Source organism: Streptomyces sp. NPDC058086 (assembly GCF_042885015.1).
Classification (GTDB): domain Bacteria; phylum Actinomycetota; class Actinomycetes; order Streptomycetales; family Streptomycetaceae; genus Streptomyces.
Map to the genome: position 1 here is coordinate 1 of NZ_JBHVST010000013.1, position 57,671 is coordinate 57,671.

The 57,671-nt window shown below is 70.9% G+C and carries 46 protein-coding genes, 1 pseudogene and 1 riboswitch (1 of these 48 running past the window's edge); of the genes and pseudogenes, 21 read left to right on the forward strand and 26 right to left on the reverse strand.

Annotated features, from left to right (window positions below):
- Positions 1-150: 150 nt before the first annotated feature.
- Positions 151-1,650, reverse strand: coding sequence for an MFS transporter (locus tag ACFVWD_RS12700; RefSeq protein WP_389595664.1), 1,500 nt, complete (start codon positions 1,648-1,650; stop codon positions 151-153).
- Positions 1,651-1,905: 255 nt separating this feature from the next.
- Between ACFVWD_RS12700 and ACFVWD_RS12705 the strand changes: the two genes are divergently transcribed.
- Together ACFVWD_RS12705 and ACFVWD_RS12710 are read left to right on the forward strand one after the other, a co-directional pair.
- Positions 1,906-2,259 carry an ArsR/SmtB family transcription factor gene (locus ACFVWD_RS12705; RefSeq protein ID WP_389595666.1) on the forward strand — a complete coding sequence of 118 codons (354 nt, stop codon included), beginning with the start codon at positions 1,906-1,908 and terminating at the stop codon, positions 2,257-2,259.
- Positions 2,260-2,264: 5 nt separating this feature from the next.
- Positions 2,265-2,801: an SRPBCC family protein gene (locus ACFVWD_RS12710; protein ID WP_389595668.1), complete on the forward strand. Its 537-nt coding sequence runs from the start codon at positions 2,265-2,267 to the stop codon at positions 2,799-2,801.
- Between the two features lie 19 nt (positions 2,802-2,820).
- Here ACFVWD_RS12710 and ACFVWD_RS12715 read toward each other — a convergent pair whose 3' ends face one another.
- From ACFVWD_RS12715 to ACFVWD_RS12730, 4 genes are all read right to left on the reverse strand, one after another.
- Entirely contained in the window at positions 2,821-5,646 is a 2,826-nt protein-coding gene (locus ACFVWD_RS12715; protein ID WP_389595670.1) for an NHLP bacteriocin export ABC transporter permease/ATPase subunit, read from the reverse strand.
- A 1-nt stretch (position 5,647) separates the two neighbouring features.
- On the reverse strand, positions 5,648-7,870 hold the full coding sequence (locus ACFVWD_RS12720) for an NHLP family bacteriocin export ABC transporter peptidase/permease/ATPase subunit (RefSeq protein WP_389595672.1): 2,223 nt from the start codon (positions 7,868-7,870) through the stop codon (positions 5,648-5,650).
- A complete protein-coding gene (locus ACFVWD_RS12725; RefSeq protein ID WP_389595676.1) occupies positions 7,867-8,676 on the reverse strand; it encodes an HlyD family efflux transporter periplasmic adaptor subunit in 810 nt (269 codons plus the stop codon). Before ACFVWD_RS12725 ends, ACFVWD_RS12720 begins: the two co-directional genes overlap by 4 nt.
- 92 nt (positions 8,677-8,768) lie before the next feature.
- Positions 8,769-8,984, reverse strand: a complete 216-nt coding sequence (locus ACFVWD_RS12730; protein WP_067360085.1) for a hypothetical protein — start codon at positions 8,982-8,984, stop codon at positions 8,769-8,771.
- A gap of 668 nt (positions 8,985-9,652) precedes the next feature.
- Between ACFVWD_RS12730 and ACFVWD_RS12735 the strand changes: the two genes are divergently transcribed.
- Entirely contained in the window at positions 9,653-11,062 is a 1,410-nt protein-coding gene (locus tag ACFVWD_RS12735) for a S1 family peptidase (RefSeq protein WP_389595677.1), read from the forward strand.
- Positions 11,063-11,210: 148 nt separating this feature from the next.
- Here the strand turns inward: ACFVWD_RS12735 and ACFVWD_RS12740 are convergent, their stop codons facing one another.
- Positions 11,211-13,370 carry a SpoIIE family protein phosphatase gene (locus ACFVWD_RS12740; protein ID WP_389595678.1) on the reverse strand — a complete coding sequence of 720 codons (2,160 nt, stop codon included), beginning with the start codon at positions 13,368-13,370 and terminating at the stop codon, positions 11,211-11,213.
- Positions 13,371-13,550: 180 nt separating this feature from the next.
- On the opposite strand from ACFVWD_RS12740, the gene ACFVWD_RS12745 reads away from it, so the two are divergent.
- From ACFVWD_RS12745 to ACFVWD_RS12760, 4 genes are all read left to right on the forward strand, one after another.
- Positions 13,551-15,998: a SpoIIE family protein phosphatase gene (locus tag ACFVWD_RS12745; RefSeq protein ID WP_389595680.1), complete on the forward strand. Its 2,448-nt coding sequence runs from the start codon at positions 13,551-13,553 to the stop codon at positions 15,996-15,998.
- 81 nt (positions 15,999-16,079) lie between these two features.
- Positions 16,080-17,600, forward strand: coding sequence for a HEAT repeat domain-containing protein (locus ACFVWD_RS12750; protein WP_389595682.1), 1,521 nt, complete (start codon positions 16,080-16,082; stop codon positions 17,598-17,600).
- Between the two features lie 105 nt (positions 17,601-17,705).
- Positions 17,706-18,848, forward strand: a complete 1,143-nt coding sequence (locus tag ACFVWD_RS12755; RefSeq protein ID WP_389595684.1) for an acyltransferase family protein — start codon at positions 17,706-17,708, stop codon at positions 18,846-18,848.
- A 27-nt stretch (positions 18,849-18,875) separates the two neighbouring features.
- Positions 18,876-19,376 (forward strand): metallophosphoesterase family protein, encoded by a 501-nt coding sequence (locus ACFVWD_RS12760; protein ID WP_389595686.1) that lies wholly within the window; start codon positions 18,876-18,878, stop codon positions 19,374-19,376.
- A gap of 5 nt (positions 19,377-19,381) precedes the next feature.
- Here the strand turns inward: ACFVWD_RS12760 and ACFVWD_RS12765 are convergent, their stop codons facing one another.
- The 7 genes from ACFVWD_RS12765 to ACFVWD_RS12795 form a co-directional block, all read right to left on the reverse strand.
- Complete coding sequence (locus tag ACFVWD_RS12765; protein ID WP_389595687.1) at positions 19,382-20,020, reverse strand: SRPBCC family protein; 639 nt, start codon at positions 20,018-20,020, stop codon at positions 19,382-19,384.
- The gene (locus ACFVWD_RS12770; RefSeq protein WP_389595689.1) at positions 20,004-21,164 is read right to left on the reverse strand and encodes an XdhC family protein; all 1,161 of its coding nucleotides are present in this window, start codon (positions 21,162-21,164) and stop codon (positions 20,004-20,006) included. The genes ACFVWD_RS12765 and ACFVWD_RS12770 overlap by 17 nt, the downstream gene beginning before the upstream one ends.
- A gap of 33 nt (positions 21,165-21,197) precedes the next feature.
- Entirely contained in the window at positions 21,198-22,343 is a 1,146-nt protein-coding gene (locus tag ACFVWD_RS12775) for a VWA domain-containing protein (RefSeq protein ID WP_389595904.1), read from the reverse strand.
- A gap of 95 nt (positions 22,344-22,438) precedes the next feature.
- Positions 22,439-23,323 (reverse strand): AAA family ATPase, encoded by an 885-nt coding sequence (locus ACFVWD_RS12780; RefSeq protein ID WP_389595691.1) that lies wholly within the window; start codon positions 23,321-23,323, stop codon positions 22,439-22,441.
- A 5-nt stretch (positions 23,324-23,328) separates the two neighbouring features.
- Positions 23,329-24,180: an FAD binding domain-containing protein gene (locus ACFVWD_RS12785; protein WP_389595693.1), complete on the reverse strand. Its 852-nt coding sequence runs from the start codon at positions 24,178-24,180 to the stop codon at positions 23,329-23,331.
- Entirely contained in the window at positions 24,177-26,579 is a 2,403-nt protein-coding gene (locus tag ACFVWD_RS12790) for a xanthine dehydrogenase family protein molybdopterin-binding subunit (RefSeq protein WP_389595695.1), read from the reverse strand. The genes ACFVWD_RS12785 and ACFVWD_RS12790 overlap by 4 nt, the downstream gene beginning before the upstream one ends.
- Positions 26,576-27,046, reverse strand: coding sequence for a (2Fe-2S)-binding protein (locus tag ACFVWD_RS12795; protein ID WP_389595697.1), 471 nt, complete (start codon positions 27,044-27,046; stop codon positions 26,576-26,578). Before ACFVWD_RS12795 ends, ACFVWD_RS12790 begins: the two co-directional genes overlap by 4 nt.
- Before the next feature lie 247 nt (positions 27,047-27,293).
- Here ACFVWD_RS12795 and ACFVWD_RS12800 point away from each other — a divergent pair, with 247 nt between their 5' ends.
- Together ACFVWD_RS12800 and ACFVWD_RS12805 are read left to right on the forward strand one after the other, a co-directional pair.
- Positions 27,294-29,279, forward strand: coding sequence for a GTP-binding protein (locus tag ACFVWD_RS12800; RefSeq protein WP_389595699.1), 1,986 nt, complete (start codon positions 27,294-27,296; stop codon positions 29,277-29,279).
- A 116-nt stretch (positions 29,280-29,395) separates the two neighbouring features.
- Positions 29,396-31,264, forward strand: a complete 1,869-nt coding sequence (locus ACFVWD_RS12805) for a cellulase family glycosylhydrolase (protein WP_389595701.1) — start codon at positions 29,396-29,398, stop codon at positions 31,262-31,264.
- Here the strand turns inward: ACFVWD_RS12805 and ACFVWD_RS12810 are convergent.
- On the reverse strand, positions 31,257-32,525 hold the full coding sequence (locus tag ACFVWD_RS12810; RefSeq protein ID WP_389595703.1) for a YncE family protein: 1,269 nt from the start codon (positions 32,523-32,525) through the stop codon (positions 31,257-31,259). The genes ACFVWD_RS12805 and ACFVWD_RS12810 overlap by 8 nt on opposite strands.
- Before the next feature lie 173 nt (positions 32,526-32,698).
- Here ACFVWD_RS12810 and ACFVWD_RS12815 point away from each other — a divergent pair, with 173 nt between their 5' ends.
- The gene (locus ACFVWD_RS12815) at positions 32,699-33,370 is read left to right on the forward strand and encodes a TetR/AcrR family transcriptional regulator (protein ID WP_389595704.1); all 672 of its coding nucleotides are present in this window, start codon (positions 32,699-32,701) and stop codon (positions 33,368-33,370) included.
- 541 nt (positions 33,371-33,911) lie between these two features.
- Complete coding sequence (locus ACFVWD_RS12820; RefSeq protein WP_389595706.1) at positions 33,912-34,949, forward strand: polyprenyl synthetase family protein; 1,038 nt, start codon at positions 33,912-33,914, stop codon at positions 34,947-34,949.
- Here the strand turns inward: ACFVWD_RS12820 and ACFVWD_RS12825 are convergent.
- Positions 34,936-35,283, reverse strand: coding sequence for a hypothetical protein (locus ACFVWD_RS12825; protein ID WP_389595707.1), 348 nt, complete (start codon positions 35,281-35,283; stop codon positions 34,936-34,938). The two genes, ACFVWD_RS12820 and ACFVWD_RS12825, sit on opposite strands and share 14 nt — an antisense overlap.
- Positions 35,280-36,965, reverse strand: a complete 1,686-nt coding sequence (gene ctaD / locus ACFVWD_RS12830) for a cytochrome c oxidase subunit I (protein WP_389595708.1) — start codon at positions 36,963-36,965, stop codon at positions 35,280-35,282. The genes ACFVWD_RS12825 and ctaD overlap by 4 nt, the downstream gene beginning before the upstream one ends.
- A 105-nt stretch (positions 36,966-37,070) precedes the next feature.
- Here ctaD and ACFVWD_RS12835 point away from each other — a divergent pair, with 105 nt between their 5' ends.
- Entirely contained in the window at positions 37,071-37,634 is a 564-nt protein-coding gene (locus ACFVWD_RS12835) for an RNA polymerase sigma factor (protein ID WP_389595710.1), read from the forward strand.
- Positions 37,627-38,613 (forward strand): CU044_5270 family protein, encoded by a 987-nt coding sequence (locus ACFVWD_RS12840; RefSeq protein ID WP_389595712.1) that lies wholly within the window; start codon positions 37,627-37,629, stop codon positions 38,611-38,613. Before ACFVWD_RS12835 ends, ACFVWD_RS12840 begins: the two co-directional genes overlap by 8 nt.
- Before the next feature lie 76 nt (positions 38,614-38,689).
- Here ACFVWD_RS12840 and ACFVWD_RS12845 read toward each other — a convergent pair whose 3' ends face one another.
- Positions 38,690-39,541 (reverse strand): bifunctional 5,10-methylenetetrahydrofolate dehydrogenase/5,10-methenyltetrahydrofolate cyclohydrolase, encoded by an 852-nt coding sequence (locus ACFVWD_RS12845; RefSeq protein ID WP_389595714.1) that lies wholly within the window; start codon positions 39,539-39,541, stop codon positions 38,690-38,692.
- Positions 39,542-39,564: 23 nt separating this feature from the next.
- Positions 39,565-39,651, reverse strand: a riboswitch (ZMP/ZTP riboswitch).
- Between the two features lie 17 nt (positions 39,652-39,668).
- The gene (locus tag ACFVWD_RS12850) at positions 39,669-40,613 is read right to left on the reverse strand and encodes a hypothetical protein (protein ID WP_389595716.1); all 945 of its coding nucleotides are present in this window, start codon (positions 40,611-40,613) and stop codon (positions 39,669-39,671) included.
- A 59-nt stretch (positions 40,614-40,672) separates the two neighbouring features.
- On the opposite strand from ACFVWD_RS12850, the gene ACFVWD_RS12855 reads away from it, so the two are divergent.
- The gene (locus tag ACFVWD_RS12855; protein ID WP_389595718.1) at positions 40,673-41,302 is read left to right on the forward strand and encodes a MarR family winged helix-turn-helix transcriptional regulator; all 630 of its coding nucleotides are present in this window, start codon (positions 40,673-40,675) and stop codon (positions 41,300-41,302) included.
- 24 nt (positions 41,303-41,326) lie between these two features.
- On the opposite strand, the gene ACFVWD_RS12860 is transcribed toward ACFVWD_RS12855, so the two are convergent.
- Positions 41,327-41,692: a nuclear transport factor 2 family protein gene (locus ACFVWD_RS12860; RefSeq protein WP_389595720.1), complete on the reverse strand. Its 366-nt coding sequence runs from the start codon at positions 41,690-41,692 to the stop codon at positions 41,327-41,329.
- Between the two features lie 172 nt (positions 41,693-41,864).
- On the opposite strand from ACFVWD_RS12860, the gene ACFVWD_RS12865 reads away from it, so the two are divergent.
- Positions 41,865-42,161 (forward strand): hypothetical protein, encoded by a 297-nt coding sequence (locus ACFVWD_RS12865; protein ID WP_389595721.1) that lies wholly within the window; start codon positions 41,865-41,867, stop codon positions 42,159-42,161.
- Positions 42,162-42,304: 143 nt separating this feature from the next.
- Here the strand turns inward: ACFVWD_RS12865 and ACFVWD_RS12870 are convergent, their stop codons facing one another.
- Complete coding sequence (locus ACFVWD_RS12870) at positions 42,305-44,059, reverse strand: ABC transporter ATP-binding protein (RefSeq protein ID WP_389595723.1); 1,755 nt, start codon at positions 44,057-44,059, stop codon at positions 42,305-42,307.
- A gap of 920 nt (positions 44,060-44,979) precedes the next feature.
- Between ACFVWD_RS12870 and chvE the strand changes: the two genes are divergently transcribed.
- The gene (chvE, locus tag ACFVWD_RS12875) at positions 44,980-46,068 is read left to right on the forward strand and encodes a multiple monosaccharide ABC transporter substrate-binding protein (protein ID WP_389595725.1); all 1,089 of its coding nucleotides are present in this window, start codon (positions 44,980-44,982) and stop codon (positions 46,066-46,068) included.
- A gap of 45 nt (positions 46,069-46,113) precedes the next feature.
- On the opposite strand, the gene ACFVWD_RS12880 is transcribed toward chvE, so the two are convergent.
- Positions 46,114-46,293 carry a hypothetical protein gene (locus tag ACFVWD_RS12880; RefSeq protein WP_389595727.1) on the reverse strand — a complete coding sequence of 60 codons (180 nt, stop codon included), beginning with the start codon at positions 46,291-46,293 and terminating at the stop codon, positions 46,114-46,116.
- 710 nt (positions 46,294-47,003) lie between these two features.
- On the opposite strand from ACFVWD_RS12880, the gene ACFVWD_RS12885 reads away from it, so the two are divergent.
- Together ACFVWD_RS12885 and ACFVWD_RS12890 are read left to right on the forward strand one after the other, a co-directional pair.
- Complete coding sequence (locus ACFVWD_RS12885) at positions 47,004-47,270, forward strand: alpha/beta fold hydrolase (RefSeq protein WP_389595729.1); 267 nt, start codon at positions 47,004-47,006, stop codon at positions 47,268-47,270.
- Between the two features lie 75 nt (positions 47,271-47,345).
- A pseudogene (locus ACFVWD_RS12890) lies at positions 47,346-47,478 on the forward strand (IS630 family transposase); the annotation flags it as partial.
- 88 nt (positions 47,479-47,566) lie between these two features.
- Here the strand turns inward: ACFVWD_RS12890 and ACFVWD_RS12895 are convergent.
- The 5 genes from ACFVWD_RS12895 to ACFVWD_RS12915 form a co-directional block, all read right to left on the reverse strand.
- Entirely contained in the window at positions 47,567-47,998 is a 432-nt protein-coding gene (locus ACFVWD_RS12895; RefSeq protein ID WP_389595730.1) for a hypothetical protein, read from the reverse strand.
- A 19-nt stretch (positions 47,999-48,017) separates the two neighbouring features.
- A complete protein-coding gene (locus ACFVWD_RS12900; RefSeq protein WP_389595731.1) occupies positions 48,018-50,795 on the reverse strand; it encodes an alpha/beta hydrolase family protein in 2,778 nt (925 codons plus the stop codon).
- 499 nt (positions 50,796-51,294) lie between these two features.
- Positions 51,295-53,208, reverse strand: coding sequence for an SMI1/KNR4 family protein (locus ACFVWD_RS12905; protein WP_389595733.1), 1,914 nt, complete (start codon positions 53,206-53,208; stop codon positions 51,295-51,297).
- A gap of 134 nt (positions 53,209-53,342) precedes the next feature.
- Positions 53,343-53,579 carry a hypothetical protein gene (locus ACFVWD_RS12910; RefSeq protein WP_389595735.1) on the reverse strand — a complete coding sequence of 79 codons (237 nt, stop codon included), beginning with the start codon at positions 53,577-53,579 and terminating at the stop codon, positions 53,343-53,345.
- A 67-nt stretch (positions 53,580-53,646) separates the two neighbouring features.
- Positions 53,647-54,786 (reverse strand): anion permease, encoded by a 1,140-nt coding sequence (locus tag ACFVWD_RS12915; protein WP_389595736.1) that lies wholly within the window; start codon positions 54,784-54,786, stop codon positions 53,647-53,649.
- Positions 54,787-55,381: 595 nt separating this feature from the next.
- Here ACFVWD_RS12915 and ACFVWD_RS12920 point away from each other — a divergent pair.
- From ACFVWD_RS12920 to ACFVWD_RS12930, 3 genes are all read left to right on the forward strand, one after another.
- Positions 55,382-56,467, forward strand: coding sequence for an S-(hydroxymethyl)mycothiol dehydrogenase (locus tag ACFVWD_RS12920; RefSeq protein WP_168514484.1), 1,086 nt, complete (start codon positions 55,382-55,384; stop codon positions 56,465-56,467).
- Positions 56,467-57,096: an MBL fold metallo-hydrolase gene (locus ACFVWD_RS12925; RefSeq protein WP_384918272.1), complete on the forward strand. Its 630-nt coding sequence runs from the start codon at positions 56,467-56,469 to the stop codon at positions 57,094-57,096. Before ACFVWD_RS12920 ends, ACFVWD_RS12925 begins: the two co-directional genes overlap by 1 nt.
- Positions 57,097-57,219: 123 nt before the next feature.
- On the forward strand, positions 57,220-57,671 hold the 5' portion of the coding sequence (locus ACFVWD_RS12930) for an SDR family oxidoreductase (RefSeq protein ID WP_389595739.1). It continues 463 nt past the right edge of the window; the window shows 452 of its 915 coding nt (coding positions 1-452); the start codon lies at positions 57,220-57,222; the stop codon falls past the right edge of the window.

The window sequence follows — 57,671 nt, forward strand, 5'->3', positions numbered from 1 at the left end:
GCTCGTCTGGTACCGGCCCTCCGGAGCTCGCACCGTGCCGGACCAGCAGGCCCGGCCGCCCGCTGCGCCCGCCCGCCGCCGCTGACGTGGGTGGGGCCGCCGTCTCCCTGCAGACGGCGGCCCCTCGGTCTGGGGGTAATCACACGGGGCTTACATGTGGACGGCCCGCACGGCGTCCGGGTCCGCCTCCAGGGTTCCGCGGCGGTAGAGCAGGAAGGCGATCACCGCGCCCGCGGCGAAGAAGCCCGCCGACCACCAGAAGGCGGTGGTGTAGCTCTCGATCGTCGCCTGCGCCTGGACCAGCTTGCTGGTCGCGTCCTTGCCGGCGAGGTAGCTCGTCGCGGCGCTCGCGGCCAGCGTGTTCAGCAGCGCCGTACCGATCGAACCGCCCACCTGCTGCATGGTGTTGACCGTCGCGGAGGCGACACCCGCGTCCTCCGCCGCGATCCCGCTGGTGGCCAGCGACATGGCGGGCGGCATCACGATGCCGAGGCCCGCGCCGATCAGCAGCAGCTGCGGCAGTACGGCGGTCGAGAAGTCGGAGGCGACTCCGATGCCGGTCAGCCAGGCCATGCCGCCCACCGCGATCGCGAAGCCCGCCGGGATGACGACCTTCGGTCCGATCCGCGGCACCAGGATGGTGGTGGAGACCTGGGCCATGACCATCAGGGCCGCCATCATCGGCAGGAACGCCACACCTGTCTTGGTGGGGCTGAAGCCCAGGTTCAGCTGCAGGTAGTAGGTGAGGAAGAGGAAGACGCCGAACATGCCCGCGCCGGTGATCAGAACGGTGACGAAGGACGCGGCACGGTTGCGGTCGAGCAGCACACGCATCGGCAGCAGCGGGTGCTCGGCGCGCGTCTGCCACCAGCCGAACGCGCTCAGCAGGAGGCCACCGGCGATGAGGAAGCCCCAGGTCTGGGGCGAACTCCAGTCGTGTGTCTCGGCGTTGGAGAAGCCGTAGACGAGGGCGAAGAGACCGGAGGAGACCAGCAGCGTGCCCGGCAGGTCGAGCTTGGAGTTCGCCGCGTCACGGTGATTGCTCAGCAGCACCCAGCCACCGGCGAAGGCGACGACCGCGAAGACGAGGTTGACGAACAGCGTCCAGCGCCAGTCGAGCGCGTCGGTCAGCACACCGCCGAGCAGGAGGCCCACCGCGCCACCGGCGCCGGCGATCGCCCCGTAGACGCTGAACGCCTTGGCGCGTTCCTTGGCGTCGGTGAACGTCGTGTTCAGCAGCGAGAGCGCGGCGGGCGCGAGCAGTGCACCGAAGACACCCTGCAGGGCGCGCGCGGTGACCAGCATCCCGAAGCTGGTGGAGGCGCCGCCGAGCACCGAGGCTCCGGCGAATCCGGCGATACCGATGAGGAAGGCGGGCTTGCGTCCGAAGAGGTCGGCGATGCGTCCGCCGAGCAGCAGCAAGGAGGCGAAGGCCAGCGAGTACGCCGTGACGATCCACTGCCGGTTGCCGTCGGAGAAGCCGAGGTCCGCCTGCGCGGAGGGAAGGGCGATGTTCACGATGGTGGCGTCGAGGACCACCATCAGCTGCGCGATGCCGATGATCGCGAGGATCCACCACCGCTTCGACGATGGAGTGGACGAGCCGTCCACGGCGCCCTTGCGGGCACCTTCGGTCAGGGTCTGGGACATGGGAGAACCACTCCAGGGAAGTCGCTCAGGGGGTACAGGAACAGGGAGGTACAGGAACGTAAACGAAACTGTTTCGTACACGTCGAGATTAGAACACCGTCAGCGAAACGGCAACGTTTCGCTGACGGTGGGGGGTGAGGCGGGCGTCACAGTGGTCGCCGGGGTCGGTCGTTTTCGTGGCGTGGCTTCGCGGCTCCGCGGTCACGCAGTATGTATGCCTTGACGGGAATATAACCACCAAGGCATATTGGTGCCATGTCCGACGCCACCCTCTGGACCGCTCTCGCCGACCCCCACCGTCGTGCGATCGTCGCGCTGCTCCTTGAGCGCCCGCGGCCGGTCGGAGAGATCGTGGAGGCGTGCGGTCTGAGCCAGCCGAGCACGTCGAAGCATCTGCGGGTGCTCCGGGACGCGGGCCTGGTGCGCGTACGACAGGACGCGCAACGCCGTGTCTACGCCCTCGACCCGGCTCCGATCGCCGCACTCGACGCCTGGCTGACCCCGTACCGGAAGCTGTGGAACGAGAGCCTGGACGCCCTCGGCCGCCGCCTGGACAGGACGGCGGAGGAGCCGTCGGACACCCCGGAAGACCCCACCCCTAAGGACTGAGCCACATGTCCGCCGAACCCACCGCGCTCACCGGCACCTACCTCACCCTCGACGACGGCCGCCCCGCCGTCCGCTTCAGCCGCACCTACGACCACCCCGTCGACCGCGTCTGGCGGTTCGTGACCGACCCGGACGAACTGGTCGAGTGGTTCCCGTCCCGGGCGGAGATCGAGCTGCGCCCCGGCGGCACCATCAGGTTCAGCGGCGACCCGAACATGCCCGAGTCCACGGGCCGGGTCCTCGCCGTCGACCCGCCCCGGCACCTCTCCTTCGACTGGGGCGGCGACGAGCTCCGCTTCGACCTCGACCCCCTGGACGAGAAGCGCACCCACTTCACCCTCACCCACGTCCTCGCGGCCGAGAACACCGCCGCCCGCAACGGCGCCGGCTGGGAGGTGTGCCTCGCCGCCCTGGACGCGAAGGCCCGCGGCGAACGCTTCGAGGGCCCGCACGCCGGGGCGACCGCGCCCTGGAAGGAGATCTACGCCCGCTATGTCGAGGCGGGGATCCCGTCCGGTGCCCCGGTGCCGGGAATGGACTGACGGCCCCCCGTGGGCGGCTTCAGGCCAGCTGCCGTCGCACCAGCTCGTGCAGCCGCCCGCCCGTGTCCGCGAGCAGGTGCGCGGGCGGGCCCTGCTGGGCGACCCGGCCGCCCTCCATCACGATGACGCGGTCCGCGTCCATCACCGTGGACAGCCGGTGCGCGATCACGATCCGGGTGGCGTTGAGCGCCCGGGTGCTCTCGATGACCGTGCGCTGGGTCTCGTTGTCGAGCGCGCTGGTCGCCTCGTCGAAGAAGAGGATGCGCGGCCGGCGGATCAGCGCCTGGGCGATCATCAGGCGCTGACGCTGGCCGCCCGAGATCGCGCCGCTGCCGGAGACGATGGTGTGCAGCCCCATCGGCATCCGCTTGATGTCCTCGGCCAGACCGGCCATCTCGGCCGCCGCCATCGCCTCCTCGGGCGTGTACGGCTCGGTGCCGCAGATGCAGTCCAGGATCGAGCCGGTGAAAGGCTGCGCGTGCTGGAGCACCACACCGCACTGACGGCGTACGGCGGACTGGTCGAGCGCCCCCAGGTCCTGCCCGTCGTAGAGCACACTGCCCGAGACCGGCTTGTCGAAGCCGATCAGCAGCCGCAGCAGCGTGGACTTTCCGCAGCCGCTGGGGCCGACGATCGCCACGAACTCGCCGGGCTTGATGTCGAACGACACGTCGTCCAGGACCAGCGGACCGTCGTCGGAGTACCGGAAGGACAGCCGCCTGGCCTCGATCGCGCCGGACAGCACCCCGGGGCGGGTGCTCGCGACCCGCACCTCCGGCGTGGCGTCGAGCACCGGCTTGATCTCCTCGAACATCGGCAGCGCGGCCGCCGCCGACACGAACGCGCCGGTCACCTGGGTGACCGAGGTCAGCAGCATCGTCAGCGACGTGCTGAAGGTCAGGAAGTCGGCGGCCGACAGTGAGCCGCTTGCCGGACCCGCGAGCAACATGAACATCAGCAGCGAGCACAGCGGCAGATACACCGAGCCCATCACCGTCGTGAGGTTCTTGATGCGGCCGACCTTCTGCTGGAGCTCACGGCTGCGCGCGAACTCGCCCGCCCAGGCGGCGTACGCGTAGTTCTCGGCCGCCGCGACCCGCAGCTTGGGCAGCCCGCGCAGGGTCTGGAACGCCTGGTTGTTCAGCTTGTTGCTGAGCACGACCAGGCGGCGCTGCCAGCGCACCTGCCACAGACCGAGCCCGAGGAACGCGGCCGCGATGACGACGAGCATGCCGATCGCGGCCAGCGCCATGGGCACGCTGTACCAAAGGAGCAGCCCCAGGTTCATCGCGCCGACCGTGCCCGCCTGCGCGAGCGTCGGTCCGACGCCCGCGAGGAGGCGGCGGATCGCGCTGATGCCCATGGCGGCGCTGGCCAGCTCACCCGTCGAGCGGGACGTGAAGAACTTCGTCGGCAGCCTCAGCAGCCGGTCCCACACGGCAGGTTGGAGCGTCGCCTCGATCCGCCCCTCCATCCGCAGCAGCGTGAGGTTCTGCAGCAGCATGAACGCCGCCGACACGATGCTGGTGACCATGATGGCCAGACAGACCTGCACGATCAGACCGTGCTGGGCCTTGGGCACGTACTCGCCGAGCACCTTGCCGGTGGCGATCGGCACCAGCGCGCCGATCGCGACGGTGACGAGACCGCTGATCGCGAGGTTGCGCAGATCGCCACCCGTGCCCTGCAGGCAGAAGCGCAGCAGCCGCAGCGGGCTCATCTTCCGCTCGGGCAGCGGACGGTAGAACATCACGGCCCGCGGCTCGAACTCCGGCGCGTTGGCCTTCTCGACCGGGGTCTCCCGGCCCGACGACGGCTGTACGGCCACATATCCGCCGCGCCGCCACAGCAGCGCGACCGGGGAGCCCGACACGGCACGGTGGCCCACCAGCGGGCCGATGTTGTCGCGCCACCAGCGCCCGTCGAGGCGGACGGCACGGGTGCGGACGCGTGAGGCGAGCGCGATCCGCTCCACCGGGTCGAGCCGGTCGCTCTCCGTGCCGCTCTGCGCGGACTCGGCGAGGGTGATCCCGGACGCGTGGGCGACCAGCTTGCAGGCCGCGTACGTGGCGTCCGCGTCGGCCGTCGTCGGGCGCTTCGACTGCTTGCCGATCGACGCCAGCAGGGTCCGGTCGGCCTGGGCGCGGACGGCCTCGCCCGCCTTGATGCCCGCCGCCGTACGGTCCTCGTGGCTGGCCTCCAACTGCTCGATCCAGCGGTCGAGGGTGGACAGCAGCCGGTACTGCTGGTCGACCATGCCCTGCCAGACACCGGAGTCCATCAGCAGATCGGCCGCCGCCTCGGCGCCGTACAGCGAGCCGTACTGGACACTCCCGGGCGGCACCTGCATCCAGAAGACGTCGTCGTCGGTGAGCGCGGCGGCGTTCTCCGTGGCCATGGGCGCCTGGAAGAGAATGGAGAGGCTGCGGCCGACGCCGAGGGCGAGGGCGTACTCCAGCGGGCTCGACGTCGGCGGCACGTACTGGGGATTGCCGTACTCGTCGTAGGACCAGGTCTGGGTGTCCACGGGCTTGTACAGCTCGCGCAGCACGATCCGGCGCACCACACAGTCCCGCAACGGCCGCCCCACGAGGGTGTGTTGCGGGCCGGCCACCGGGCCGAGCAGCAGGGAGCCCGCTTCGAGGCGGCCGAGGTGGTGCCAGTGGCCCTGCTCGACGGCGTCCACCGCGAACAGGTCCATGGCGCCCGCCGCCACCAGCCAGAGGACCTGCGGTCCTTCCAGATCGAGGCGGCCGAGGCCGGAGCAGTCGACCGGCACACCCATGCCGCCGAGCGCGCCGAGGACGAGGTCTCCTTCGCGTGCGCCCTCGTGAACCGTGGTCATCTCATCGCTCCTTGACCAGCTCGGCGTACGGACCGCCGGCCGCCACCAGGGCGTCGTGCCGCCCGCGTTCCACGATCGTGCCGTGCTGGAGCACGACGATCTCGTCGCTGTCGCGCACGGTGCTGAGCCGGTGCGCGATCACCACACAGGCGCAGCCGCGCTTGCGCAGGTTGTCGATGACGGTCTGCTCGGTCTCGGCGTCCAGCGCGCTGGTCACCTCGTCGAGGACCAGGATGCTGGGCCGGCGCACCAACGCCCTTGCGATCTCCAGGCGTTGGCGCTGGCCACCGGAGAAGTTGCGGCCGTCCTGCTCGACCCGGCTGTGGATGCCGCCGGGGCGGCGCGTGACGACGTCGTAGAGCGCCGCGTCCTCCAGCGCCGCGACCACGGCCTCGTCGGGGATGGACGGATCCCACAGGGCCACGTTGTCGCGGACCGTCCCCTCGAACAGGAACACGTCCTGGTCGACGAAGGAGACGGAGGCGGCGAGCGCGCCGCGCGGGATGTCCTCCAGTCGCTGTCCGTCGATGCGGATCGTGCCCTCCCACGGGGCGTACAGGCCCGAAATGAGCCGGGAGACCGTGGACTTGCCGCTGCCCGAGCCGCCGACCAGGGCCACCTGCTGGCCCGGGCCGACCGTCAGTGAGAAGCCGGTGAGCAGGGGTTTGTCGAGCGGGCTGTAGCCGAACGTGATGTTCTCCAGCTCGACATGGCCCTGAAGCCGGCGGGTGGACTCGCCACCGCCCGAGCGGGCGTAGAGCGGGTCGGCCTGGAAGTTCTCGACATCCTTGAGACGGGCCACGTCGGCAGCGAAGTCCTGAATGCGGCCCGCGACGCCGTTGAGCCGGGTGAGGGGCGCGGTGAAGCGGGTGACCAGGGCCTGGAAGGCGACCAGCAGGCCTACCGAGATATGGCCCTCGACCGCCCGCATACCGCCGATCCAGAGAATCAGCGCGGAGTTGAGCGTCGCCAGGGTCGGTGCGACCACGCCCAGCCAGGCGCTCGGCACCCCGAGGCGTTGCTGCTCCTCCAGGGTGGTCGCGTGCTGGCCTGCCCACTTGCGGAAGTAGCCGTCCTCCCCGCCGGTCGCCTTCATCGTCTCGATCAACTGGAGGCCGGTATAGGCGGTGTTGGTGAGGCGCGCGTTGTCGGCGCGCAGCTTCGCCGTGCGGGTCGCGCGCAGCCGGATCACCACGCGCATCGCGACCACGTTGAGCAGCGCGACACCGATGCCCACGGCCGTGAGCTGCGGGTCGTAGGTGTAGAGGAGCACCGCGTACAGGACGACCACGATCGCGTCCACGCCGGCCGCCGCGAGGTCGCGGGCCAGGGTCTCGGCCACCGCGTCGTTCGACTGGAGCCGTTGCACCAGGTCGGCGGGGCTGCGCTGGGAGAAGAAGGTGACGGGCAGCCGCAGCAGATGGCGCAGGAAGCGGGCGCTGGAGAGGGTGGAGGAGATGATCCGGCCGTGCAGCAGGTTCGCCTGTTGCAGCCAGGTCAGTACGACGGTCAGCGCGACGCAGGCGCCCATCGACGCGAACAGCACGCCCAGCAGCGAGGTCCGGCCGCCGATCAGATACGTGTCGATGTACGTCCGGCTCAGCGCGGGCACCGCCGCCCCGACCGCGACCAGCAGCAGGCTCGCCAGCACGGCCGCGGGCATCGTGCCCGAGGTGCCGCGCAGCCGGGCCGGCATGGCACCCAGGACGCCCGGCTTGCGGCCGCCCTTGCGGAAGTCGGGCCCCGGCTCCATGACCAGCACCACACCCGTGAAGCTGGTGTCGAAGTCCTCCATCGGCACGAAACGACGGCCCTTGCCGGGGTCGTTGATGTACACGCCGCGCCGTCCGAAACGGCGGCCCATGCCGTCGTAGACGACGTAGTGGTTGAACTCCCAGAACAGGATCGCGGGCGCCTTCACCTCGGCGAGCGCGGCCATGTCCATCTGCATGCCCTTGGCCGTGAGGCCGTAACTGCGCGCCGCCTTCAGCAGGTTGCTGGCGCGCGAGCCGTCCCGGGAGACACCGCACGCGATGCGCAGCTCTTCGAGGGGGATGTGCCGGCCGTAGTGGCCGAGCACCATCGCGAGGGAGGCGGCGCCGCACTCCACGGCCTCCATCTGGAGGACGGTGGGGGTGCGGACCGTCTTCCCCTTCGCCTTGGGGACCGTGCGCTTGGGCGGTGCGGTGCGGCGTCTGCTCCGGGTGTCTGGTGCGGTGGTCACGGCAGGAGCCAATCGACGGGGCGCTGATCGGCCAGGCGGATCGAACTCGTGGCCAGGGTCATGGAGGTGAGCGCGAACGGCGGCCCGTCCGCCGAGGACCACTTCAGACCGCTCTTCGTCGCGGCGGAGTGGTCGAGGCGGACCAGGACGGCCACCGGCCGGCCCTTCTTGGTGAACTGTTCGCCGAGTTGGCTGTCGCCGAGGAAGGAGGCGATCTGCTGCGGGGTCTGCACGCTCCGGCCGACCGCCTTCACATGGCCGCGCAGCACTCCGTACTGCTGGGTCGGCACCGACTGGACGGTGAGGTCGACCGCGGCGTTCGCGGGGATGGTGGCGGCGCTCTCGGCGGGGACGTACACCGTCGCGTAGAGCGGATCGTCGGCGTGGGTGACCTTCTCCACGGCGGCGACGTTCGCACCGGTCGAGATGATCGCGCCGATGGTGGCGGCGAGCGCGGTGACGCGGCCGGCGGCGACCGTGCGGACGACGGTCGTACCACCCTGGGCCGTACGGACCTTGAGCACGGGCGCGTTCGCGGGCAGCCGTTCGCCCTCCTGGGCGACGACCTCGGTGACCTGTCCCGCGACGGGGCTCTGCAGGATGTAACTGCCCTCGCCGTGGGTGAGGACGGCGGGCGCGCTCACGGTGGACGCCACCGTGCCCGTCACGGCCCAGACGGACGCCGCCGCCATGACGACCACCGTCACGGACAGGGCGAGCCAGCCCTGGGGGCGGGCGAAGCGCACCGGAAGGTCGAGCTCTTCGGGCGACTGCAGCTTGGCGAGGGCCTGTTGGCGGAACTGCACGGGACTTCCCTCACCTGTTCGAGAGGTTTACGACATCCGAGAAGTCCCGGAACCGGGGAGTGGTTCCGGGACTCAACGGCACTGAAACGCGATCAGAGACCGGCGACCAGGCCCGTGACCGGGGCGGTGTTGAGGCCGGTGACACCCTCGACGGTGCCGACGACCGTGTTGACCAGGCCGGAGACCGGGGCAACACCGTCGACCAGGCCGGAGACGGTGCCAACGGCGTTCAGCGACAGGCCGCCGGAGACGTTGTCGAGGTCGGCGTCCGAGATCTCGGCGGTGGCAACCTGGGGGGTGGAGTTCATGAGGGAACTTCCCTTCGTATGGATATTCATAAGGGGGAGAGCGGCCCCCCTCTGGGGACAGATGGCGGCCGCCACCGCGGGGTGCGGCACCCGATTCCGGGCGCTGTGCGGCGCCCGTTCCCGGATGCCTGGCTGCGACCTCCGCGGTGCAACGGATCAAAGCACGCTCGCGGCGCACGCATCCAATCAACCGGGGCTCTCACCTGCGAACTTGAGCACGGCCAGGGGCCAACCGTGCAGGCGTGCGCACGTCTCGGCAGTCAGTTCTTCACATGCTGCACGGCATTGTTCCGTCCCCGCGCTTGTCGCCCCGATCTCGAAAGGGACAGTCCCACCGCAATGGCGCGGAGGGGGGCGCGCGAGTGTGCAGATCTGCTGTCTGCCGTGACGCGCCTGCGTATTCGATGTGCAGATTCCCTGAAGCCAGGATTCCGTTCCCGCCGGAAGACGGACCGTTACCGATCGGTAGCGGAACGTGTCGGATCGGCCGCTCACTCGGTGTAATGGCCCGATTGCCTGGTATTTCGTGCGTTTGGCCGAGCCAACTCAGCTCTTTTTTAAACACAGTTGAACAGCCCGCGCGGCTCACGCGTATCAACAGGCATCCAGGCGCCCCCTAGTCAGCCGCCGGACGGTGGCCTCGACCCCGTCCCCAGGAGGTCAAAGAGTTGAGTCACAAAAGGATTCCCAAGCGCAAGGCCGCCATTGCTGTCGGAGGCGTCGCGGCGCTCGGAGCGGCGGCCCTGCTGCTGCCCCACGCCAACGCCTCGCAGACCGACGCGAAGGACGCCGCTCCCAAGACGCTGAAGTCCGCGGACGCCTCGAACCTGGCCTCGCTCATCGCCTCCCAGCTCGGTGACGCCTTCGGCGGCGCGTACTGGGACGCCTCGAAGCAGCAGGTCATCGTCAATGTCGTCGGCAACAACAGCAATGTCGTCAACACGGTCCAGAAGGCCGGCGCTGTTCCCCGCAGCGTCAACAACAGCCTGTCCGCGCTCAAGACGGCTGCCAAGACACTGAAGTCCGACGCGACCATCCCCGGCACCGCCTGGTCGATCGACCCCAAGACGAACCAGGTCCAGGTCACCGCCGACAGCACGGTCACAGGTGCGAAGTGGGCCAAGCTGACGTCGACCGTCGACTCGCTCGGCTCCGGCGTGGCCACGGTCAAGAAGTCCACCGGTACGTTCAAGACCTTCGTGTCGGGCGGTGACGCCATCTTCGCCCAGGCGAACGGCGGCGGCGTCCGCTGCTCCCTCGGCTTCAACGTCACAGCGAGCGACGGTGCCCCCGCCTTCCTGACCGCCGGGCACTGCGGTGTCGCGGCCAAGCAGTGGTCGGACTCGCAGAACGGGCAGCCGATCGCGACCGTGGACCAGGCCACCTTCCCCGGCGCCGGCGACTTCTCGCTCGTGAAGTACGACGACCCCGCCACCCAGACGGTGAGCGAGGTGAACGAGGGCAACGGGAAGACCGTCCAGATCACCCAGGCGGCGGACGCCACGGTCGGTCAGCAGGTCCTCCGAATGGGCAGCACCACCGGTCTGCACGACGGCTCGGTCACCGGTCTCGACGCCACTGTCAACTTCCAGAGTGAAACCGTTCCCGGTGGTGTCGACACCGTCACCGGTCTCATACAGACCGACGTCTGTGCCGAGGCGGGCGACAGCGGCGGCTCCCTGTTCACCGCGGACGGCAGCGCGATCGGCCTGACCTCCGGCGGCAGTGGTGACTGCACCGCCGGCGGCGAGACCTTCTTCCAGCCCGTGACGGCCGCCCTCCAGGCGACCGGCGCGACGCTCGGCGCGGGTGGCGCCGCGGGTGCCGGCGGCGCGAGTGCCGCGGCGACCGACCCGGCGGCCACGGACCCGGCCGCGACTGCCCCGGCCGCGACCGACCCGGCAGCCACCGACCCGGCAGCCACCGACCCGGCAGCCACGGACCCGGCGGCGACCGACCCCGCGGCCACGGACCCGGCGGCCACGGACCCAGCCGCGGGCGGCCAGTCCGGGACCGGCAGCGACCAGTCCAGCACCGGTATGGACGCCGGCTCCGGCGTGGTGACCAGCACCCCGTGACACCGGTGACCACGAGCCACTGACCCGGCCGTGCCGACACGGCCCGGTCGGCAGTGGAAGGGTCCGGCCCTCCGGCGGGAGGGCCGGACCCCACCGCGTTCCGCCGCCGTTCACGGGAGGGCCGGACCTCGCGGGGTTCCGGTACCGCTCAGTCGTGCGGACGCGCCCGCAGCAGAAGCAGTGCCACGTCGTCGAGCCGCTCTTGTGTCACCGCCCGGGTCTGCTCGACGAGACGGTCGGCCAGCGCGTTCAGCGACAGGTCACCGCCCTCGGCGAGTTTCCGGCAGAGGTCGGCCAGGGCGTCCTCGATGTCCACGCCGGGCGACTCGATCAGACCGTCGGTGTACAGGGCGAGGACCGAACCGGGGACGAGCGGCACCTCGGTCGTCGGATACGTGGCGGCCGCGTCGATCCCCAGCAGTGGCCCACCGGCCAGGTCGAGCACCCGCACCCGCCCGTCCGGCCGCAGCAGCAGCGGGGGCGGATGACCCGCGCGCGACATGACGGCCACCTCGCGCGCCGGGTCGAGACGCAGATAGAGACAGCTCGCGAACAGCTCGGCCCCCAGGTCGATCAGCAGCCGGTTGGTGCTGCGCATGACCTCCTCCGGCGGCTGACCGACGGTCGTGTACGCCCGCACGGCCGTGCGGATCTGCCCCATCAGGCCCGCCGCCGTCACGTTGTGCCCCTGCACGTCACCGATGACCGCGGCGGCCAGACCGTCCGAGGGCACCAGGTCGTAGAAGTCCCCGCCGATCTCCATCCCCTGGGTGGCCGGGAGATATCGCGCGGCCGCCTCCATCGAGGGCAGTGAAGGCAACGAGTGCGGCAACAGCGCGGCCTGCAGACCGTGCGCCAGCTGCAGCTTGGCGTCGTAGAGCAGGGCCCGCTCCAGGGCCTGCGCGATCAGACCGCAGAGGCTGGTCAGCACGGCACGCTCCTCCGCCGGGAAGGTGTGCGGTTCCGCGTACCCGAGGACGCAGGTGCCCACCGGCCGTCCGGACGCGATCAGCGGCAGATACGCCCAGGCCGCCATCCCGTCGGGCGTCGCGCTCCGGTCCGGGTAGAGGCGCTCCAGCTGCTGACGGGAGTCGAAGAACGCCGGCACCCCGGTCTTCAGCGCCTGGGTGCCCGGGGTCTGCGCGCTCAGCGGCACCCCGTGCCAGCGCTCCACGATGTGCGCGTCCGCGTACCCCCGGTGGCCGAGCACGTGAAGCCGGCCGGATCGCGAGCCGAGGACAGCCAGGGCCTTGCTGCCGACGGCCGGCGCGATCTCGTCCGCCACCAGCTGCACCACGTCCTCGACGCCCGCCGCCTGGGTGAGCGCGCCGGCCAGACTCAGCACCTGGGTGATGGTCACCAGGCGCGGGGTGGTGTTGTCGTCGCCGTACCGCGACTCGGCGCGCCCCATCTCGGACACCGCCCGGGCCCGGGAGATGCGCACGCTCAGTCCGGTCGTACTCGGATAGAGCCGGAACGACAGCCAGTCGCCGGGCGGCCGCAGCGCCACGAACGACGTCACGTGCTGGCTGATCAGCGCGGCCCGGTAACGGTCCTCGTAGACGGGGTCGTTGAGCCAGGGCACCGATGCCCACAGCTGGGTGCCCAGCAGCCCGCTGACCGGGACGCCGAGCATGTCCGCCGTCGCGGCGTTGGCGAAACTGACCCGGCCGTTCAGGTCCAGGGCACACAGCCCGTACGGCAACCGGGCCACCATCCGCGCCGCCTCCAGCGTGCCGAGCACACCGGTGGCCGGAGCCGCGGACGACCCCAGCAGATCCGTTTCGGGATGGACCGGACGCCGCTCCGCCGCCGCCCGCTCCAGACGCAGCGCGAGCCGGGCGCAGGACGCGGTGAGATGGTCGCGTTCCCGGTCGGAGAGGTCCAGCGGATGCGAGCCGGGCCAGGTGACGAAAACGGCGCCGTACACGGTGCCCGCGGTCGCCACGGGGAGGGCGGCCAGCGCGAAGGGGTACGGCAGGACCACGGCGATCCGCGGGAAGCGGCGGGCCATCTCCTCCTCGCTGCCGACCCAGACCAGCCGCCGCTCGCGCACCGCCACGGCGACCGGGATCGGCGCATTGAGCCCCACCCGCTCCCACGGCGCCGCGAACGACCTGGGCATGCCCGCCATGACCGCCATCTCCAGCACGGGCTCATCCGGCGTCAGCAAGTACACCGCCCCGGAGTGGGCGTGGACCTCCTCCAGCAGCGAGGCCAGCGTCAGCGACAGCAGCGGCCGTCCGACCGGCATCCGCCGACCGGCCGGCGCCTGCTCGGACCCCTGCCAGTCGGACACGCCGACCACCTCCTCGCAGGGCCGTGCGACGGGACTCAGGGATCAAGGCTCCCTCGTGACGGCCCTTCCCGCACGGCGAGCGCCACGCGCGGCACAGGGTGCCGCTTTGGGGGCTCCGTCGCAGGCCCGACGGCCCCGGAACGGTCACAGGGGCTGCGCGAGCGCCCCGGAAGCGCTGTAATTGCGGACGTGGTCAGTGAGGGCGCTGCGGAACGCGGAAAGAGGACGCTGCGTGCCGAACTTGCCCTCAAGACGCCCACCCCGGACCTGGACCCGCGCGAGCGACAGCGCCGCGTTCTCGAACAGGCACTCGTCTTCGCGGGTGCGTCCGTCGTCGCGGTGTACTCGCCCACCGAGAGCGGCGACGAGCTGTACCTGTCCGAGTCGGCAGGCGTCCCCAGGACGCTCTACGGCCTGCGCGACAGCTATGCCCTCACCGGCGGCTCCCCGGCGGTGAACGCGTACCGCTCGGGGCGGCCGCTGTGGCTCGGTCCGGCGGAGATCGCCCGCTGCGCCGACGCCCGCAGACTGCCGTCCCAGGACTTCTGGCTGGCCGTCCTGCCGCTGCCGGACGGCGGCTGCCTCGTGGCGGCCGGCGAGCGCCCGGGCGGCTTCGACGAGGAGGACCGGGAGTGCCTCGGCCTGATCGCCGAGGCCGCCGTCCGCCCCGCGCCCGGCTCACCGCCCGGTTCACCGCGCGACACCGCCGCCCGGCCCACCAGCTCGTTCGACCTCGCCATGGACACCGGACACCTCGAGGTCGACGGCGAGATGCTGGAGCTGTTCGGCCTCGACCCGGCCGAGTTCGACGGCAAGGTCGAGAGCCTGCTGTCGATGACCGTCCCCGAGGACCTGCCCACGCTGATGTCCGTGGTGGAGGCGGACCACCTGGCCATCGGCGACCGCGAGCTGGAGTTCCGCATCCTCCAGCCCTCCGGAGAGCAGAAGTGGCTACGGCTGCGCGGCCGGCTCGTGCCCGGCGGAGAGGAGCGCCCGGCGCACCTCGTGGGAACCGTCGCCGACGCCTCCAAGTTGCGCTCCGGTGTCAGCGACGTGGCCCGCGTCCAGCGGCTCGCCTCGGCCCTCGCCACCGCGGGCACCGTCCGTGACGTCGGCCGGGCCGTGGTGGCCGCGCTGCGGGTCCCCCTGCGGGCCGACCGGATCGCCCTCGCCGAGCTGGAGGGCGACCGTCTCGTCGTCACCCTCCTCGACCCTCCCGAACCGGACGCCTGGCCCGAGGTGTGGCGCTCCGAATGGCGCTCGGAGTGGCCCGACGCGCCCGTACGCGCCATGCCCACGCTGGAGGCGGCCCTCATCGAGGGGCGCCCCGCCGTCTGGCCCGCCGGAGCACCCCTGGAACCGGCGCTCGCCGACGTCGGCCCCGGCGGTCTCGCCATTCTGCCGCTGCCCACCGGCGGCCGGATGGCGGGTGCCTGTCTGATCGGCTGGGACGACCCGCACGAGTTCGGCTCCGACGAGCGCGCGCTGCTCACCGCGTCCGCGGGCCTCGCGGGCCAGGCCCTGACACGCGCCCGCGCCTTCGACGCGGAACACGAGCTGGTCAGCATGCTCCAGCGCTCCCTGCTGCCGCGGCGCCTGCCCCGGATCCCCGGCGCGGTCGCCGTCGCCCGCTATCTGCCCACCACGGCGGGCCTGGAGGTCGGCGGCGACTGGTACGACGTCATCCCGCTGTCCGACAACCACGTCGCCCTCGTCATCGGCGACGTCCAGGGCCACAACGCCCAGGCGGCCACCCTGATGGGCCAGATGCGCACGGCCCTGCGCGCGTACGCCGTCGAGGGCCACCCCCCGGACGTCGTCGTGCAGCACGCCAACCGACTCCTCATGGACCTGGAGACCGACCTCTTCGTCACCTGCTGCTACGTCGACGTGGACCTGGAGGAGGGCACCGCCTGGTGCGTACGCGCCGGACACCACCCGCCCGTGCTGCGCCACCCGGACGGCACAACGGAGGTCACCGTGTCCGAGGGCGGACCACCACTGGGCGTCGTCACCCAGGCCGACTTCCCGATGAGCCCGCTGCGACTCCAGCTCGGCACGGTCCTCGCCCTGACCACGGACGGTCTCGTCGAGTCCGCCGAGGTCGACATCGAGGACGGACTGAACCGGCTGGCCGGCGAACTGACCGCGTCCGACCCCGCCCACCTCGGAGTGGTGGCCGACGGACTGCTCACGGGCGCCAACCGCAGCGACGACGTGGCCCTCCTCCTGATGCGCTACGACGGTCTGGAGACCCGCCCGCTGCGGGAGAGCTGGACGGTGTGGCGCGTCCCGGAGGCGGTCCGGCACGCCCGCCGCTTCACCCGGCGCACCCTGCGCGCCTGGGGAGTGCCCGACGACAGGATGGACGGCGTGCTCCTCGTCGTCTCCGAACTCGTCACCAACGCCCTCGTACACACCGACGGGCAGGTCAGACTCGACATCACCCTCATCAACCACCGCCTGCGGCTCTCCGTCGCCGACACCTCACCCCGTACGCCCATCAAGCCCACCAGCATCGGCTGGGAGGCCACCGGCGGTCGCGGCATCCTCCTCACCGAGGCCATGTCGGCGGCCTGGGGAACCGTGCCCGTCAGTGGCGGCAAGCAGGTGTGGAGCGAAATCCTGCTGGAATGACCTGCTGGAATGAGGGGGATAAGGTCGGGCACCAGGTGCTCCTGGGGGTGGGGGCCGGTCTGCACACGGGGGGCACTGCGCATGGTGAAGACGCCTGAGCGGATATGGGAGGAGGCCGACCTGCCCGCGCGGAGGCTGGCCGGGCTGGCGCTCAACCCGTCCACGCCGCAGGACGTCCTGCTGCGGCTTCTCGCCGACGGTCCGGCGGTGGTGCGGATGGTGCTGTGCCGGGACCGGGTCCTGCCCGACGCCGTCGTGGACGCGGTGATCGAGCACCCCGACACCTACACCCGCAGCTTCTTCGCCCGCAATCCCCACGTCGACCCGGCCCAGCGGGTACGACTGATCGACGATCCGGAGTGGTTCGTCCGCGCCCACCTCGCCGACGGGCCCCGGATGCCTTTCCAGGTCCGGCCCGAGCCACTGCCCGAAGAGGCCCTCGTCCACATGATCAGGACGTACGGGAACGACGAACTCGCCGGTGTCTTCCACCAGCAGATCTCCACCGAGCTGCTGCGGACGATGCACACGCACCCGGACGCGAAGGTCCGCCGCTGGGGGGTCGGCGCGTGGGAGTGGCTGTCCGCCGACGCGCGGGCCGCGCTGCTGGCGGACCCCGACGCGGGCGTCCGCGACAGGGCCCTGTTGCATACCCACAACGAGGATGCGGTCTGGTTGGAGAGCGCGCTGCCCGCCAAGCCCTGTCACGGACGCACCGGCATGCTGTGCAACCTGCCCCTCACCAGAGCCGTCGTGGACCTTGTCCTGACCGCTCCGGCCAGTGACGACGAGCGGGCGATGATCGCCCACAACCCCAGCCTCCCCGCCGACGTGGTGGTCCTGCTGGCCGCCGATCCGGACCCGGAGGTGCGGGAGAGCATCGCGTACCGCGCCGACCTCGGACCCGCCGAACGCCGTGCGCTCGCCGTGGACCCCGACCCCAAGGTGCGGCTCGCGGTGTCCGTGCACCCGGCGCTGAGCGAGGAGGAGCGGGCCGCGATCGACTACGAGGTGCCCATGGACTGCGGTTTCCACCACTGGCCCGCACCGTCGGTGCCACGGGACCCCGAGAGCGTCCGCCGGGACGCCCTGTCCACCCACCCGGTGCTGCGCAGGAGGGCGGCCGGGGTTTACTCGCTCCCGCCGGACCTCGTGGCACGCCTGGCCGACGACGAAGACCTCGGCGTACGCGTCACGCTCGCCCAGAACCATCCCGACGCCCCCGCGGCCCTGCTGCTGCGCAGTTTCCTTGAGTACACCGGTTCCGACCGCGCGCACCTCGCCACCCGCCCGAACTTCCCGACCGCCCGACTGGCCGCCTTCGCCGACCACGAGGACCCCGAGGTCAGAGCCCTGGCCGCGCGCGACCCCGAGACCGCGCCGGCCGTCGTGGAAGCCCTCACCAGGGACCCGGACCCCGCCGTACGGGCCGCGGCGGCCCGCCACCCGAACCTCCCGCGGCCCCGGCTGACGGAACTCCTCGACGACGAGGAACTGGCTCATCCGGCAGCCGCGAACCCGGCGTTGGACGTGGCGGAGATACGGCGGCTGGCGCGGACGTGCGTGGACCCGGCCGGGCCCTCCGCCGATACGCTGACCTGAGCGGCCCGGCCCGGTCGGCTGCTCCAGCTCATCGACTCCGAGGTGTACAGGCCGGTGATCGGACGGTAGTTGAACATCGGCCGGGGACGACACGTGAGAAAGAGTATGGGAACCCCACTCACCGTCTCTCCACCACTGGAGCGGCCCGAAACGCGTGGCCGTGACCAGGTGCTGGGCCTTGACGGGCTCCGCGGCCTGGCCGCGCTGTACGTGTTGCTCTTTCACTGCTGGCTTCTGACCATGCCGGGGTTTCCCGAGAACTCGGGTCCCGCCTGGCTGGGCTGGCTGATGTACGGGCGTCTCGCCGTGGTCTTCTTCCTGGTGCTGTCCGGCTTCTCCCTGGCCATCTCGCCGGCGCGCAACGGTTGGCAGTTGGGCGGCGTTTCTCGGTTCCTGCGGCGGCGCGCGTGGCGCATCCTGCCTCCCTACTGGGCGGCACTCGCGTTGAGCCTGGTGGTCGCCTGGTTCGCGGTGCCCGCCTCGCACTTCGGACCGCCGACCGGCACATCGGTTCTGGTGTACGGCTTCGTGGTCCAAGACATATTCACGGCTCCCACGCCGAACGGGGCGTTCTGGTCGATCGGCGTGGAGGCGGAGCTCTATCTCGTCTTTCCGCTCCTTCTTCTCGTCCGGCAGCGGCTGGGCGCGGTCGTCCTGGTCGCGGGCGTGACGCTCCTGGTCGTCGCCCGCGGCCTGCTGGCGCCGAACGCGTCCCCGGTGGAAGGCGTGAACTGGCTGACCCCGAACCTCGCCCCTGTGTTCGTCGCGGGGCTGGTGGGCGCGGGGATCGTCGTCGCGCCGGAGAAGGTCCGGCGTCTGCCGTGGCACTGGCTCGCCGCTCTGGCCGCCTCGCCGGTCGTGGCCCTTGTCGTCATCAAGGGGTCGGTGTGGACGGTGGACCACTATTTCTGGATCGATCTCGTCGTGGCGCCCGCCATGACCATGATGATCGCGGCGGTTGCCACCGGCAGGCCCGCCTTCCTCATGCGGCTCCTGGCCACGCGTCCCATGCGCGGCCTCGGCGACTTCTCGTACAGCCTTTACCTGGTTCACCTGCCGATCGTCATGATCGTCTGCCGAAAGATGGCCCCACATTTCGTATCGCCCGGTCTGCCCGCGTTCTGGTTCACGCTGACACTGGCACTGCCCGCCTCGGTGCTGGCAGCGTGGCTGTTCGCCAAGGTGTTCGAGCTGCCTTTCAAGCGGAACCGATCATGGAAGTCCATGTTCCCGGCCGCCTCGCGCTGACACGACCGCACTCCTAGGGTGGGTGCCGTGCGTCTGCTCCTGATGTCCGACACTCACCTGCCCAAGCGGGCCAAGGCACTGCCGCCGCGGCTGATGGCCGAACTCCCGCACGCCGACGTCGTCGTCCACGCGGGCGACTGGGTGGACACCGCCACCCTCGATCTGCTGGAGGAGCGGGCACGCAGGCTCGTCGGGGTGTACGGCAACAACGACGGCCCCGACCTGCGTGCCCGCCTCCCCGAGGTCGCCCGCGTCGACCTGGACGGTCTGCGCCTCGGCGTCGTCCATGAGACCGGTGCCGCCCAGGGCCGCGAGCGGCGCTGCGCCGAGCGCTACCCCGACCTCGACGTCCTGGTCTTCGGGCACAGCCACATCCCCTGGGACACCACCACCGAGACGGGCCTGCGCCTGCTCAACCCGGGTTCCCCGACCGACCGCCGCCGCCAGCCGCACCACACGTACATGACCGCGACCGTGACCGAAGGACAGCTGACCGAGGTGACCCTGCACCGCGTCGACTCCGACTGAGGCACTCAGGCGTGCCGGTGCCGTCGTATGCGCACGAAGACCAGTGCCAGTACGGCGGTGGCCGCGACGATCGCCACGCGCTTGGCGACCGGAGGCCCGGCGGTCCGCAACAGGTCGATCGGTTGGGCCGGTTGGGCCGGTTGGGTGGGGTGGACCGGTTGGAGTGGTTCGGCCGGCTCGGGGGGCTCGGTCCTGTCGGTCGGTTCCTCGAGGCGCCGCGCCAGACACTCCGCGAACTGCCCGACCAGCTTGTCGCCCACCTCGGCCATGACGCCGCGACCGAACTGCGCCGGACGCCCCGTGACGGTCAGATCGGTCCGCACCGACACCGCCGTGCCGCCGTCGCGCTCACCGAGCGTGCCCGTGACCGTGGCCCGTGCGGTGCCCTGGCCGCGGGTCTCCTTGCCGCTTGCGATCAGCACCATCCGGTGCGCGGACTCGTCCTGTTCCTCGAACACGGCGGTGCCCCGGTACGTCACCGTGATGGGCCCCACCTTGACCTTCACCGAACCCGTCACGGTCTTGCCGTCGTAGTCGTCCACCGTCGCCCCCGGCATGCACGGGGCGATCCGTTCGACGTCGAGGAGCGCCCGCCAGGCGTCGTCGACGGAAACGGGGACGGTGAACTCATGATGCAGTTCCATGCTGCTCTCCTCCAGTCGTATCGACGGGTCCGGCAGGCGGATCCACGGGTCCGGGATGGATCGCCCCGCCCGTCGCCGTCAGCGGCGCCCCGCTGCCGCCCCACCGCAGTGCGACGATCTCCGCGGCGACGGACACGGCCACCTCCTCCGGTGTACGGGCCCCGAGGTCGAGCCCGACCGGCGAGCGCAGCCGGGACAGCTCGCCCTCCGACAGACCGGCGTCGATCAGCCGTTTCCTGCGGTCGTCGTGGGTACGACGGCTGCCCATCGCGCCGATGTACGCGGCCGGGCGGCGCAATGCCTCCTCCAGCAGGGGCACGTCGAACTTCGGGTCGTGGGTCAGGACGCAGATCACCGTGCGCGCGTCGGTCGTCGTACCCCGCAGATAGCGGTGCGGCCAGTCCACGACGACCTCCACACCCACCGGGAACCGTTTCGCGGTGGCGAAGACCGGGCGGGCGTCGCACACCGTGACCCGGTAGCCGAGGAAGTCCCCGATGCGAGCCACCGCCGCCGCGTAGTCGATGGCGCCGAAGACCAGCATGCGCGGCGGCGGCGCGAAGGAATGCAGGAAGACGGTCACGGCGTCCTCGCGGCGCTCGCCGTGCGGACCGTAGTGCCGTCGGATCGTGGCGCCCTGGGCCAGCTCACCGCGGGCGTCGGCGGTGACGGCCACGTCCAGACCGGTGGAGCCCAGCGAACCGGCCACCTCGTCCGGCCACACCGCGAGCGTGGCCCCGAGCGGTGCCGGCCCCTCGATCACCGTCGCCACCGTCACGGGCCGGCCGGCGGCCACCGAGTCGGCCACCGCGGCGAAGGAGGGGTCCTCGGCGGGTGTCACCCGGCGGATGAGCAGGGTGATCTCACCGCCGCAGGTGAGCCCCACGGCGAACGCGTCCTCGTCGCTGTACCCGAAGGTCTCCAGGCGCGCCTCGCCGGACACCATCACCTCCTGGGCCAGCTCGAAGACCGCCCCCTCGACACAGCCGCCGGACACGCTGCCCACGACCTCGTCGCCGGGCCCCACGGCCATGGCGGCTCCCGGGTCCCGGGGCGCGCTGCGGCTGACCGCGACCACCGTGGCGAGGCCGAAGGGGGAGCCCGCCGCGTACCACCGGTCCAGCGCCGGGAGGATCTCACGCATCGCTCGCTCCGCTCACCACAGGGTGCGTCCCACTCAAGAGTCCACTCCTCTCACCACCGCCGCCAGCCGCTCCAGCGCGGCCGGACTGTGTCCCTCGACGAACGCGTCCACGCTCGGCAGCGCCGCGGCCATCCCGCCGGCCAGGGGCGCGTAACCGGGTCGGGCCTTGCGCGGATTCGCCCAGATCACCCGATGCGCGAGCCGGTGCAGGCGGCGCATCTGCTCCGCGAGCAGGGCCGGATCGCCACGCTCCCACCCGTCGGACAGCACGACGACCACCGCGCCGCGCGCCATGCCCCGCCGCCCCCACCGGTCCAGGAAGCCGCGCAGCATCTCACCCAACCGGGTGCCGCCACGCCAGTCCGGCACCGCCGCCGCGAGCGCGGCCATGGCCGTGTCGGGATCCCGGTGCGCCAGTTCACGGGTCACCCGGGTCAGCCGGGTACCGATCGTGAAGACTTCCGTGCGGGTGCCCCGCGCGGCCCCGCCGGTGCGTGGACCATGCAGGGCCGCGTGCGCGAACCGCAGCAGCGCGTCCGCGTACGGCCCCATCGAGCCGCTCACGTCCACGAGCAGCACCACCCGGCGCGGCCGGTCCGCTCGGGCCCGGTGCCGCAGCCGCGCCGGCTCCCCGCCGCCGCGCAGCAACTCCCGTACCGTGCGCCGTGGATCGACGGCGCCCCGCCGGGCCGGATGCCGCCGCGCGGTGCGCCGGGCCTCGCCGCGCAGGGTGAACGCGGCCCGCAGCCGCCGCAGCTGATCGCGCTCGGCGGCGGTCAGCTCGGCGAAGTCCCGGTGGCGCAGTACGTCGGTGGAGTCGGCCAGCACGGCCACGGGTACGGCGTCCTCGGCCCGCGCCGCCGGGCGGGGCACCGTACCGGCGCCGCGCAGGACCGTCCGGGTCCGCGGCGGGGGAGCGGACCGGGCCGGGGTGCCGCCGGGCCGGCCGCCGAAGTACGCCGCGAAGACCCGCTCGTAGCGCTCCAGGTCGTCCTGGCTCCCGCACAGGGTGAGTCGGCCCGCCCAGTACACGTCCGAGCGCGCACCGGGATCGAGCACGCCGAGCGCGCCCAGGAAGGCCTGCACGCGGTCGGGCGCGGCGTCTACGCCCGCGGCGCGCAACGCCCTGGCGAACCCGACGACCACGGCGGACGCGTCGACGGCGCGCCGTTGTCCCACCTCGTCCCCGCCGTCCCCGCCGTCTCCGCCGTCCTCACGGTTCCGGCCGTTCCGGCCGTGCTTGCCGTCGCTGTCGTGCCTGCCGTCCACGTTGTTCACGTCTCCCGCGCCGCGAGGATCGCCGTCAGATCCAGCCCCCGCGCCCGCTCGGCGTCCTCCCGGTACTTCAGTACCGACCCCAGGGTCGCCACTGCCAGCTCCGCGTCCACCTCGCTCGCCCCGAGCGCGTCCAGAGCCTCCGCCCAGTCGATGGTCTCCGCGACCCCGGGCGGCTTGACCAGGTCCTCGGCGCGCAGGGCCTGCGCGAGCGCGGTCACCTGCTCGGCCAGCCGCTCCGTGACCCGCGGCAACCGCCTCCGCACGATGGCGAGTTCACGGGCGAACCCGGGATGGTCGAACCAGTGGTAGAGACACCTGCGCTTCAGCGCGTCGTGCACTTCGCGCGTCCGGTTCGAGGTCAGCACCACGACGGGCGGCACCTCCGACCGCAGGGTGCCCAGTTCCGGAATGGTGATCGTGTACTCGGACAGCAGTTCCAGCAGGAACGCCTCGAACTCGTCGTCGGCGCGGTCGATCTCGTCCACCAGCAGCACCGACGGCTGGGTCTCCAGCGCCCGCAGCAGCGGACGCGTGACGAGGAACCGCCGGTCGTACAGCTCTCCTTCGAGCCGGTCGGCATCCGTCACGCCCGCCGCCTCGGCCGCCCGCAGATGCAGCAGCTGACGCGGGAAGTCCCAGTCGTACAGGGCCTGGGAGGCGTCGATGCCCTCATAGCACTGGAGCCGGATCAGCGGGGCGTCCATCGCCTCGGCCAGGGCGGACGCGAGCGCGGTCTTGCCCACGCCCGCGTCACCCTCGCAGAACAGCGGCCGGTGCAGCCGCAGCGCCAGGAAGCAGGCCACGGCCAGCCCGTCGTCGACGAGATACCCCGTCTTCTCCAGGCGGGCCCGCACCTCCGCCGGACCGCTCACCTCGTGCATGGGCGCTACTCCAGGGCGGCCAGCACCGCGCGTCGCGTGAGCACCCGGGCCAGGTGCGCGCGGTACTCGGGTGAGCCCGAGGGATCGGACGAGGGGTGCGTGCCCTCCGCCGCCGCCTCGGCGGCCCGTGCCACCGCGCCCGATTCGGCGTCGGCGCCGGTGAGCGCCGCCTCGGTGGACGCGGCCCGCAGGGGCGTGGAGCCCATGTTGGTCAGCCCGATCCGGGACTCGGCGAGGTGTCCGTCGTCCCGCCGGACGAGTGCCGCCACGCCGACCACCGCCCAGGCCTGCGCGACCCGCTGGAACTTCTCGTAGTGGAATCCCCACCCCTCGGTCGACGGGATCTCCACCTGCATCAGCAGTTCGTCCGGGCGCAGCGCGGTCTGCAGATAGTCGAGGAAGAACTCGCGGGCCGGGATCGCGCGCCGCCCGTCCGGTCCCACCGCGATCAGGGTCGCGTCGAGCGCGAGGACCACGGCGGGCAGGTCACCGGCCGGATCGGCGTGTGCGAGCGAACCGCCGAGGGTGCCGCGATGGCGTACGGCGGGATCGGCGACCGTGGCGGTGGCCGCCGCCAGCAGTCCGGCGTGCCGGCGCACCAGCGGGTCGCGGATGACGTCGTGGTGCGAGGTCATCGCGCCGATGACCAGCGTGCCGGCGTCCTCACGGATCCCGCGCAGCTCCGGGATCCGGCCGACGTCGACGACCAGTTCGGGGAAGGCGAGCCGTAGCCGGAGCAGGGGCAGCAGGCTCTGCCCGCCGGCCAGCACCTTCGCGTCCTCGCCCGCGTCCGCGAGCGTGCGCACGGCCTCGTCGACGCTCGTGGGCCGCACATAGTCGAATGCGGGGGGAATCATGCCGACGCCTCCTCACCGGAGCGGGCGGACCCGTCCGCCGCCCGAGCGGACCGAAGCGCTTCCCAGACCCGCTGCGGCGTGCAGGGCATCCTCACCTCGGTCACTCCGAGCGGGCGCAGCGCGTCCACGATCGCGTTGACGACGGCGGGCGTGGAGGCGATGGTCCCCGACTCCCCGACTCCCTTGGAACCCAGGGGATTCGAGGTCGCCGGTGTCTCCGTCCGGTCCGTCACGAACTCGGGCAGATCTGCCGCCGAGGGCACGAGGTAGTCGGCCATCGTGCCCGAGACGAGGTTGCCCTCGTCGTCGTACACGGCCTCCTCGTACAGCGCCTGCGCGATGCCCTGCGCGACCCCGCCGTGCACCTGCCCCTCGACGATCATCGGGTTGATGACGCTGCCGACGTCGTCGACGCACACGTACGAGCGGATGGTGGTCCGTCCGGTCTCGGTGTCGACCTCGACCGCGCACAGGTGGGTGCCGTGCGGGTAGGAGAAGTTGTCCGGGTCGAGCAGGTGCTCGGCGTTGATGGTGGGCTCCATGCCGTCGGGCAGGTCGTGCGAGGAGAACGTCTCGAACGCGACCTCCTGGATGGTCTTGCGCGCCTCGGGCGAGCCCTTCACGGAGAACACGCCGTGCGTGAACTCCAGGTCGTGCTCGCTCGCCTCCAGCAGGTGCGCGGCCACCTTCCGCGCCTTCTCCACCACCTTCAGCGCCGCGTGGTGCACCGCGGCCCCGCCCACGACGAGCGAGCGCGAACCATAGGTGTCCATGCCCTGGGGGGCTGCCCTGGTGTCGCCGTGCACCACCTCGATGTCCTCGAAGGGCACCCCGAGCACATCGGCGGCGATCTGGCTCCAGCAGGTCACATGGCCCTGCCCGTGCGGGCTGGTGCCGGTGACCACCTCGACCTTGCCGGTGGGCAGCATGCGGATGCTCGCCGCCTCCCAGCCCCCGGCCGCGTACCGCAGGCCACGCAGCACCCGGCTGGGCGCGAGCCCGCACATCTCGGTGTATGTGGACACGCCGATGCCCAGGCGTACCAAGTCGCCGCGCTGGTTGCGGTCCGCCTGCTCGGCGCGCAGCTTGTCGTATCCGAAGAGAGCGAGCGCCTTGTCCGTGGCGGCCTCGTAGTTGCCGCTGTCGTAGGTCAGACCCGCGACGGACGTGTACGGGAACTCCTCGTGCCTGATCCAGTTGCGCCGCCTCAACTCGACGGGATCCAGGTCGAGTTCGACGGCCAGCTCGTCCATGATCCGTTCGATGGCGTACGTCGCCTCGGGGCGTCCCGCGCCGCGGTAGGCGTCGGTCGGCGTCCTGGTCGTGAAGACGCCGGTGCACGTGAAGTCGTATGCGTCCATCTTGTAGATCGCCGGGTACATGAAGGCGCCCAGGATCGGGATGCCCGGGGTGACGAGCATCAGATAGGCGCCCATGTCGGCGAGGAGGTCGACCTTGAGGCCGAGCAGCCTGCCCTCGTTCGTGGCGGCGATCTCGATGTCCTGGATCATTCCGCGGCCGTGATGGGTCGCGAGATAGCCCTCGGAGCGCGACTCGGTCCACTTCACGGGCCGTCCGAGCCGACGGGCGACGGCCAGGGCGAGGGCCTCCTCGCCGTACACCTGGAGCTTGGAGCCGAAGCCGCCGCCCACATCGGGGGCGATCACGCGCAGCTTCTGCTCGGGGATGCCGGTGACGACGGCGAGCATGATCCGCAGGATGTGCGGGATCTGCGTGGCCGAGTAGACGGTGTACTCGCCGGAGGCGGCGAGTGGGGTGACCACGACGGCGCGCGGCTCCATCGCGTTGGGGATCAGGCGCTGCTGGAGGTAGCGGCGCTTCAGGACGACGTCCGCGCGCTCCCGCACGGCCGTGTAGTTCTCGCCGGTCGCCAGCGGCCAGACGTAGCAGCGGTTGGTGCCCTTGTCGGAGTGGACCAGTGGGGCGTCCTCGGCGAGGGCCGCCTCCAGGTCGAGCACCGGCGGGAGAGGTGTGTAGTCGACCTCGATGGCCTCCAGGGCGTCGGCGGCCGCGTACCGGTCGCGGGCCACGACGACGGCCACCGGGTCTCCCGCGTACCGGACCTCGTCGACCGCGATCGGCGGGTGGTCGGGCAGCACGATGTCCTCGGTGACCGGCCAGGCGCAGGGGAGGGAGCCGAGGCCCTCGGCGAGGTCCTGGCCGGTGAACGCGGCGATCACGCCGGGGCGCTCGCGGGCGGGTGCGGCGTCGATCCGGTCGATCCGGGCGTGGGCCATGGGGCTGCGCAGGATGGCCAGGTGGAGCAGTCCGTTGACGTTGATGTTGTCGGTCCAGTTGGTCTGCCCGGTGACCAGACGGGCGTCTTCCTTGCGCGGCCGGGAGCGGCCGACCTCGGGTTCGACGATCTGGTCCGTCACGGCGAGACCTCCTGTCCCGAGGCGGCGAGGACCGCGCGCACGATGTTCTGATAGCCGGTGCACCGGCAGAGGTTGCCCTCCAGGGCCTCCCGTACCTCCTGCGGTCCCGGGGCCGGGTTCTCGCGCAGCAGATCGCGGGCCGCCATGATCATCCCGGGGGTGCAGTAGCCGCACTGGAGCGCGTGCCGCTCGTGGAACGCCTTCTGGAGCGCATGCCACTCACCGTCGTGCGCCAGTCCCTGGATGGTGGTCACTTCGCTCCCGTCCGCCTGGACGGCGAGGACCGAGCAGCTCTTGACGGTCTCCCCGTCCAGGTCGACCGTGCAGGCCCCGCAGTTCGACGTGTCGCAGCCGATCGGGGTGCCGGTCAGACCCAGGTGGTCGCGCAGATAGTGGACCAGGAGAAGGCGGGGCTCGACCTCGTCCTCGTACGTCGTGCCGTCCACCTTCACCGAAATGCGGGTCATGTGCCCTCCCGGAGAGCCAGGTGAGGGGTATCAACCACTTTACGTGGTGTGCGTCACTCTAGGGCCGGGCGAGGAGGGCGGCGAGTGCTGCGGCGGGGATTTGTTGAGCGTTAATCCGTTGCTGCCGGGCGAGGCCGCCTGCTCCACTGAGAGGGAAGCGTCCGCCAAGATCAGGGAGCAGCAATGCGCACACCGTTCATGTCCACCCAGGAAGGAATCACTCCCACTCCAAAGGACATGACACCCGGTGCATATGCTCAACCTGGGAATCCTGGCGCACGTAGACGCCGGTAAGACAAGCCTGACCGAGCGGCTGCTGCACTCGGTCGGAGTCATCGACGAGATCGGCAGCGTCGACGACGGGAACACCCAGACCGACTCCCTCGCGCTGGAGCGGCAGCGCGGTATCACGATCAAGTCCGCCGTGGTCTCGTTCGCGGTCGACGACGTGACCGTCAATCTGATCGACACCCCGGGACACCCGGACTTCATCGCCGAGGTGGAGCGGGTGCTGAGCGTGCTCGACGGCGCCGTGCTGGTGATCTCCGCCGTGGAGGGCGTGCAGGCGCAGACCCGTGTGCTGATGCGGACGCTCCGGCGGCTGCGCATTCCCACGCTCGTCTTCGTCAACAAGATCGACCGCGGCGGGGCGTGCCCCGAGCGTGTGCTCGACGCCGTCGCGGCGCGGCTCACACCGGCGATCGTCCCCATGGGCGAGGTCCGGGCACAGGGCACGCGGGGCGCCCGCTTCGGCCTGTTCGACGAGGCACGGCTCGGCGCGCGACTGCTCGACCTGCTCTCCGAGCACGACGACGCGCTGCTCGCCACGTACGTCGAGGGCCGGGTGTCGTACGACCTGATCCGCGCCGCTCTGGTGAGGCAGACCGGGCAGGCCCTGGTGCATCCGGTGTTCTTCGGCTCGGCCGCGACCGGCGCGGGAGTCGACGAACTGATCGCGGGAATCAAGGAGTTGCTGCCGCGTGCCGAGGCCGACGTCGACGGCCCGGTCTCGGGCAGCGTCTTCAAGGTCGAGCGCGGGCCCGCCGGGGAGAAGATCGCGTACGCCCGGATGTTCTCCGGGACGCTGCGGACGCGCGACCGCCTGCCTCTGGGTGACGGAGAGGAGGGCAGGGTCACCGCGATCAGCGTCTTCGACCGGGGCGCGGCGGTGCGCGAGCAGTCCGTGGCCGCGGGGCGGATCGGCAAGCTCTGGGGCCTCGCGGACATCCGTGTCGGCGACATCATCGGCGTACCGCGGAAGGCGTCGGCCGGCGAGCACCACTTCTCGCCCCCGACCCTCGAAACCGTCGTCGAACCCTGCCGTCCGGCCGACAAGGGCGCACTGCACGGCGCCCTCACCCAATTGGCCGAGCAGGACCCCCTGATCGATCTGCGCCAGGACGAGACGCGCAAGGAGATCTCCGTGTCGCTCTACGGAGAGGTGCAGAAAGAGGTCATCCAGGCGACTCTGGCCGCTGAGTTCGGCATCGACGTCCTGTTCAGGGAGACGACACCGCTGTGCATCGAGCGGCCCCTCGGCAGCGGCGCGGCGGTCGAGTTCATCAAGAAGGACGCCAATCCCTTTCTCGCGACCGTCGGCCTGCGCGTCGATCCGGCCCCGTTCGGCTCCGGGGTGCGGTTCCGGCTGGAGGTCGAGCTCGGAGCGATGCCGTACGCGTTCTTCAAGGCGGTCGAGGACACGGTGAAGGAGACGCTCGCGCAGGGAATCCACGGTTGGCAGATGACGGACTGCACGGTCACCATGACCCACTCCGGCTATTGGCCCCGGCAGAGCCATGCCCACCAGGGCTTCGACAAGAGCATGTCCAGCACGGGTGCCGACTTCCGGGGCCTGACCCCGCTGGTGGTGATGGACGCGCTGCGGGCGGCGGGCACCCAGGTGTACGAGCCGATGCACCGCTTCAGGCTGGAGGCCCCGGCGGACACGATCGGCGCGGTGCTGCCGGTGCTGGCGAAACAGGCAGCCGTCGCGGGGGCCACCGAGCTGCGGGGCGCTTCGTGCGTGCTGGAGGGCCGGATCCCGGTCGCCCGCGTCCATGGGCTGGAGCGGCAGCTCCCGGGGCTGACCCGCGGTGAGGGCGAGCTGGAATGCACCTTCGACCACTACGCACCGGTCCTGCGGGGCACGGTCCCCGACCGCCCGCGCACCGACCTCAACCCGCTGGACCGGAAGGAGTACCTGCTGAACGTGACGCGGAGGGTCGCCGCCTGATCCCGCACACGGCGACACGTCTCCCAAAAGGATCTCCAAGAGACCTCCAGAAGATGAAACTTACTCTGGAGTCAGAAGTATTGACGCCTTCTTGCGCACCGGAGACTGTTGTGGACATGTCGAAGTTACGTGCGCGTCTGCTCGGCGTCCTCGTGCTCCTCACCGGCTTCCTCTCGGCGGCGGGCGCCCAGCCCGCCGCCGCGGACGGACTCCCCGACTCCCTGTGGTTCGACGCGCCGGCGGCGGCCACCCTCACGGTCGACAAGGGCCGCTTCCTCGACGGACTCGGCCGCGAGGTGGTCCTGCGCGGCTACAACGTCTCCGGCGAGACGAAGCTCGAAGAGAACAGCGGCCTGCCCTTCGCCTCGGCCGCCGACGCCAAGAAGTCCGCGACGGCCCTGCGGGCCCTCGGCGGCGGCAACTCCGTGCGCTTCCTGCTCTCCTGGGCCCACGCCGAACCCGTACGCGGCCAGGTCGACTCCGCCTACCTCGCCGCCGTCACCGACCAGATACGCGCCTTCCTCGACGCCGGAATCCGCGTGTATCCCGACTTCCACCAGGACCTCTACTCCCGCTACCTCTTCAACTCGGGCAGCTGGTACACCGGTGACGGCGCCCCCAAGTGGGCCGTGGACGCCGGGAGCTACCCGAGCGAGTCCTGCGGGATCTGCATCTTCTGGGGGCAGAACATCACCCAGAACGGGGCCGTGAAGCAGGCACAGTACGACTTCTGGCACAACGCGTACGGCGTCCAGGACGCCTTTCTCACCACGGCCCAGGCCACCATGGCCTACGTCAAACAGCACCTCACCACGGCCCAGTTCGCGGGCCTCGTCGGCTTCGACCCGTTCAACGAGCCGTACGCGGGCACCTACGACTCCGGGCAGACCAGCCGCACCTGGGAGCGGGACCTGCTCTGGCCGTTCTATGTGAAGTTCCGGGCCCGGATGGACGCGGCCGGCTGGCAGGACAAGCCCGCCTTCGTCGAGGCCAACCTCTTCTGGAACTCCAACATCGACTCCCAGAAGCAGGAGGGCGGCCTGCTCGACGCGGGCACACTCGGCCCGCGCTATGTCTTCAACACCCACTTCTACGATCAGAAGGCCATCTCGGGCATCCTCATGTGGGGCAACGCCGGGGACGGCCAGTACGCCACCGACTTCGGGACGGTCCGCGACCGCGCATCGAGCGCGGGGACTACGGCGATCGTCAGTGAGTTCGGCCATCCCTTGTCGGGAACGGTCTCCGGCAAGGCCCCGACCGTCGACAAGGCCATGTACCAGGCCCTCGACTCCCGTCTCCCGGGCGCCACCTGGTGGACCAAGCCGGCGTCCTCCGGCCCGGTGCTCTCCGGTACCCAGTGGCAGTGGGACATCTACAACGGACGCCATCACGAGCTGATGAACGGCAACGCGAGCAAGGTTCTCACCACGGGCGACGCCTGGAACGACGAGGATCTGTCGGCCGTACGCCTCGACGACTCGGGCACGGCCGTCCTGCGTCAGGACGCCCGTCTGCTCGACCGGCTCTATCCGAGCGCGACCTCGGGCAGCACGGTCGCGTTCACCTACGAGGACCGCTCCCGGGACGGCTCCACCACCCTGACCTGGAATCCGGTTCCGTCGTCCCTGCCGCACGTCTCCCAACTGGTGGGATCGGGCCAGTACGGGCTGCTCCTGTGGCGCTCGGGCGGCGGCAGCGCTCCCACCGAACTCCATCTCCCGGCGTCCTTCCCGACCGCGTCCACGACGGTGGTCTCCGACCTCGGCGCGACGATCTCCCCGCCCGCCTACACCACGACCACCCCGATCGCCGTGGCCCCCGAGCCGGGCGGCACCGGCAGTCGCCGACTGCTGCTCACCGCACCGGACTCGGGGACCCTGCACTACGCGCTGGTCACGAACGGGGCGACGGCCCCGTCCACCGATCTGCTGAGCGCGGCCCGTTCCGAACTGAGTTCCTGGGCCGCCGCGTCGGTCAACTAGTCGAAGGACCGGTCCAGTTCGCCTCCACATGTCCGAGGCGAACACGCTGGGGGTGGTCACCGACCGGCACCGACACCGTCTTCTGCCCCGTGGCGAAGTCGATGGCGGTGACCTGGTCGGCGCCGCTCTCGGAGACGATGCAGTCCTTGCCGTCACCGCTGACGGTCGCCCAGTACGGCTTCGAGGCGGTGACGAGCGGGCCCTCCTGGAGGGTGGCCCGGTCGACGACGGTCGCGTAGTCGTCCATCGTTCCGGCGACGCACAGTTTGGTGCCGGACGGGTTCATCGAAATGCCGTGGTGGCGCGAGTCGTTGACCCAAGTCGTGCGGTCGGTGCTGGTCGCGGGGTTCATCGGCAGGGTCTTCACCCGGGTGATCCGGTCGGAGGCCACGTCGTACTCCAGGAAGCCGTTGAAGAACGACACCTGGAAGTACAGCTTGGACTCGTCGGGGCTGAAGACGGCGGGCCGGACCGCGTCGGAGAAGTCGGTGAGACCGATCGCGTCCAGTCGCTGCCGCATGTCGATCACCTTGACCTGTTTGTAGGTGGTCGCGTCGACGACGGTGATGTGCCGGTCGCCCTTCGTCCAGTCCAGCCACGGGTCGTCGAGTGCGGTGTTCACATCGCCGATGGCCATGTTCCAGATGTACTTGCCGTCCCGCGTGAAGATGTTCTCGTGCGGCTTGTCGCCGGTGCCGAAGGAGCCCAGCTGCTTACCGGTGTTGATGTCGAGCACGTGCACGGTGTTCGCGGTCGACGCGGAGACCGCGACGCGAGTGCCGTCGGGGGAGACGGCCATGTGGTCGGAGCGGTAACCCGACACGGGGAAACGCCAGTTGATCTTGTCGGTGGCGAGGTCGATCGAGACGACATCGGCGAAGCTGGGGCGGGAGACGACCACCGACTTGCCGTCGGGCGTGGAGTACATGTCGTCCACGAGCTGGTCGTGGCCCTCGCCGACGCCGTTGCGGATGGCCAGGAAGTAGATCCACTTGATCGGATCGGCGTTGATCTCCGCCATCCGCGCGTCCTTGTCCGGGACGACGTTGATCCGGCCGACCTTCGCGAAGTCACCGGTGGACTTGATGACGTCCGCGGTGCCGTCCCAGTTGTTGCCCACGAACATCACTTCGCGCAGGTCGGCTGCGGCGGTCTGTGCGGCGGTCTGCGCGGAGGCCGTGGTCGCCGTACCGCCGAGGGTGAAGGTGAGGGCGACGGCGGCGGCGAGCGTACAGAGGTGTCTGGGTCTGAGGACAGACATGGCGGGTCCCTTGTCGTAGGCGGGGGGTGCGGGCGCCGAAAAATCTGAACACAGCTGCGTTCAGAGTGGACTTACTGGAAAGTAAGGAAGGGGCGGTGCTCTCCACAAGGGTCCGTGCACGACAAAATCATCGGAGGGACGAACGGTTCGTCCCTCCGGCGAGGGAGGAACGCGTGGCGGGCAGGATCAAACAGCCGACCGGCCGTTACGGAGGCAGGACCGCCGCGGAACGGCAGGCCGAGCGACGCTCGCGCTTTCTGGCAGCCGCGCTTCAACTCTTCGGTGAAAGCCCGGGGTTCAGATCCACGACCATCGCGGCGCTGAGTGAGGCGGCGGGACTGTCGACGCGTCAGTTCTACGAGGAGTTCCGCACCCTCGAGGACGTGCTGGCCGCCCTCCACCTCCAGGTCAACGACTGGGCCGAGGAGGCGGCCCTGGCCGCCCTCGCCGACGCCCAGGACCTGCCGCTGGCCGAGCGCGCCGACGCGATCTTCCGCGCCTACGCCGCGAACGTGACGGCGGATCCGCGCCGCATCCGCATCACCTTCGTCGAGATCATCGGCGTCAGCCCGCGCCTGGAGGAGCAGCGGCTCGCCCGTCGGGCGCGCTGGGTCGACTTCATCTGCGCCGAGGCGACCGCGGCCGCCGACCGCGGCGAGGCGGTGCCGCGCGACTACCGGATCGCCGCCACCGCCTTCATCGGCAGTGTCAACGGCCTCCTGCACGACTGGCGCGCCGGCTGGGTGGACGCCACGCTCGACGAGGTGGTCGAGGAGCTGGTCCGTCAACTGCTGGGGATCCTGCGACCGGCTGGGTGGAACCCGTACGAGCCCGGAACCCCATGACGTGACCTCACCTCACCGTGGGTGCCGTGCCGGCCATCGACCGAGGTGTCCTCGAACCCGGCGGTGAATCCCTCGAGATCCACCGCCGGGCCCGGGACCGTGCGCCGCTCCCCGTCCCCACGGGTTCGGCGCAGTGGGGCCGCCTCCGCGCGAGGATGCCCCTGCCGGCAGCCCACGACTGGGGGAAGCCGTGGGCTTGCGCGGCCCGAGGGCCCAGAGGCGGAGACGTCAACACGGTCGCTCCCTGGGCACCGCCCATCCTGTCCGACCGGGACCCGCCGCGTCGTCGTGCGCGTGGCGAACATCGCGCTACTCGGCATGCAGGAGATGAGCTCAGCCATGTCCTCCGGAGGGAGGACGGACGCGGGGGAGAGGCTCCCCTCACGCTCGTGGGCCCGCCTGCGGGGCCGGTACGCTGGCGAGCCGACATGACGGTTTCACGGACGGATTCCCGCGGTCCGACGGTCCGGCTCGGTGTCCAGGGAGTCGGCCAAGGGGACCGGGCACGGCTGAAAGTCGCTCTGGTTGCTCTCCAGCCCGAGTGATCGAATCGGTGCTCGATTTAATTTCGGTGGTGAGGGGTCTGCTCGTGCGTTCCATGTCCTACTTGGACCTTCATCGGCGGTTTTCGGTGGACATCGACGCGGAGATGGAGGCCACGCTGGCAAGACTCGCCCCTCAGGCCGACGCGGTGCGGGCCGCGGTCGCGGAACTCGTGCGGAACCGCGAGTTCACGTACCCGCTCTCGGTGCTGCCGCTGATCGTGCATGCCGTGGAGACGGGCGCGCCCGAACCGGCCGTGCCGCTGGCCGTCGTGCATGAGCTGTGGTGGACCTCGGCGTGCCATCTCGACGACCTGGCCGACGGGCAGAGCACCCACCTCGGCGGAGGTGAGGCGCTGCTCGCCGCGCTCGTCAGCGGGACTCCACTCCCTCTGCTCGTCGTCCAGTCGCAGGCAGTCCCGGAATCGGTCCGCGGCACCCTGTCGGCCGAGATCGTGAAGTGCTGGATCGGCGCGACCGAAGGCCAGCTGAGTGACCTGCGCGGGGATGCGGCCACGGCCACGCACGAGTCGGTGGTCACGGCCTATCGAGGGAAGTCCGGCGCCCCCTTCAGCATGGTCACCGCAATGGCCGCCGAATTGGCGGGTGTCGAGAAGGAGCGAGTGGAGCTCTGGCGCGATTTCGGCGATGTATTCGGCATCCTGTGGCAGCTGTTCAACGACCAGGAAGACATCCTGTCCGGCCGCAACGAGGACCTCCTGAACGGCACGGTGACGTATCTCCTGGCATGTTCCCTCGACGCGTCCGCCTCCCCCTCCGCCGAGCGAGTCCTGAGGCTGCACGCCGACGCGAGGAATTCCCATGACGCCCGAGCGGAACTCATCGACACCCTTCTGGCGCCGGACGTTCTTGGCCGGTACGAGGACGACATCAACAAGTTCCGCGGCGAAGCGCACCGCATTCTGGACGACCTGGGCGGCGACGAGCCCTACTTGTCGGTGATGCGGAATCTGGTGGACGACTCGTCCAGGATGCTTCTGCGTGCCGACCTCGCTCGCGAGGTCACCGTCGGCTGACCGAGACGACGGTCACCAGGGCGAAAGCGGCACCGAGAAGAAACACGGCGCAAAGGCGCCGACGCAGTGCGCGATACCTCGCCTCGTACTCGGCGCGCAATTCCCGGCCGCGCTGTGCGGTCCGTTCCCAGGAGTTGCGGGTGAGGGCCAGGTAGGTGTCCGCGAAGCGTTCTTCCGCCTCTTCGCGCTGGGTGTCCGTCAGCCAGGCCAGGGAATGGGTGAAACGAGCCGCTTCCGCTCGTCCCTCGACCTTGGTGGCCTCCATGAGCAGATGGCCCTCCAACTCGTTGATCAGTGCCCGTGGGGACGGCGGACGGTCGTCCATGGTCGTCATCGCAGTTCCTTCCGGGGCGTCTCCAGACGTGTGGCCGTGGCCGTGATCTCCGGGTGGTGCAGGTCGAAGGCGGGAGACTCGCTGCGGATGCGCGGCAGGGTGAGGAAGTTGTGGCGCGGCGGGGGACAGGAGGTCGCCCACTCCAGTGAGCGACCGTAGCCCCACGGGTCGTCGACCTCGACCTTCTCGCCGTACTTGGCGGTCTTCCAGATGTTGTAGAAGAACGGCAGGAGGGAACTGCCGAGAAGGAAGGAGAAGATGGTCGAGATGGTGTTGAGGGTGGTCAGGCCCTCCACCGCCAGATAGTCGGGGATACGGCGCTGCATTCCGTTCGCACCCAGCCAGTGCTGCACCAGGAACGTGCCGTGGAAGCCCACGAACAGCGTCCAGAAGGTGATCTTTCCGAGGCGCTCGTCGAGCATTTTTCCGGTGAACTTCGGCCACCAGAAGTGGAATCCGGAGAACATCGCGAACACGACCGTACCGAAGATCACGTAGTGGAAGTGTGCCACCACGAAGTACGAGTCCGAGACGGGAAAGTCCATCGGCGGCGAGGCGAGCATCACGCCGGTCAGACCACCGAAGACGAAGGTGATCAGAAAGCCGGTCGCCCAGAGCATCGGGGTCTCGAAACTCAAGGACCCCTTCCACATCGTTCCGATCCAGTTGAAGAACTTCACGCCTGTCGGCACGGCGATGAGGAACGTCATGAAGGAGAAGAACGGGAGCAGTACACCGCCGGTGACGTACATGTGGTGCGCCCACACGGTCACGGACAGACCGGCGATGGAGATCGTCGCGGCGATCAGGCCCATGTAGCCGAACATCGGCTTGCGGGAGAACACCGGGATGACTTCGGAGATGATGCCGAAGAACGGCAGGGCGATGATGTACACCTCTGGATGGCCGAAGAACCAGAACAGGTGCTGCCAGAGCAGGGCACCGCCGTTGGCCGCGTCGAAGACGTGGGCACCGAACTTGCGGTCCGCCTCCAGCGCGAACAGTGCGGCGGCCAGTACGGGGAAGGCCAGCAGCACCAGAACACCCGTGAGCAGCACGTTCCACACGAAGATCGGCATGCGGAACATCGTCATGCCGGGGGCGCGCATGCAGATGATGGTCGTGATGAAGTTGACCGAGCCGAGGATCGTGCCGAAGCCGGAGAAGGCCAGACCCATGATCCACATGTCGGCGCCGACACCCGGCGAGCGGACCGCGTCCGACAGCGGCGCGTACGCGAACCAGCCGAAGTCGGCCGCTCCTTGAGGCGTCAGGAACCCGCCCACGGCGATCAGCGAGCCGAGGAGATAGAGCCAGTACGCCAGCATGTTCAGCCGAGGGAACGCCACGTCGGGCGCGCCGATCTGCAGCGGCATGATCCAGTTCGCGAAACCGGCGAACAGCGGCGTCGCGAACATCAGCAGCATGATCGTGCCGTGCATCGTGAACGCCTGGTTGAACTGCTCGTTCGACATGATCTGCAACCCCGGCCGGGCGAGTTCGGCGCGCATCAGCAGCGCCATCACCCCGCCGACGCAGAAGAAGCCGAACGCCGTGACCAGATACAGCGTGCCGATCGTCTTGTGATCCGTGGTGGTCAGCCACTTCACCGCGGCGAGTCCAGGACGCCGCGCACGCGTGGGAAGGGCCCCGGGCGGCGTCGTGACTGTGGTGCTTTCCATGCCCCGCCTGTGTCCGGCGCCGGGCCCACCGTCACACTTGGGTGAAGCGACGAGCGTCACACCGACACCTGTGACGATCGCGTACCTGCCGGACACCTACGGACTATGAGCAACGACGAGACCTTCGCCGCTGCCTATCGCGAGCACTACTGGGCGGTCAGCCGCTATGTGGCGAGGCGACTGGACGGCCGGAGCAGTGATGTCGAGGAGGTGGTGGCGGAGGTCTTCACCGTCGCCTGGCGGCGCCGGTCCGACCTCCCGCCGTCCCCGCTTCCCTGGCTGTACGGGGTGGCACGCCACTGCCTGGCCAACGCCGTACGCGGCTACGGGCGCCGCCGCAGGCTCCTCGACCGGCTCGGCAACGACGAGAGCGCGCATGGCAGACAGGTCGTCGACAGCCCCGACTCCGCGTCGCCGGGCGACTGGGTGCACGAGGCGCTGGCCCGGCTCTCCCCGGCCGACCAGGAGGTACTGCGCCTCACCGCCTGGGAGGAGCTCGGCGTCGACGAGGTCGCCGTCGCCCTCGGCTGCGGCAGCCGTGCCGCGGCCATGCGCCTGCACCGCGCCCGCCGCCGGCTCAGAGCCGAGATCGACCGTATGCACATCACCGCGGCCGGCGGCCCCGCCCCGCCCCGCCGCGACACCCCGAAGGAGCACGGCCATGGCTGACGAACTCGACATCCTGCGCCGCGCCAACCCGGTGCCGTCCACCGACCCCGGCTTCCATGACCGCCCCCTCGACCAGCACGCGGAGCGCCGCCTCAACCAACTGCTGCACGGCGGACGGCGCAGCACGCGCCCCGGTCCGCCGCGCCGTTGGGTCTGGAGCGTCGGCGCCGCGGCCGCCGTCGGTGTCGTCGTCCTGACGCTCACGCTGTCGGGATCGACCACCACCCCCGCCGTGGCCGCACCCCGCCCGCTGATCGTCGAGGCGGGCTCCACCCCCGTACCTCTGGACCGGCTCGCCGACCGAGTGGCCGCGTCCGCCGGCTCGCAGCGGCTCGTCCAGGGCACCCATGTACAGACCTGGAGCATGGGCCTGACCTCCGGGCCCGGGGCACGGCCGCCGATCACCCTCCCCGAGGAGCGCGTGGTCCGCTGGAAGGCCGACGGCAGCCACACGGAACTCGTCGTGGCGACCGACCCCCGCCACCCGGGCAGGCCGGTCCTCACCGACGCCGACCCCGTCCCCCGCACGGTCGAGGACGGGCACGTCCTCAGCCGACAGACCTACCCGCCGAGCTGGAGCGACGCCCCGCCGGTGGCCCGGCCGCCGCACGACGCCCAGCGGCTGCGCGCCTACCTCGAGGAGATCGACCGCACCGAGACCATGGGCACATACCAACTTCTCGACGCGGTCGCCGAGTTGCTGAACAACTGGACGCTGGGCGCCCGTGAGGACGCCGCGCTCGTCCGTGTCCTCGCCGACGCGAAGGGCCTGCGCCCGGCCGGAGCGGTCACCGATCGGCTGGGCAGGCAGGGACAGGCGTACGTGTACGACGACACCGCGCACTCCGCGCGACGGATGCTGATCCTCGACCCGAGGAGCGGCGCCGTACTCGGGATCGAGGACACCGTCACCAAGGACGATCCCGAGTACGGCGTGAAGGCCGGGGACGTGATGTCGTACAGCGCGTGGATGCGCTGAGCGGACCCGAAGCCCTGTCAGCGAAGCCGAAAGGCTGTACGCAGGCTCGAAGCCCTGTGAGTGAAGCCGAAACGCTCTATCGGAGGCCGAGTTGGCGCTCGGCCCCGGTCACGGTCTGCTCCAGCAGGACCGCGATCGTTATCGGGCCGACACCGCCCGGCACCGGCGTGATCAGCCGGGCCCGCTCGCGGGCGGTGTCGAAGTCGACGTCGCCGACGTTCCCCGGGTTGTAGCCCGCGTCGATCACGACGGCTCCCGGCTTGATGTCCTCACCGCGGATCAGCCGGGGCCGGCCCACGGCGGCCACCACGATGTCCGCCTCGCGGACGACCGAGGAAAGACCGGTCGTCCGCGAGTGGCAGTAGGTCACCGTCGCGTCGCGGCCGAGCAGCAGCATCCCGACCGGCTTGCCGAGGATCGCGCTGCGCCCCACCACGACGGCGCGCCGGCCCGCCGGGTCGACGTCGTACTGGTCGAGGAGCCGCATGATGCCGCCCGGGGTGCAGGACACGAAGCCCGGCAGCCCGAAGCTCATCGCCGAGTACGAGCTGAGCGTCACCCCGTCGACGTCCTTCTCCGGCGCGATGGCCTCGAACGCCGCCCGCTCGTCGATGTGCGGCCCGACGGGGTGCTGGAGCAGGATGCCGTGCACGGTCGGGTCGCCCGACAGCGCCTTCAGTGTGTCGACCAGCTCGGCCGTGGTGGTGTCGGCGGGCAGGGCGACGTGCCGGGACTCGATGCCGGCTTTGCGGCTGCGGTTCTGCTTCATCCGGACGTAGGTGACCGAGGCGGGATCCTCGCCGACCAGCACCGTCGCGAGACACGGCGCCATCCCCGTGCGCCCGGTGAGTTCGGCCGCGCGCTTCGCGGTCTCCTCGACGATGCGGCGCGCGAGAGCCGCGCCGTCCATGAGCTGGGCCTGGGACATGAGCCACTCCTGAGCGTCGCTGACACAATCGCCCAGGCGCGCGGCAAAGACCCGTTCGTCAGGCCGCTCCCCGGTGGTACTCCACCTCAGCGCCAGTCACGGCCCGCGACCAGGGTAGCTCCTACGATCAGCTGCCCGACTCGGCGGCAGCGGGCGGCGCCGTCGGGTCGACCCCGGCCATGAACCCCCTGGCCTGTGCCTCGGTGGTCACGGCGCCGATGGCCCCGGCCCAGCGGGCGATCTCGCGGACCAGCGCGACGGCCCCGGCCTCGTCGCCCGTGTCGCGTGCCAGCACCGCCAGGAGCAGCTGCTGCGAGAGGGTGCCGGGGACGGTCCCGGCCCGGGCGCCGAGCTCGGTCGCCCTGCTCCATCGCTCCCTCGCCCGCGCGTGGTCACCGCGGTCGTGGTCGTGATCACCGAGGTGCCGCAGCGCTTCACGCGCGAGCAGGTCGTCACCGGAGTCGTGTGAGTCGCCCGCTTCACCTTCTTCGCCTGCCTCACCTGCCGCACCGGCGCGCAGCGCGGCTTCGTAGTGGCCGGGCGCGAGGTCCCGCTCGGCGAAGAGATTGTCGGCGACGAGGCCCAGATACATCTCGGACCAGCCCCGGCGCACGTCGTCCGGGGCCTGGTCGCGGAGCCGCTCGGCGTGCGTGCGGAGAGTGGCGAGCGCGTCCGGGTCCTTGCCGTCGGGACCGGCACGGAAGGCACCGTCGACGCGCACCTGCCCGAGGTAGCCGTGGCGCAGTCGATGGAAGTCCAGGTCCCAGCGGATGTCGGGGTGCGTCTCATCGGCGGGTTTCCCGGCGAGGCTCTCGATAAGCACCTCGACGAGCTCCTCGGCGGCGGCGAGCCGTGGCCCCGCGAGGGCGGTCCCGCCGAACCAGTCGCTCTCCAGGGCGACTTCGGCGGCGGCCACGGCGAGGCGTGCACGGGCTCGCGGATCGGTCGCCTCGGCCGAGTCGAGCAGACGCGTGGCGCGCTCCCAGCGACCGCCGATCCTCAACTCCCTTGCAACGGCGATGAGTTCGTCGAGCGGCACGACCGTACGAAGGGTACTTGCGGTGTTCGTCATGGCAGGAAAAGTAGTAATCAGAAAAACTATCCACAAGAAAACCATCTACGGAGGGGCGCATGGAAGATGTGAGGGCGGGAGACGTGAAGGCGGGAGACCTGAAGGCGGAGGAGGCGAAGGCCGCGCGGGGGCAGGCTTCGGCGGCGGACTCGGTCGACCGGCACGTCGCGATCTGGGTGAAGGAACTCGACTGGGTGGATCCGGTCAAGGAGGAGATCTTCGTCCGGCTCGCGATCCTGGCCCGGCACGCGGCCCAGGCCCGTCGGGACGTGCTCGACTCCGACGGGCTGCAGCACTGGCAGTTCAAAGTGCTGCTGATGCTGCGCAGACTCGGCCCGCCCTACGCGGCGAGCCCCTCGCAGCTCGCCGACATGCTCGGGCTGACCCGCGGCGCCCTGTCGGCGCGGCTCGGTCCACTGGAGGAGGCGGGGCTGATCGCCCGTACCCACCACACGGCCGACCGGCGTCGTGTGGAGGTGCGGATCACCGACGCCGGATACGCCGCGTTCGAACAGCACGCGGTGTCGGAGGACCGGGGTGAGAACGCGCTGCTCGCAGTACTGACCCCAGCAGAGAAGCGGACGCTCGCAGACCTGCTGCGGAAACTGGTCGGGGCAGCCGAGGCCGCCCCGAGCGCGAGCGACCCATCGCGGCCTTCGCCGAGAAGGTCCAGGTCAGGCGAGAGTTGATCTGGACCTTCGGCCAGTTCCGTCCTACTCGTCCCATGCCTGCAGCAGCGTGTGTTCGACGATCTTGCCGTCGCGCAGCGAGACCATCGAGCTGGCCAGTACCCGCACGCCGTCCGGGTACTGGCAGGACTCGGTGAACGCGACATGGTCGCCCTGGACGACACACTCTTCCAACTTGTGGGTCATGTCGCGGCTGTAGACATCGTTGAGCATCTCGGCGATCTCGCCGCGACCGTGTTTGATCATCGGGTGGCTTGGCTGGGTGTTGCGGTCGACGATCGTCATTTCCGCGTCGTCCGCGTAGAGCGACAGGAGATCCGCCGCATTCTGTCCTTCTATGCCCCGGCGTAGCGCTTCGGTGTCGAAGGCGGGGCCTGCCATGGTGCCCATGTCGACCTCCTTGGAAGGCCGCGGTCCGGCAAGGAGGGGACCGCGAAGGGCCTCTCTACCGAGCGTCCTCCGCCCCGTGGCCCACGGCAAGCCCAGCCGGTGCGATGCGCCTCTCGGGTGAGGAGCGGGGGACGGCCGTGACCGCGCGCCGTCCGGGGCCGTTGCTGCAAGCATGATCTCAACACGACGTATGGTCGCCGCCGTTGGTCTCGCTGTCGGTGTCACGGGCCTTGCCGCGCCGATGGCGTCCGCGGCCGCCGCCGCGGCCCCGGACGCGGGGAAGCTGAACCCGATCACCCAGCTCGACGCGCTCGCCGTCAGCGACATCCCCGCGGAGCACCAGGCCGACATCCCGCGGATCCCCGACCAACTGGCCGGACTCAACCGCCTGAACGACCTCAATCAGTTGCACCAGGTCACCGACCTGGTCGCCCCCGTCACCGGACTCCTCCCGGGCCTCCAGACCTAGGGCCTGTCGATTGGATCAGGCCAGGGCCTGTCCACCAGTGTCTGCCCGCGTCCGCCCCCGGCATCCCGTGCCGGGGGCAGACGCGTATGTCGTGGCCGAGTGAAGGAAACTTCGTACGGAGAACGCGCGACGATCCGCTCTCCTCAGCCCGCCGTCGCGAGGAACTGGGTCGCGGCCAGCTCCGCGTAGAGCGGGTCCCCGGCCACCAGTTCCCGGTGGGTGCCCACGGCGCGGACGCGGCCCGCGTCCATGACGACGATACGGTCGGCCATCGTCACGGTGGACAGCCGGTGCGCGACCACCAGGACCGTGGTCGTACGGGCCACATCGGCGACCGTGTCGCGCAGCGCGGCCTCGTTCACCGCGTCGAGCTGTGAGGTCGCCTCGTCCAGGAGCAGCAGGCGGGGGTGGCGCAGCAGCGCGCGGGCGATCGCGACCCGCTGGCGTTCGCCGCCGGAGAGCTTGGTGCCGCGGTGCCCGACGAGCGTGTCCAGGCCGCGCGGCAGCCGGGCGACCAGCCCGTCGAGCCGGGTCGTCTTCAGCACACGCGTGACATCGGCGTCGTCGGCCTCCGGGTTGCCCAGCAGCAGGTTGTCCCGCAGAGAGCCGGACAGGACCGGGGCGTCCTGCTCCACGTACCCGATGGCCGACCGGAGCCGGGGCAGGTCCCACTCCTCCAGGGGGCGGCCGTCGACCGTGATGACGCCCGCCTCGGGGTCGTAGAACCGCTCGATCAGCGAGAACACGGTGGTCTTGCCGGCGCCGGAGGGGCCGACGAAGGCGGTCATGCCGCGGGCCGGGACGGCGAAGGTCACGCCGTGGTGGACGTACGGCAGGTCGTCGGCGTACCGGAAGCGGACGTCGTCGAAGGCGAGCGCGGCCGGTGCGGAGCCGGGGGCCGGCAGCGGCGCCGGCAGGGCGTCCGGTTCGGCGGGCAGCCGCAGCGCCTCCTGGATGCGGGCGAGCGCGGCGGCGCCCGTCTGGTACTGGGTGATCGCGCCGACGACCTGCTGGATCGGCGACATCAGATAGAAGACGTAGAGGAGGAAGGCGACCAGCGTGCCGACTCCGATCGCGCCGGTCGCGACCCGCGCGCCGCCCACCGCGAGGACCGTGATGAAGGCGATCTGCATCGCGAGACCGGCCGTGTTGCCCGCGGCCGCCGACCACTTGGCGGCCCGTACGCTCTGCCGCCAGGACTCCTCGGCCGCCGCGTGGATGGTCTGCTCCTCCCGGTGCTCGGCACCCGATGCCTTGACCGTGCGCAGCGCGCCGAGGATCCGCTCCAGCGAGGCGCCCATCACGCCGACGGCGTCCTGCGCCTGCTTGCTGGCCCGGTTGATGCGCGGCACGATCACGCCGAGCACCGTGCCCGCGCACAGGATCACCCCCAGGGTGACGCCGAGCAGCACCACGTCGACCAGGCCCATCATCACCACCGTCGCCACCAGGGTGAGACCGCCGGTGCCGATGCCCACGAGCGAATCGGTGGTGACCTCGCGCAGCAGCGTGGTGTCGGAGGTGATACGGGCCATCAGGTCGCCCGGCTCGCTGCGGTCCACGGCCGGTATCCGCAGCCGCAGCAGATATGACGACAGGGCGCGCCGCGCGCCGAGCACCACCGACTCGGCGGTGCGCCGCAGTACGTACGAACCCATCGCCCCCACCGCGGCGTTGGTGACCACCAGCGCCGCCATACCGATGAGCGCCCGCCCGATGGACCGGTCGTGCGAAAGGTCGTCGATGAGCCCCCGCGCCACCAGCGGCAGCACCAGACCGGTGGCGCCGGTCGTCAGCGCCAGCAGCGCGCCCGCCAGCAGCGCCCATCGATGCGGTCGTACGTACCCGAGAAGCAGCCGCCAGGCGGGCGGTCCGGCGTGCGGCTCTGCGATGCTCACGGTGCTCCTAGCGGGAGTTCGGTGCGGAGCATTCAGGCTACGTCGGCGCGGCCCCCGGAGGGGAACGGGGCACCCGCCGCGCGGGGAGAGCCGGTCGCGGACAATGGCGAGCGTCGGCGGGTCTCGCCCCGTCCGGAAGACGGTCGTCGAACATGTGGACCGGTACCCCGCCCGGGCCCAGTTCGAGGTGTGTGTCAGGGGCGGCCCCGCCTGCCTCACCAGTGGCGCAGTCCTGTGCGGGAGCCCGGGTCCGAGCGTTCAGGGAGCGTATCTCCAACACCTTTCCCGAATCCTTACCGGTCCTCCCCCGTTGACACCCCGCGCCCTCCCTCCTAGGGTCACGCCTACGTTCCGAACGTGTGACGACATTTCGAACGGTTGGAAGGCAACTGCCCTGTGCATCACCGGAGTTGGAACACACGTGGACGTAACCCCGCGGCGCGGCCTGACGTGCGTTCAGGTGTACTCCGGCAGAGGGGTCACGCGAATCGGCAAGACCCGGACGCCTGGGCAACGACGCGCCGATCGGCAATCCGCGAGGCATCGAGGCTCTTGAGTCCCAACTCCACAATGTTGCGGAGAACCTGACTGTCGGTCACCTCGTCACGGAATGCTGGTGGCTCACTCCCGTGGAGATGCGCACCAAAGAACCCCGACGACCTCGGCGGCTGTGTGCGCATCCGCAAGGTCGCCGAGCTGATCCGCCGCGGCGCACCCTCTACCTGAAGTTCGGGCCGTCCAGGGCGCCCGCGATCCACCCGTACGGCACCCCTACGCGGGGCCCTGAGCCTGGACGCGGCACGGCCGACTCGCGCTCGACCTGCTCGTCGGCCGCCCGGCTCGCTCCACCGTCGCCTCCTCACACACATCTGATACGCCGTCACCTTTCTCAACGACGAGAAGAACAAGGAACGATCACCATGCGCAATCGCAGAGCCGCCCTCGCCGCCATCGCCGGAACTGCCTCCGTCGCCCTCACCATGTCCGCCTGCGGCGGCCAGAACAGCACGGGCAGCTCCAAGGGCGGCACCATCGGCATCGCCATGCCGACCCAGGCCTCCGAGCGCTGGATCACCGACGGCAAGAGCGTCGTCAAGGACCTGCAGTCCAATGGGTACAAGACCAAGCTGGTCTACGGCGAGAACGACCCGGCAACCCAGGTCTCGCAGATCGAGAACCTGATCACGCAGGGCGTCAGCGCACTGATCATCGCGGCCATCGACAACAAGTCGCTGAACAAAGTGCTCCAGCAGGCCGCCGACGCGAAGATCCCGGTGATCTCCTACGACCGGCTCATCCTCGGCACCAAGAACGTCACCTACTACGCCTCCTTCGACAACGAGCAGGTCGGCCGGCTCCAGGCCCGCTACATCATCGACCAGCTCGGCCTGGAGCACGGCAAGGGCCCGTTCAACATCGAGCTGTTCGCCGGCTCCAGCGACGACAACAACACCAAGTACTTCTTCGCCGGCGCGTTGCACCTCCTGCAGCCGTTCCTGGACAGCAAGCAGCTGGTCGTCCAGTCCGGTCAGACCGAGCTCAACCAGGTCACCACCCTGCGCTGGGACGGCGCCACCGCGCAGAAGCGCATGAACAACATCCTCACCACGTCGTACAAGACCAGGAAGGTCGACGCGGTCCTGTCGCCCTACGACGGCATCTCCATCGGCGTCCTGGCAGCGCTGAGGTCGGACGACTACGGCTCCCTCAGCAAGCCCCTGCCGGTCATCACGGGGCAGGACGCCGAACTCGCCTCGGTCAAGTCGATCATTGCGGGTCAGCAGTCGCAGACTGTCTACAAGGACAGCCGCCTGCTCGCCGACGTCGCCGCGAACATGGTCGACGACGTGCTCAACAAGAGGAAGCCGCAGCTCAACGACACCAGGACCTATGACAACGGCGCCAAGGTGGTGCCCGCCTACCTGCTGCAGCCCATCAGCGTCGACAAGACCAACTACGACAGTGTTCTGGTCGCGGGCGGCTACTACAGCGACGCCGAGCTCAAGTAGCCGCACGACCGATGCATCTCGAAGCGGTCCGGGGCGAGCCGCTCTCTAGCCCCAATGGGGTTGCCTCAGGGCGAGGGCGGCGCGGTGGGCGGCCGGGGCGCGGACCAAGGAGTGGGAGAAACCGAGGCCCACGACGACATCGGCGAGTCGTGCCTCCAACATTGTCCGGTGTTCTTCGAGCCGGTCCAGACGGAGGAGGAACACCAGAACGCAGGCGGCTGCCATGAGTGTCTCGTGATGCGTCGGCCCCCAGGCTGCGGTCCGCCTCGGCCGGCGCCGCCTCGGCGGCCGCGAGCGCGAGGGAGATGTGGTCCCGTGCCTCGTGGACGAGAGCGACGCGGTACTGCGCGGAGACGACGACGGGATGCCCGCTGCCGAGCGTGCGCCTGCCCCTCTCGATCGCTTCCAGGAACGCCGCCCCGTCCTCCTCCAACCGGCCCTGGTCGCGCAACAGCGTGGCGCGCTCGACGAGGGCCGCCACCGTGTGGGAGCGCGCCGACAGTGCGCTCACCGCGGCCGTCGCCGAAGAGGGCCGGCGGCTGGCCCGCGACCGCTTGCTCGGTACGGCACCCCCCGAGCGCTTTCCCGCTGTGCGCCGTCTGAGATCCCGGCGAGCAGCGGTCTCGGAGAACCGGCCCGATCAGCCGACCTGGCTGGCTCAGCGGATGGACGGCGCGGCGGAGCGCGTCCGGCAGCGCTGCTCACTCGACCTCGCGGCGGCCTGTCCACCTGAGCGGCCACTGTCTTGGGGCGATCGTGGTGGCACGGGTCGCAGCCGAGAACCCGGACCTCGTATACCGGTTGGTTCTGTCCGGTGGTCCTGGGATCGCACCCGGCAAGACGTCACCACGGCGGCTTCGACTCGAACGGCATAGCCCCGGCGCCGGCTGGTCCGCGCGATCTCCGACCTTCCCGGTCGCGCCGGGTGGATCGACATGCTGGGTGCTCTCGAAACAAGTGACCTCTCCGGCGCGCTTGCGCAGATCGCCGCACCCACGCTTGTGCTGTGCGGGCAGCGGGATCGCACCAGCCTGCCGGACGCTCGACGGACCGCAGCGGCCATCCCGGGGGCCCGGCTGTTCGTGGTTCCGCATGCCGGGCATCTGCTGCCCACGGGGGCGCCGCATGCGTTCGATGCGTTCGATGCGTTCGATGCGTTCGTGCGGGGATTCCTTGCCCCCGGACACCAGCAGACGCATTGAGGGTGTCACGGCCCGATGCCGCTCCATCATGCGGTTCTGAGTGATCGTCCGCCCCCCGCGGATGCCCTTCTCGCCGGGCCACTCGGCATCCGGCCCGCCGCCGGGTCGTCCTGGGTGGAGCAGGGCCGTCCCGAGCGGCATCCCGCGACCTGCCACCGCACCCACGGTGTGCACTACTTCCACGGCTGCCGCTCGGTCGGCGTTGACGCCGTAGGGAATCCGCTGGGGCGGCATACCCGCGCCGACGGACTTGGCAGTCTCCCGTCGGCTCGGGACTCGACCGGGCTGATGTCGGCTCATGCCGTGACCCCGGCGCCGTAGCGCAGGCCGTCGCAGAGGAGTGCGGTGATGCGTACCGCGTCGTCTCGCCAGCCCTCGGTGGCGGGCATTCCGCAGATGCCGCCCAGCGCACGCAAGACCGTCCTCCCGCGGACGCCGCCGAGCTGGAGCCCGAAAGCTCGTTCTGGCACCGGAAGCTCGGCGACACGATCGAGAAGACGGCAACCCACCACTTCCTGCGGATCGACGGATCCCCGGTGTTCGTGATCCAGCGGGCGCCGGAGCACGTCCCGCCGCAATGGCCGGACGGCCGCTCCCAGCAGATGCACGTCGATCTGAGGCGCACGATGAATCTGCTCGCCTTCCTCGACGGGCGGGCAGTTCGGTGAGCGCGCCTGCGGCTCGGCGGAGGCTGTGAACACGAAGGGGGCATGGACCACCCTGTCCATGCCCCCTGCGCAGGGCGGCTTACGGTGCGTCCACCACCGTGCCCGTCAGCACGGGACGGTCGGGAAGCGGTTCGGCGTTGTCGTCGGTCAGCGCGAGGCGTACCGACTCGGCCGGCTCGGTCAGCTGGTCCGTCACCGTCGGCACGGCGAAGTCGGCGGTGGTGGTCCCGGCCGGGATTTCCGTCCACACCCACAGGTTCGCCCGGGAGAGTGCGCGCTCCGGGTCGGGGAGCTCACCGGCGTGGTCCATCAGCCACTGCGGGTCCACGTCCTTGGTGGACAACTCGGCGCCCTCGGTGACCGGAAGCACCCGGAGCGGCTGCGAGATGTCCACGCCGGCGGGCTCGGAGAGGGTGATCCGCCACTTCAGCGTGCCTCCCTCGGTCACCCGGTCCGTGACCGGCGTCAGGGTGACCGAGGGCGCGGGGTCGTCGTTCACCGCGGTGACCCCGCCCCGGTACGAGCCGATGACGGCGCCGTGCACGGCCTTCGCGACGACGTCGTACTGCTCGTCGTAGCCGAAGCGCGTGTCCCCCTTCACCTCCACGGGCACATCGATGGGGTCGCTGCCCGGTCGTACCGTGACCAGCTTGTCCTTGGCCTGTCCGGTGTCCGGGTCGAGGACGGAGAAGCGGACCTTGCCGCTGCCGTGCCCGGAGACCTGGACGGGGACGTGATAAGTGAGAGTGCCCGAGTCGCCCTCCTTGACGGTGAGTCGGCCGATGTCGACGCGCGGCAGCGTCGCGGCCCTGGCCGCCGGGGTACCGGGGGCCCAGCCCCAGGCATCCATGAGCCAGGCCTGTCCTGACTGTGAACGCGGGGTCAGTTCAAGGGACTTGACGTGCCTCAGGTCGAGGCCGACGCGGGAGGCCGCGGTCAGCGGGACGCGCAGCTCGCGCGCCCAGTAGGAGGCGGTGCGCTCGGTGCCCGGCAGCCCGTCGGCCTGGACCCGGCCGAGCTCGGCCCGGCGGCCGTTGGAGTCGGTGACGGCCACGTCCAGCTCGGTGCCGGTCGTGTTCGGCGGCACGAACACGCGCAGCGCCAGGCTCTTGGCGCCGGCGAGGGACACCGGAGCGGCGGGGCGGACCTTGGTCGCCGCGCCCGGCGCCGACCACTTGAGCGCGACCGCGCCGCGGCCGGCCTCTTTCTCCGTCCACCACCGCGCGAAGTGCGGCGACCTTCCCACGGTGTCGGGGCCGAGGCATGCCACGCCCGGGTCGGGGTCGAGCGCCGAGCACAGCCTGCCGCCGGTCACCTTCACCGGGGCGTCGGGCAGGAAGCCGCCCGTGCGGCGGGCGCCGACCGCGTGGGTCAGCACGCGGGCCGGGTCGGCCGAGGGGGCGCGCCGGCCCGAGCCGTCGAGCAGCGGTCGTACCCGGTCGTCGTCGGCGACGAACAGCCGAGCCGCGGCGGCGATGTAGGTCGCGCCCGCCTGGTGCTGCTGGTCGGCGGTCAGCCGAGTGCGGGTGCCCGTGGAGCACACAGGGTCGGGCTGCTGTTCCGGGGCGTCCCAGAAGTCGTCGGAGGAGGGTGCCTCGGACTTGCCCGGCGTCCACTCGGTGTTGAAGAAGTTGTGGTTGGCGCCGACCACGTAGACGGCGCTGTGCAGTGCCGTGCCCCGGCTGATCCCGCGCGTCCCGTCGACGTACACCTCGCCCTGGAGGTCGGAGACGTCGCCGTCGCAGCCGGGGAGGATCGTCGTGGACGGCACGTCGGCCACCGGATTCTGGCCGAAGATCGTAGGTCCGATGAGGACGGTCCCGCGGATCTTCCAGCGCACCGGGCCTCGGTAGCCGTCCTGCGCGGCGGGCGGTGGGTAGAGACTGTCCATGGCGGCCCGGTTGACGCCCTCGCCGCCGCGCGAGTGGCCGACCAGCAGGACGCGGGACAGGTCGGCCTCGGCCGCGTCGGGCACGGCCGCCGGGGCGGTGCCCGGGTGGGCGGCCCAGCCGGCCCACTTGGCGAGGTGCTGCCGCACCAGCGAGGAGCGCGCCTGCGCACCGCCGTCCTCGACCTCCCCGTCCTGGCCGTTGATGCCGTTCGCCGAGATCGACACCGTCACATAGCCCTGGGAGGCCAGCAGTTTCTGGTCCTTCAGGTAGCCCTTGTTGCTCGGGATCGGCTGGGTGCCGGCCGAGCAGGGCCACTCAAGGGTCACGTCGTCCTCGGACCCGCCCGGCTTGAAGCAGGTGGCGTGGCGGCCGTGGAGGAACAGTGCGAGCGGTCGCTTGCCGGTGGCGCCGGCGGGCGCGACGACGACGGCCTGCATCTCGACCGGCTGGGCGAAGCCGGGCAGCTTCACCGGGTCGAGGTGGTACTCGCCGGTGACCGTGCGGTACCCGCCCGGCCTGCCCGGGTCCACCGAGTTCGCCGGGAGTGGCGCCGGGGGCTGCGCGGCCTTCAGGGAGTTCTTCGGCTTCTTGCCGGTGGTGTCGGCGGGCGCGTCCAACCGGCGCCCGGACGCCAGGACTTGAAGGTCCCTCAGCGGGGTGGCTCCGTGGAGAGCGAGCCGGAAGGTGTGGCCGTCCTTGGCCGCCTTCGGTAAACCGAGGAGTCGGCCGGCCGCGTGGAACTCGACGCGGGCGTCGCCCACGGGCACGGCCCTGTCCGACCGCCAGACCAGCTCACGTGCGACGCCCTCCCCGGTGACGTGCCAGCCCGGCGGCAGCGTGCTGTCCGCCTTCTCCGTCAACGGCTGTGCCTGGGACGGATGTTGGGCCTGGGCCAGTCCCGGTGAGCCCGCCAGGGCCGCGAGCACGGCCACGGCGGTGACCGCTATTCGCCGGGTACGGTTCAAGGATCCCCTCCTTACACTTCGAGCGCGGGCGTCCCGTCGGTGCCGGGAGCCCCTCGCGCCTCGAAGGAAGCGAAACGGGACCTGTGGGTTGCCTGTGCCATGGAAGTGTGCCCGCGCAGGGCAAGAATCGGGTCACCGGGGACTCCCCGCGCGGACACCGGGGAAAGGCTCTCACCGCGGGCCGAACTCCCACCCTCCCTAGGTCCTGTCGTCACATTCCCGTCTGCCCCGCGACGCCATGCACGCGCCCCCAAGTTCTCGGCTTCGCTCGAACAGGGAGGGACCCCCTTCACCGCACCGGGCACAGACCCAAGTACGTCCAGTACGAGGGCCTTCGCCTGGCACGCCGAGAGCAGGCTCCCCCGAGCTCTCGACTCCGCTCGAGCAGGGGGGACCCCCATGACGCCGCAGGGCCCGCCCTCCGGGCGGACGACGGGAATGTGACGACGACCTAGGCCGCGCGGTCGATGAGGCGATGTCAGTCCGCGCTGGTATGCCGTCACGGCCTTGAGCGGACCCCGCCCAGCGTCACATAGCCCTCGCCGGGGCCCGGCGGCCGGTTCCAGGGACGGGTCCGGAAGCTGTGGAGGCGTCCGCGTCCGAGGGCGAACCGGGGGAGCCGGACGCCGAACTCGGCGGCAAGGGCCTCCAGGGCACGGCGCTCGCCCAGCCGTTCGGCGTGCGGGTCGTCCTGCGGGAAGAGACGGTCCGGGTCCAGGGCGGCCGGCACGGACCCCCGTCTGCCGACCGAGGTCCCCCGGACGGTGAACGCGTACCGCTCCTCGCCGTTCTCCGAGACGGACAGATGGAAGACACCGGGACGGAGGGGGCCGGGCGGCTCGCTCCACACCGTCACCGCACGGGTGCCCCGGGAAGCGGCGACGCCCGGGGAGACGAACCGCTGCTCGTCGAACCTCCCGCCCGGCGCCGCCTCGAAGGCGAAGCTCCAGCCGGGGCCCGCCCGGCCGACGGCGGCCAGCGCCTCGTCCTCCCATGTCACAGCCCGGTCGCCGGGAAAGCGCGTGCGCGAGTTCCACAAGGTCGTCGGCGCGTTCAGCACGGCGTCGTCGGGGGTGCCGATACGGCCGGGCAGCTCGGCCGGCGCCACCGACTCCACGAGGACGAAGCGGTACGACGTCAGGAAGTTGCCGGGAGCCCCTTCCGCCAGCCACGCCAGGCCCGGCGGGTCCAGGTCGGCCGCGGGAGCCGGCGCGTCGCCCCACTGTCCGGCCCGGGGCGTGGCCAGCAGTTCCCGGCCCCGCTCCGGGGTGATCAGGGGGCCAAGGAGCGGGTCGGCGCACAGGCCGACCGGCGCCAGGTGCTCGGGGCCGACCGGCCGCCACTCGGGCAGTGCGGCGCGCAGGGTGCGCCAGGCCGTGTCCCCGTCGCCCCAGCGCGCCAGCTCCCGAGCCTCCTCCACGGCACGGCCGAAGGGGCCTTCGGCGGTGTAGCGGAAGGTGCCGTCCCCCACCTGCCGCAGGATCTCGTCCGTCGCCTCGCGCACCTCGTCGCAGGCGCCCCCCAGGTGGCGGGCCGACGACGGGCGGTCCTGGTGATGCCACACGTCCTCGGCCGCCAGCACGGCCAGAAACTCCGGCGCGTACAGCGGGTCGGCCGTGAGCCCGTAGAAGGACACCATGTACGTCTCCCCGAGCAGCCGGCGGATCTGGTCGCGCAGCCCTGTCGCCCGGGGCCTGCCGTACTCGATCGCCTCTGCCAGCGACGCCGAGGCCCGCTCGTACCGCCCGCCCAGCGCGTCCAACCGCGCGGCCTCGACGGACGCGTCCAGAGCCCTCGTCGTCGCGTTGACGAACTCCGCCCCCGCATCCTTCGAGCGGCTCACCTGCAGGCTGTGAAACTCCCGGTACATCGCCTCCATGAACGCGCGGAACGACGCGTACCGTTCCGGAGGACTCGCACGCCACGACGCGTAGCAGTACACGGCCCACTCACCGGCGTCGTCCACGTCCCCCGGGTCCAGCAGCACGTAGACCGCGTCCGACTCCACGTCCAGCTCCAGCGCCCGCCCCCACATCCCGGCGAGCACCACGTCCTCGGGCGTGGGGTCGTCGTCCAGATCCCCGGGAAAGTACTCCGCCAGGCCCGCCGCGTCCTCGTGCCGGCGCACCGCGTCGGTACCGGCGAGCAGCCAGACGAAGCCGCCCGCATGCCGCCAGCCGTCGCTCACCGCCAGAAACGTCCGGTACGAGGGCGGCAGCCGGTGCCCGAGCCGCTCCTCCAGGGCGCGGATGCGCTCCTCGGACGCGGGCGGGAACCCCAGCCGGCGCGTACGCAGAGGCTCCTCGTCCCGCACGGGTCGCTCGCCCGCCGCTGCGCCGGGGTCTTGTGCGTCTGCCCATTCCTGGCTCCAGCGCGCCAGGAAGGACCGCCAGTCGGCCACGATGTCCGTCATGTCGGCGATCCTGCCAGCCGCCACTGACAACGCCCCTGCGACGTCAGGCAGTTCGGGTCCGCAGCGCAGACCTCGGGCCTGCAGCGCCGGAGGACCGGGTCCGGCATGAGCGGGTGCCTCGGGTGCGACGGATGTCAGGCGCCGATGATCAGGGTGAGTCCGTAGACGGCGACCGCCAGGCACGCGCCGAAGCACAGCACCGCTGCCGCGGTGGCCGTCCGGTTGGCGCCGTGGGCGCGTTCTCCGCCTCCGCCTCCGTCGTCGCCACGGGGCCAGGCGGCGATTCCGAGGGAGAACAGCACGACCGTGAGCAGCGTGATCCCGAGGCTCACACCGCACACGCCGGCGAGGGTGCCCCACTGGATGTCCATCGCCGCTTCTCCTTTCGCTGTCGGCCGGGAACGGCTCTCGCTCTCGGCCGGGACGGCCGGCCGGCTCTCACGCCGCAGGCTGTTCCACGCGCTCGGACGGCCGGGCGGGCAGTTCGTTGACGTTGTCCGGGGTCACAGGGCGGTGGCGCGACAGCGCCCAGAACCCGGCCGCCGCCGCGGCCGCGACGGCTGCCACCAGGGACACGCCCGCGGTGCCGTGACCGGCGGTCCAGGCCGCCGCGCCGCCGACGGCCGCCGCCGCGGGCAGCGTGAGCAGCCAGGACAGCGCGATGCGCCCGGCCACGCCCCACCGCACCTGGGCCAGCTTGCGGCCCAGGCCCGCGCCCAGGATGCTGCCGGTGCACACCTGCGTGGTCGACAGGGGGAATCCCATGTGGGACGAGGCGAGAATCACGGCCGTCGCGCTGGTCTCGGCCGCGAAGCCCTGAGGGGCCTCGATGTCGGTGAGCCCCTTGCCCATGGTGCGGATGATTCGCCACCCGCCCGTGTACGTCCCCAGCGCGATCGCCATTCCGGAGATGAGTACCACCCACCACGGCGGCCCGGAGTCGTGGGCGAGCGCCCCGGTGGAGATGAGAGCCAGGGTGATGACACCCATGGTCTTCTGCGCGTCGTTGGTGCCGTGGGCCAGCGCCACCAGCGACGCCGAACCGACCTGCCCCCGGCGGAATCCGCGCCGCGCCTGGTCGGGGTCCGTCCGCCGGGTGATGACGTACGCGAAGTAGGTCGCCAGCAGGGCCACGACACAGGCGACGAGCGGCGAGACGACTGCGGGGATCAGGATCTTCTCGACGATCGCTCCGAACTGCACCGCGGATGCGCCGGCGCCGACCCACACCGCGCCGATCAGCCCGCCGAACAGCGCGTGCGACGAACTTGACGGCAGCCCGGCGAGCCAGGTCAGCAGGTTCCACAGGAGAGCGCCGACCAGCCCGGCGAAGATCATCACCAGGGACACCTTGGCGTCGTCGACGATGCCGCCGGAGATGGTTTTGGCAACCTCCGTGGACAGGAACGCGCCCGCCAGATTCAGCGCTCCCGCGACGGCGACGGCCACCCGCGGTCTCAGGGCCCCGGTGGCGATCGACGTCGCCATCGAGTTGGCCGTGTCGTGGAACCCGTTGGTGAAGTCGAAGGCCAGGGCCGTCAGGACGACCACGACGAGGAGGAACGAGACGGTACCCACTGGGGGACCTCCGAAGACAGGACGGCCCCCGCGTCCGCCGTGCCGTCCCCCGCCCGGACGTCTTCAACGCTAGGCGGCTCCTCCCGGGCCCGCGACCGGGGGCTCGGCTCCTGTGCCGGGCTCGGCTCATGTCGGGCCCCGTCTGCCACTCCGACGCCGTCGGCGCGGGCCCGGCCGTGCTCGCCGCCTGCCACGAACGGGTCGCCGTCAAGCCGTACGCGCACCGCTCCGTTTCGCGGTCCGTCGCGGACGAACTCCGCGTGGGCCGGGGCCTCGGCCCCGTCGCTGTTCCCAATGGGGTGGCGTGCGAAGGGGTCGCGACCACCGATCCCGCGGCCCGCGCTGTCCGGCGCACCCGCCTCGGCCCGTATGTCCTGACCGTCGGCCGGATCGGCCGACGGCGGCGCGCACCGCCTCGTTCGAGGCGAAAGCGTGGCCGAGCGCGGTGGCGAAGGCCTCCTTGAGGGAGGGCCGGCCGCCCGCCACACCTGGACCGGGGCAGCCGCACGCCACCTGGCGTTCTCCCGGTCGGTTACCGGCGGGTCACACCGTAGGGTCGGTTGACGAACGTCGATCTACGGAAGGGTTCACCACCATGGCGCAGGAAGTACGTGGCGTGATCGCCCCGGGCAAGAACGAGCCGGTGCGCGTCGAGACCATCGTCGTGCCGGATCCTGGGCCGGGAGAGGCCGTGGTGAAGATCCAGGCATGCGGGGTCTGCCACACCGACCTGCACTACAAGCAGGGCGGCATCAACGACGACTTCCCCTTCCTTCTCGGCCACGAGGCGGCCGGGATCGTGGAGTCGGTCGGCGACGACGTCACGGACGTGGCTCCCGGCGACTTCGTCGTGCTCAACTGGCGTGCGGTGTGCGGGCAGTGCCGGGCCTGTCTGCGCGGGCGCCCCTGGTACTGCTTCAACACGCACAACGCCAAGCAGAAGATGACGCTCAAGGACGGCACCGAACTGTCCCCGGCCCTGGGGATCGGCGCCTTCGCGGAGAAGACCCTGGTCGCCGCCGGACAGTGCACCAAGGTGGACCCCGCGGTCTCCCCGGCGGTCGCCGGGCTGCTCGGCTGCGGGGTGATGGCGGGCATCGGCGCCGCCATCAACACCGGCAACGTCGGCCGCGGCGACTCCGTCGCCGTCATCGGCTGCGGTGGCGTCGGCAACGCGGCGATCGCCGGAGCCCGGCTGGCCGGCGCCGCGAAGATCATCGCCGTCGACATCGACGACCGGAAGCTCACCACCGCCTCGAAGCTCGGCGCGACCCACACCGTCAACTCCACCTCGACCGACCCCGTCGAGGCGATCCAGGGACTCACCGGCGGCTTCGGCGCCGACGTCGTCATCGACGCGGTCGGCCGCCCGGAGACGTACAAGCAGGCCTTCTACGCCCGCGACCTCGCCGGCACGGTCGTCCTCGTCGGCGTACCCACCCCCGAGATGAAGCTCGAACTGCCGCTCCTCGACGTCTTCGGACGCGGCGGCGCCCTCAAATCGTCCTGGTACGGCGACTGCCTGCCTTCCCGTGACTTCCCGATGCTCATCGACCTGCACCTCCAGGGGCGGCTGGACCTGGACGCGTTCGTGAGCGAGACGATCGCCCTCGACGGGATCGAGGCCGCCTTCGAGCGGATGCACCACGGTGACGTGCTGCGTTCGGTGGTGGTGCTGTGATGAGCGCCCGGATCGAGCACCTTGTCACCTCGGGCACGTTCTCGCTCGACGGCGGCACCTGGGACGTCGAGAACAACGTGTGGATCGTCGGCGACGACCACGAGGCGATCGTCATCGACGCCGCGCACGACGCCGACGCCATCGCCGCGGCGGTGGGCGACCGGCGGCTGCTGGCCATCGTGTGCACCCACGCCCACAACGACCACATCGATGCCGCGCCCGCCCTCGCCGAGCGCACCGGGGCCACGATCTGGCTCCACCCCGACGATCTGCAACTGTGGAAGCAGACCCACCCCGACCGGCTCCCCGACGCCTGGCTGCAGGACGGGCAGGTGATCGAGGCGGCCGGCGCGGACCTGACCGTCCTGCACACGCCCGGACACGCCCCGGGCGCGGTCTGCCTCTACGACCCGGGCCTGGGCGCCGTCTTCACCGGTGACACGCTCTTCCAGGGCGGGCCCGGAGCCACCGGGCGCTCCTTCTCCCACTTCCCGACGATCGTCGAGTCGATCCGCGAGCGCCTGCTCACCCTCCCTGCCGACACGGTCGTGCGCACCGGGCACGGGGACTCGACCACGATCGGTGCCGAGGCCCCGCATCTGGAGGAGTGGATCGCGCGCGGTCACTGACCGGGCCGGGCCCGTCGCGACACACCAGCGAATCACGACAGGAGATGTCCGGCTTCCGCGGGACTCTCGTGGGGACACATGGGCGAAGGCAGCCCGTGAACGCCACGAGCACGGAGGTCGGACATGCCAGGGCCGTTGGACGGCAGGGTCGCGCTGGTCGCGGGCGCGACCCGCGGAGCGGGCCGAGGGATCGCGGTGGAGCTCGGCGCGGCCGGCGCCACCGTCTACGTCACCGGACGCAGCACGCGCGAACGCCGCTCCGAGTACGACCGCCCCGAGACGATCGAGGACACGGCGGACCTGGTCACCGCGGCCGGAGGCGTCGGCATCGCGGTGCCCACCGACCATCTGGTCCCCGCCGAGGTCGAGGCCCTGGTCGCCCGCATCGCCGGAGAACAGGGCCGCCTCGACGTCCTCGTCAACGACGTCTGGGGCGGCGAGAAACATTTTGAGTGGGACACCCCGCTCTGGGAGACCGACCTCGACCAGGGCTTAGGGCTGCTGCGCCGGGCCGTCGAGACGCACGCGATCACCAGCCACCACGCACTGCCCCTGCTGCTGCGCACCCCCGGCGG

What these genes read in the sequence shown, in the direction of transcription:
- ACFVWD_RS12730 (WP_067360085.1), bottom strand. Translation starts at nt 8,984, where the DNA reads ATGAACTCCACCCCCCAGGTTGCCACCGCCGAGATCTCGGACGCCGAC.
- chvE (WP_389595725.1), top strand. Translation starts at nt 44,980, where the DNA reads ATGCGCAATCGCAGAGCCGCCCTCGCCGCCATCGCCGGAACTGCCTCC.
- ACFVWD_RS12750 (WP_389595682.1), top strand. Translation starts at nt 16,080, where the DNA reads ATGGTGAAGACGCCTGAGCGGATATGGGAGGAGGCCGACCTGCCCGCG.
- ACFVWD_RS12905 (WP_389595733.1), bottom strand. Translation starts at nt 53,208, where the DNA reads ATGACGGACATCGTGGCCGACTGGCGGTCCTTCCTGGCGCGCTGGAGC.
- ACFVWD_RS12705 (WP_389595666.1), top strand. Translation starts at nt 1,906, where the DNA reads ATGTCCGACGCCACCCTCTGGACCGCTCTCGCCGACCCCCACCGTCGT.
- ACFVWD_RS12840 (WP_389595712.1), top strand. Translation starts at nt 37,627, where the DNA reads ATGGCTGACGAACTCGACATCCTGCGCCGCGCCAACCCGGTGCCGTCC.
- ACFVWD_RS12785 (WP_389595693.1), bottom strand. Translation starts at nt 24,180, where the DNA reads ATGATTCCCCCCGCATTCGACTATGTGCGGCCCACGAGCGTCGACGAG.
- ACFVWD_RS12895 (WP_389595730.1), bottom strand. Translation starts at nt 47,998, where the DNA reads ATGGACAGGGTGGTCCATGCCCCCTTCGTGTTCACAGCCTCCGCCGAG.
- ACFVWD_RS12855 (WP_389595718.1), top strand. Translation starts at nt 40,673, where the DNA reads ATGGAAGATGTGAGGGCGGGAGACGTGAAGGCGGGAGACCTGAAGGCG.
- ACFVWD_RS12860 (WP_389595720.1), bottom strand. Translation starts at nt 41,692, where the DNA reads ATGGGCACCATGGCAGGCCCCGCCTTCGACACCGAAGCGCTACGCCGG.
- ACFVWD_RS12700 (WP_389595664.1), bottom strand. Translation starts at nt 1,650, where the DNA reads ATGTCCCAGACCCTGACCGAAGGTGCCCGCAAGGGCGCCGTGGACGGC.
- ACFVWD_RS12780 (WP_389595691.1), bottom strand. Translation starts at nt 23,323, where the DNA reads ATGCACGAGGTGAGCGGTCCGGCGGAGGTGCGGGCCCGCCTGGAGAAG.
- ACFVWD_RS12880 (WP_389595727.1), bottom strand. Translation starts at nt 46,293, where the DNA reads ATGGCAGCCGCCTGCGTTCTGGTGTTCCTCCTCCGTCTGGACCGGCTC.
- ACFVWD_RS12925 (WP_384918272.1), top strand. Translation starts at nt 56,467, where the DNA reads ATGAGCGCCCGGATCGAGCACCTTGTCACCTCGGGCACGTTCTCGCTC.
- ACFVWD_RS12885 (WP_389595729.1), top strand. Translation starts at nt 47,004, where the DNA reads ATGCTGGGTGCTCTCGAAACAAGTGACCTCTCCGGCGCGCTTGCGCAG.
- ACFVWD_RS12810 (WP_389595703.1), bottom strand. Translation starts at nt 32,525, where the DNA reads ATGTCTGTCCTCAGACCCAGACACCTCTGTACGCTCGCCGCCGCCGTC.
- ACFVWD_RS12865 (WP_389595721.1), top strand. Translation starts at nt 41,865, where the DNA reads ATGATCTCAACACGACGTATGGTCGCCGCCGTTGGTCTCGCTGTCGGT.
- ACFVWD_RS12755 (WP_389595684.1), top strand. Translation starts at nt 17,706, where the DNA reads ATGGGAACCCCACTCACCGTCTCTCCACCACTGGAGCGGCCCGAAACG.
- ctaD (WP_389595708.1), bottom strand. Translation starts at nt 36,965, where the DNA reads ATGGAAAGCACCACAGTCACGACGCCGCCCGGGGCCCTTCCCACGCGT.
- ACFVWD_RS12710 (WP_389595668.1), top strand. Translation starts at nt 2,265, where the DNA reads ATGTCCGCCGAACCCACCGCGCTCACCGGCACCTACCTCACCCTCGAC.
- ACFVWD_RS12805 (WP_389595701.1), top strand. Translation starts at nt 29,396, where the DNA reads ATGTCGAAGTTACGTGCGCGTCTGCTCGGCGTCCTCGTGCTCCTCACC.
- ACFVWD_RS12715 (WP_389595670.1), bottom strand. Translation starts at nt 5,646, where the DNA reads ATGACCACGGTTCACGAGGGCGCACGCGAAGGAGACCTCGTCCTCGGC.
- ACFVWD_RS12920 (WP_168514484.1), top strand. Translation starts at nt 55,382, where the DNA reads ATGGCGCAGGAAGTACGTGGCGTGATCGCCCCGGGCAAGAACGAGCCG.
- ACFVWD_RS12850 (WP_389595716.1), bottom strand. Translation starts at nt 40,613, where the DNA reads ATGACGAACACCGCAAGTACCCTTCGTACGGTCGTGCCGCTCGACGAA.
- ACFVWD_RS12835 (WP_389595710.1), top strand. Translation starts at nt 37,071, where the DNA reads ATGAGCAACGACGAGACCTTCGCCGCTGCCTATCGCGAGCACTACTGG.
- ACFVWD_RS12845 (WP_389595714.1), bottom strand. Translation starts at nt 39,541, where the DNA reads ATGTCCCAGGCCCAGCTCATGGACGGCGCGGCTCTCGCGCGCCGCATC.
- ACFVWD_RS12765 (WP_389595687.1), bottom strand. Translation starts at nt 20,020, where the DNA reads ATGGAACTGCATCATGAGTTCACCGTCCCCGTTTCCGTCGACGACGCC.
- ACFVWD_RS12825 (WP_389595707.1), bottom strand. Translation starts at nt 35,283, where the DNA reads ATGACGACCATGGACGACCGTCCGCCGTCCCCACGGGCACTGATCAAC.
- ACFVWD_RS12770 (WP_389595689.1), bottom strand. Translation starts at nt 21,164, where the DNA reads ATGCGTGAGATCCTCCCGGCGCTGGACCGGTGGTACGCGGCGGGCTCC.
- ACFVWD_RS12795 (WP_389595697.1), bottom strand. Translation starts at nt 27,046, where the DNA reads ATGACCCGCATTTCGGTGAAGGTGGACGGCACGACGTACGAGGACGAG.
- ACFVWD_RS12910 (WP_389595735.1), bottom strand. Translation starts at nt 53,579, where the DNA reads ATGGACATCCAGTGGGGCACCCTCGCCGGCGTGTGCGGTGTGAGCCTC.